This is a genomic window from Acinetobacter sp. B51(2017), assembly GCF_003711395.1.
Taxonomy (GTDB): Bacteria; Pseudomonadota; Gammaproteobacteria; order Pseudomonadales; family Moraxellaceae; genus Acinetobacter.
In genome coordinates this window covers 1-57671 of record NZ_PJRJ01000017.1, presented here as the reverse complement: position 1 = coordinate 57671, position 57671 = coordinate 1, and the positions used below count along the sequence as shown (strand labels likewise).

Annotated in this window: 53 protein-coding genes (1 of these 53 running past the window's edge); 33 read left to right on the top strand and 20 right to left on the bottom strand. The window is 41.6% G+C overall.

Features of this window, described 5'->3' with window-relative positions; genetic code table 11:
* The 4 genes from CYK47_RS09660 to CYK47_RS09645 form a co-directional block, all read right to left on the bottom strand.
* Nucleotides 1–480 carry the 5' portion of an IclR family transcriptional regulator gene (locus CYK47_RS09660; protein ID WP_122901216.1) on the bottom strand. Its footprint begins 363 nt before the window's first position, so the window shows 480 of its 843 coding nt (coding positions 1–480); it begins with the start codon at nucleotides 478–480; its stop codon lies beyond the left edge, outside the window.
* A gap of 104 nt (nucleotides 481–584) precedes the next feature.
* Complete coding sequence (locus CYK47_RS09655) at nucleotides 585–1793, bottom strand: 3-oxoadipyl-CoA thiolase (RefSeq protein WP_122901214.1); 1209 nt, start codon at nucleotides 1791–1793, stop codon at nucleotides 585–587.
* 14 nt (nucleotides 1794–1807) lie between these two features.
* Nucleotides 1808–3349, bottom strand: coding sequence for a 3-hydroxyacyl-CoA dehydrogenase (locus CYK47_RS09650; RefSeq protein WP_122901213.1), 1542 nt, complete (start codon nucleotides 3347–3349; stop codon nucleotides 1808–1810).
* A 2-nt stretch (nucleotides 3350–3351) separates the two neighbouring features.
* Entirely contained in the window at nucleotides 3352–4122 is a 771-nt protein-coding gene (locus CYK47_RS09645) for an enoyl-CoA hydratase (protein WP_122901211.1), read from the bottom strand.
* 260 nt (nucleotides 4123–4382) lie between these two features.
* Here CYK47_RS09645 and CYK47_RS09640 point away from each other — a divergent pair, with 260 nt between their 5' ends.
* The 6 genes from CYK47_RS09640 to CYK47_RS09615 are packed head-to-tail and all read left to right on the top strand — an operon-like array spanning nucleotide 4383 to nucleotide 10774.
* Nucleotides 4383–5534, top strand: coding sequence for an acyl-CoA dehydrogenase family protein (locus CYK47_RS09640; protein ID WP_122901208.1), 1152 nt, complete (start codon nucleotides 4383–4385; stop codon nucleotides 5532–5534).
* Nucleotides 5535–5589: 55 nt separating this feature from the next.
* Nucleotides 5590–6861, top strand: coding sequence for an MFS transporter (locus CYK47_RS09635; protein ID WP_122901206.1), 1272 nt, complete (start codon nucleotides 5590–5592; stop codon nucleotides 6859–6861).
* A gap of 11 nt (nucleotides 6862–6872) precedes the next feature.
* The gene (locus tag CYK47_RS09630; RefSeq protein WP_122901204.1) at nucleotides 6873–7532 is read left to right on the top strand and encodes a 3-oxoacid CoA-transferase subunit A; all 660 of its coding nucleotides are present in this window, start codon (nucleotides 6873–6875) and stop codon (nucleotides 7530–7532) included.
* A gap of 9 nt (nucleotides 7533–7541) precedes the next feature.
* Entirely contained in the window at nucleotides 7542–8189 is a 648-nt protein-coding gene (locus tag CYK47_RS09625) for a 3-oxoacid CoA-transferase subunit B (RefSeq protein WP_122901202.1), read from the top strand.
* A 46-nt stretch (nucleotides 8190–8235) separates the two neighbouring features.
* Nucleotides 8236–9540 carry a DcaP family trimeric outer membrane transporter gene (locus CYK47_RS09620; RefSeq protein ID WP_122901200.1) on the top strand — a complete coding sequence of 435 codons (1305 nt, stop codon included), beginning with the start codon at nucleotides 8236–8238 and terminating at the stop codon, nucleotides 9538–9540.
* A gap of 10 nt (nucleotides 9541–9550) precedes the next feature.
* A complete protein-coding gene (locus CYK47_RS09615) occupies nucleotides 9551–10774 on the top strand; it encodes an MFS transporter (RefSeq protein ID WP_122901198.1) in 1224 nt (407 codons plus the stop codon).
* A gap of 440 nt (nucleotides 10775–11214) precedes the next feature.
* On the opposite strand, the gene CYK47_RS09605 is transcribed toward CYK47_RS09615, so the two are convergent.
* The gene (locus tag CYK47_RS09605; RefSeq protein WP_122901194.1) at nucleotides 11215–12273 is read right to left on the bottom strand and encodes an alcohol dehydrogenase; all 1059 of its coding nucleotides are present in this window, start codon (nucleotides 12271–12273) and stop codon (nucleotides 11215–11217) included.
* 39 nt (nucleotides 12274–12312) lie between these two features.
* Complete coding sequence (locus CYK47_RS09600; RefSeq protein WP_122901192.1) at nucleotides 12313–13539, bottom strand: CaiB/BaiF CoA transferase family protein; 1227 nt, start codon at nucleotides 13537–13539, stop codon at nucleotides 12313–12315.
* A 150-nt stretch (nucleotides 13540–13689) separates the two neighbouring features.
* Here CYK47_RS09600 and CYK47_RS09595 point away from each other — a divergent pair, with 150 nt between their 5' ends.
* From CYK47_RS09595 to CYK47_RS09580, 4 genes are all read left to right on the top strand, one after another.
* Nucleotides 13690–14493 carry an acyl-CoA thioesterase gene (locus CYK47_RS09595; protein ID WP_164709176.1) on the top strand — a complete coding sequence of 268 codons (804 nt, stop codon included), beginning with the start codon at nucleotides 13690–13692 and terminating at the stop codon, nucleotides 14491–14493.
* Nucleotides 14494–14614: 121 nt separating this feature from the next.
* Nucleotides 14615–15385, top strand: coding sequence for an SDR family oxidoreductase (locus CYK47_RS09590; protein ID WP_122901188.1), 771 nt, complete (start codon nucleotides 14615–14617; stop codon nucleotides 15383–15385).
* A gap of 10 nt (nucleotides 15386–15395) precedes the next feature.
* A complete protein-coding gene (locus CYK47_RS09585) occupies nucleotides 15396–15851 on the top strand; it encodes a MaoC family dehydratase (protein ID WP_122901186.1) in 456 nt (151 codons plus the stop codon).
* A gap of 25 nt (nucleotides 15852–15876) precedes the next feature.
* The gene (locus CYK47_RS09580) at nucleotides 15877–16779 is read left to right on the top strand and encodes an SDR family NAD(P)-dependent oxidoreductase (protein WP_122901184.1); all 903 of its coding nucleotides are present in this window, start codon (nucleotides 15877–15879) and stop codon (nucleotides 16777–16779) included.
* Nucleotides 16780–16810: 31 nt separating this feature from the next.
* Here the strand turns inward: CYK47_RS09580 and CYK47_RS09575 are convergent, their stop codons facing one another.
* A complete protein-coding gene (locus tag CYK47_RS09575) occupies nucleotides 16811–17527 on the bottom strand; it encodes a TetR/AcrR family transcriptional regulator (protein WP_164709175.1) in 717 nt (238 codons plus the stop codon).
* A gap of 220 nt (nucleotides 17528–17747) precedes the next feature.
* Here CYK47_RS09575 and CYK47_RS09570 point away from each other — a divergent pair, with 220 nt between their 5' ends.
* Nucleotides 17748–19088: a spinster family MFS transporter gene (locus CYK47_RS09570; protein ID WP_122901180.1), complete on the top strand. Its 1341-nt coding sequence runs from the start codon at nucleotides 17748–17750 to the stop codon at nucleotides 19086–19088.
* Nucleotides 19089–19147: 59 nt separating this feature from the next.
* Here the strand turns inward: CYK47_RS09570 and CYK47_RS09565 are convergent, their stop codons facing one another.
* The 3 genes from CYK47_RS09565 to CYK47_RS09555 form a co-directional block, all read right to left on the bottom strand.
* Nucleotides 19148–19357, bottom strand: coding sequence for a cold-shock protein (locus tag CYK47_RS09565; RefSeq protein ID WP_122901178.1), 210 nt, complete (start codon nucleotides 19355–19357; stop codon nucleotides 19148–19150).
* 252 nt (nucleotides 19358–19609) lie between these two features.
* Nucleotides 19610–20992, bottom strand: coding sequence for an MFS transporter (locus CYK47_RS09560; protein WP_122901176.1), 1383 nt, complete (start codon nucleotides 20990–20992; stop codon nucleotides 19610–19612).
* A gap of 134 nt (nucleotides 20993–21126) precedes the next feature.
* Nucleotides 21127–22038 carry a LysR family transcriptional regulator gene (locus tag CYK47_RS09555; protein WP_122901174.1) on the bottom strand — a complete coding sequence of 304 codons (912 nt, stop codon included), beginning with the start codon at nucleotides 22036–22038 and terminating at the stop codon, nucleotides 21127–21129.
* Between the two features lie 127 nt (nucleotides 22039–22165).
* Here CYK47_RS09555 and CYK47_RS09550 point away from each other — a divergent pair, with 127 nt between their 5' ends.
* The 12 genes from CYK47_RS09550 (at nucleotide 22166) to pcaD (ending at nucleotide 33337) form a co-directional block, all read left to right on the top strand.
* Complete coding sequence (locus CYK47_RS09550) at nucleotides 22166–23275, top strand: muconate/chloromuconate family cycloisomerase (protein WP_122901172.1); 1110 nt, start codon at nucleotides 22166–22168, stop codon at nucleotides 23273–23275.
* A gap of 26 nt (nucleotides 23276–23301) precedes the next feature.
* Nucleotides 23302–23592, top strand: a complete 291-nt coding sequence (catC, locus tag CYK47_RS09545; protein WP_122901170.1) for a muconolactone Delta-isomerase — start codon at nucleotides 23302–23304, stop codon at nucleotides 23590–23592.
* Between the two features lie 161 nt (nucleotides 23593–23753).
* On the top strand, nucleotides 23754–24674 hold the full coding sequence (catA, locus tag CYK47_RS09540; protein WP_122901168.1) for a catechol 1,2-dioxygenase: 921 nt from the start codon (nucleotides 23754–23756) through the stop codon (nucleotides 24672–24674).
* A gap of 76 nt (nucleotides 24675–24750) precedes the next feature.
* Nucleotides 24751–26133, top strand: a complete 1383-nt coding sequence (benA, locus tag CYK47_RS09535; protein WP_122901166.1) for a benzoate 1,2-dioxygenase large subunit — start codon at nucleotides 24751–24753, stop codon at nucleotides 26131–26133.
* Nucleotides 26130–26633: a benzoate 1,2-dioxygenase small subunit gene (gene benB / locus CYK47_RS09530; RefSeq protein ID WP_122901164.1), complete on the top strand. Its 504-nt coding sequence runs from the start codon at nucleotides 26130–26132 to the stop codon at nucleotides 26631–26633. Before benA ends, benB begins: the two co-directional genes overlap by 4 nt.
* A 108-nt stretch (nucleotides 26634–26741) precedes the next feature.
* Entirely contained in the window at nucleotides 26742–27758 is a 1017-nt protein-coding gene (gene benC, locus CYK47_RS09525) for a benzoate 1,2-dioxygenase electron transfer component BenC (protein ID WP_122901162.1), read from the top strand.
* Between the two features lie 15 nt (nucleotides 27759–27773).
* Entirely contained in the window at nucleotides 27774–28559 is a 786-nt protein-coding gene (gene benD / locus CYK47_RS09520) for a benzoate diol dehydrogenase BenD (protein WP_122901160.1), read from the top strand.
* Between the two features lie 53 nt (nucleotides 28560–28612).
* Complete coding sequence (benE, locus tag CYK47_RS09515; protein ID WP_122901158.1) at nucleotides 28613–29848, top strand: benzoate/H(+) symporter BenE; 1236 nt, start codon at nucleotides 28613–28615, stop codon at nucleotides 29846–29848.
* A complete protein-coding gene (locus tag CYK47_RS09510; protein ID WP_122901156.1) occupies nucleotides 29845–30516 on the top strand; it encodes a 3-oxoacid CoA-transferase subunit A in 672 nt (223 codons plus the stop codon). Before benE ends, CYK47_RS09510 begins: the two co-directional genes overlap by 4 nt.
* 21 nt (nucleotides 30517–30537) lie before the next feature.
* A complete protein-coding gene (locus tag CYK47_RS09505; RefSeq protein WP_122901154.1) occupies nucleotides 30538–31188 on the top strand; it encodes a 3-oxoacid CoA-transferase subunit B in 651 nt (216 codons plus the stop codon).
* Nucleotides 31189–31303: 115 nt separating this feature from the next.
* On the top strand, nucleotides 31304–32509 hold the full coding sequence (pcaF, locus tag CYK47_RS09500; RefSeq protein WP_122901152.1) for a 3-oxoadipyl-CoA thiolase: 1206 nt from the start codon (nucleotides 31304–31306) through the stop codon (nucleotides 32507–32509).
* 48 nt (nucleotides 32510–32557) lie between these two features.
* Nucleotides 32558–33337: a 3-oxoadipate enol-lactonase gene (pcaD, locus tag CYK47_RS09495; protein ID WP_122901150.1), complete on the top strand. Its 780-nt coding sequence runs from the start codon at nucleotides 32558–32560 to the stop codon at nucleotides 33335–33337.
* Between the two features lie 158 nt (nucleotides 33338–33495).
* On the opposite strand, the gene CYK47_RS09490 is transcribed toward pcaD, so the two are convergent.
* The 5 genes from CYK47_RS09490 to CYK47_RS09470 all read right to left on the bottom strand — a co-directional run bounded on the left by CYK47_RS09490 (nucleotide 33496) and on the right by CYK47_RS09470 (nucleotide 39937).
* Entirely contained in the window at nucleotides 33496–34539 is a 1044-nt protein-coding gene (locus CYK47_RS09490; RefSeq protein ID WP_122901148.1) for an enoyl-CoA hydratase/isomerase family protein, read from the bottom strand.
* Between the two features lie 9 nt (nucleotides 34540–34548).
* Nucleotides 34549–35733: an acyl-CoA dehydrogenase family protein gene (locus CYK47_RS09485; protein ID WP_122901235.1), complete on the bottom strand. Its 1185-nt coding sequence runs from the start codon at nucleotides 35731–35733 to the stop codon at nucleotides 34549–34551.
* Nucleotides 35734–35756: 23 nt separating this feature from the next.
* On the bottom strand, nucleotides 35757–37415 hold the full coding sequence (locus tag CYK47_RS09480) for an AMP-binding protein (protein ID WP_122901146.1): 1659 nt from the start codon (nucleotides 37413–37415) through the stop codon (nucleotides 35757–35759).
* An 84-nt stretch (nucleotides 37416–37499) separates the two neighbouring features.
* Entirely contained in the window at nucleotides 37500–38396 is an 897-nt protein-coding gene (mmsB, locus tag CYK47_RS09475; protein WP_122901144.1) for a 3-hydroxyisobutyrate dehydrogenase, read from the bottom strand.
* Between the two features lie 11 nt (nucleotides 38397–38407).
* A complete protein-coding gene (locus CYK47_RS09470) occupies nucleotides 38408–39937 on the bottom strand; it encodes a CoA-acylating methylmalonate-semialdehyde dehydrogenase (RefSeq protein ID WP_122901142.1) in 1530 nt (509 codons plus the stop codon).
* A 195-nt stretch (nucleotides 39938–40132) separates the two neighbouring features.
* On the opposite strand from CYK47_RS09470, the gene CYK47_RS09465 reads away from it, so the two are divergent.
* A complete protein-coding gene (locus CYK47_RS09465; protein WP_122901140.1) occupies nucleotides 40133–41023 on the top strand; it encodes a LysR family transcriptional regulator in 891 nt (296 codons plus the stop codon).
* 796 nt (nucleotides 41024–41819) lie between these two features.
* Here CYK47_RS09465 and repM read toward each other — a convergent pair.
* Nucleotides 41820–42752 (bottom strand): replication initiation protein RepM, encoded by a 933-nt coding sequence (gene repM, locus CYK47_RS09460; protein ID WP_122901138.1) that lies wholly within the window; start codon nucleotides 42750–42752, stop codon nucleotides 41820–41822.
* 947 nt (nucleotides 42753–43699) lie between these two features.
* Here repM and CYK47_RS09450 point away from each other — a divergent pair.
* From CYK47_RS09450 to CYK47_RS09440, 3 genes are all read left to right on the top strand, one after another.
* Entirely contained in the window at nucleotides 43700–44533 is an 834-nt protein-coding gene (locus tag CYK47_RS09450) for a ParA family protein (protein ID WP_122901134.1), read from the top strand.
* A gap of 10 nt (nucleotides 44534–44543) precedes the next feature.
* Entirely contained in the window at nucleotides 44544–45617 is a 1074-nt protein-coding gene (locus CYK47_RS09445; protein WP_122901132.1) for a ParB/RepB/Spo0J family partition protein, read from the top strand.
* 186 nt (nucleotides 45618–45803) lie between these two features.
* A complete protein-coding gene (locus tag CYK47_RS09440) occupies nucleotides 45804–46997 on the top strand; it encodes an MFS transporter (RefSeq protein WP_122901130.1) in 1194 nt (397 codons plus the stop codon).
* Nucleotides 46998–47035: 38 nt separating this feature from the next.
* Here the strand turns inward: CYK47_RS09440 and CYK47_RS09435 are convergent, their stop codons facing one another.
* Nucleotides 47036–47383 carry a hypothetical protein gene (locus tag CYK47_RS09435; protein WP_122901129.1) on the bottom strand — a complete coding sequence of 116 codons (348 nt, stop codon included), beginning with the start codon at nucleotides 47381–47383 and terminating at the stop codon, nucleotides 47036–47038.
* Nucleotides 47384–47476: 93 nt separating this feature from the next.
* Nucleotides 47477–49072: a fatty acyl-CoA synthetase gene (locus CYK47_RS09430; protein WP_122901127.1), complete on the bottom strand. Its 1596-nt coding sequence runs from the start codon at nucleotides 49070–49072 to the stop codon at nucleotides 47477–47479.
* Between the two features lie 447 nt (nucleotides 49073–49519).
* Between CYK47_RS09430 and CYK47_RS09425 the strand changes: the two genes are divergently transcribed.
* The gene (locus CYK47_RS09425) at nucleotides 49520–50686 is read left to right on the top strand and encodes an acetyl-CoA C-acetyltransferase (protein ID WP_122901125.1); all 1167 of its coding nucleotides are present in this window, start codon (nucleotides 49520–49522) and stop codon (nucleotides 50684–50686) included.
* Nucleotides 50687–50711: 25 nt separating this feature from the next.
* Here the strand turns inward: CYK47_RS09425 and CYK47_RS09420 are convergent, their stop codons facing one another.
* Nucleotides 50712–51329: a TetR/AcrR family transcriptional regulator gene (locus CYK47_RS09420; RefSeq protein ID WP_122901123.1), complete on the bottom strand. Its 618-nt coding sequence runs from the start codon at nucleotides 51327–51329 to the stop codon at nucleotides 50712–50714.
* A 238-nt stretch (nucleotides 51330–51567) separates the two neighbouring features.
* Here CYK47_RS09420 and CYK47_RS09415 point away from each other — a divergent pair, with 238 nt between their 5' ends.
* The 5 genes from CYK47_RS09415 (at nucleotide 51568) to CYK47_RS09395 (ending at nucleotide 57332) form a co-directional block, all read left to right on the top strand.
* Entirely contained in the window at nucleotides 51568–52239 is a 672-nt protein-coding gene (locus CYK47_RS09415) for a GntR family transcriptional regulator (RefSeq protein WP_122901121.1), read from the top strand.
* A gap of 13 nt (nucleotides 52240–52252) precedes the next feature.
* Complete coding sequence (gene prpB, locus CYK47_RS09410) at nucleotides 52253–53137, top strand: methylisocitrate lyase (protein WP_122901119.1); 885 nt, start codon at nucleotides 52253–52255, stop codon at nucleotides 53135–53137.
* A gap of 86 nt (nucleotides 53138–53223) precedes the next feature.
* Complete coding sequence (gene prpC, locus CYK47_RS09405; RefSeq protein ID WP_122901117.1) at nucleotides 53224–54375, top strand: bifunctional 2-methylcitrate synthase/citrate synthase; 1152 nt, start codon at nucleotides 53224–53226, stop codon at nucleotides 54373–54375.
* Nucleotides 54375–57008, top strand: a complete 2634-nt coding sequence (acnD, locus tag CYK47_RS09400) for a Fe/S-dependent 2-methylisocitrate dehydratase AcnD (RefSeq protein ID WP_122901116.1) — start codon at nucleotides 54375–54377, stop codon at nucleotides 57006–57008. The genes prpC and acnD overlap by 1 nt, the downstream gene beginning before the upstream one ends.
* A 78-nt stretch (nucleotides 57009–57086) precedes the next feature.
* Complete coding sequence (locus tag CYK47_RS09395) at nucleotides 57087–57332, top strand: hypothetical protein (RefSeq protein WP_122901114.1); 246 nt, start codon at nucleotides 57087–57089, stop codon at nucleotides 57330–57332.
* Between the two features lie 97 nt (nucleotides 57333–57429).
* Here the strand turns inward: CYK47_RS09395 and CYK47_RS09390 are convergent.
* Nucleotides 57430–57671, bottom strand: a 242-nt coding sequence (locus tag CYK47_RS09390; protein WP_213072423.1) for a transposase, incomplete at its 5' end; no start/stop codon positions are given.

The window sequence follows — 57671 nt, the reverse complement described above, 5'->3', positions numbered from 1 at the left end:
TGAGCCAATCGGGCGACGCATGGTTAAGGTTAAATCATGTTGTACTACATCTAAATACATCATATTTAAGCGATCACGGGTTGCCATCGCCACAGGAGCTTGAGCATATTCTGCCATCGCTTCCATAAAAGGATGTGCATGCACGCGCGCCGAAATATTCGACAATGCAGCATAACCTAAGGCCAATACACCAATATCCAAGGTGTATTTGGTGGAATTATTAAGCTGCTTTAAATAGCCCAATGACACTAAAGTATTGGTAATACGGGCAATGGTGGGTTTGGGTAGACCTGTCATGGTAGACAGTTCAAGATTACCTAGAACCTGATTCGTTGCTGAAAAACAACGTAAAATTTCTAAACCACGCGCAAGCGATGCAATAAATTGCGGATTATTTTCGCGGTGGATATGGGAAATTGGATCTAGGCGAATCTCATCAAGATTAATTTTTTTTGTTGGTTCTTGCGCTTCAGTCTGCATCGATGACTCACCTAAATAAAATTATACTGCTGAAAATGATAACATTTTATTTCACTATTCAAAACAAATGCCATAGAAAACGAAATTCTATGGCAATTTTGAGTTTAAGCAGCTTGATTTTCAAGTACCATTGCTAGACCTTGTCCAAGGCCAATACATAAGCTCACCACGGCGTACTTTTTGCCTGTACGTTGTAAGTGGCGGGCTGTGGTCAACGCTAAACGTGCACCCGAACAACCTAAAGGATGGCCCACAGCAATTGCACCACCATTTGGATTGACTCTTGGGTCATTTAAATCGACATTTAAACCTTTAAGACACGATAAGACTTGTGAAGCGAAGGCTTCATTAATTTCAATGACATCCATATCATCAAGGCTTAAATTGGCACGCTGTACCGCTTTTTTAATCGCATCGACTGGCCCTGCACCCATAATACGAGGTTCAATGCCTGCCGCTGCTGCAGAAATAATTTTCGCTAATGGTTTTAAACCATATTTATGTTGCACTTGCTCACTGCCAATCAGCAAAGCTGCAGCACCGTCATTAATACCTGAGGCATTGCCTGCAGTGACCACCCCTCCTTCAAATAATGGTTTTAAATTTTGCAATGCGGCAAAGTCTGAACTTGGGCGTGGATGCTCATCTTCCAATACCTGTTTAGGCGGCAATTTTTTACCTTGTGGCACTTCAATTGGGGTGATTTCGCCATCAAAGAAACCTGCGGCTTTAGCAGCTTGATATTTGGCTTGTGAGGCTGCCGCAAATTGATCAGCTTGTTCACGACTAATCCCATATTCTACCGCGACGTTATCACCCGTTTCTGGCATGCTGTGTGCACCAAAAATTGCGGTAAATTTTGGATTTGGGAAGCGCGTACCAATCGTGGTGTCATAAATTTTCACATCACGCCCAAAAGCTGACTCAGTTTTCGCCATCACAAATGGCGCACGGGTCATACTTTCCACACCACCGGCAATATATAAATCACCTTCACCACAGGTAATCGCACGCGCTGAATCAATCACCGCCCCTAAACCTGAGGCACATAAACGGTTAACGGTTTGCCCAGGTACAGTCACTGGCATGCCCGCCAACAAGGCCGCAAAACGTGCCACATTACGACTGTCTTCACCAGCTTGGTTGGTACTGCCTAGAATGACATCTTCCACTTCATGAGCTGGAATTTTGGTTTTATCGAGTAAACTTTTAATCACAGATGCAGCTAAGTCATCGGCACGCACAGGTGCAAGTGCACCGCCATGACGACCAAATGGTGAACGTAATCCATCGTAAATATATGCATTTAACATGTTAAATATCCCTATTAAGCAGCTTGTTCTTGTTGATGTTGTGGTTGATGGTTAAGTTTTAAGCCCAGTTGCACACGGCGACGTAACCATGGACTTGGACGATAACGTGGATCATGACTAATCTGACTAATACGCTCTAAAATGGTTAAAATTTTCTCACCACCCAATACATCGCCCCATTCAATTGGTCCGTATGGATAGCCCAAACCTAAACGTACCGCGGCATTGATATCATCCACTGTGGCAATTTTTTGCTGCGCAATATCACAGCCTAAATTGACAATCATTGCCATGACACGCTGCGCCACAAACCCTAGACTTTCCTCAATGACTGTTAAGCTTTGACCATCTAAATTAAAGATCGAATGCGCAGCATGTAACAGATGAGGTGCCGTGACTAAAGATGGCATTAAGGTACGATGCTTATCTAAGCCATAGAGCAGATCAATACACACCACTTGCTCTGGATTTACGGCATAGCGCTGTGCTGCTGTGGTGGCATCTTCGCCATAACAGGCCAATAATACTAAGCTATTGGCTTGCGGCTGCGCTTGGGTGTCAAGACGAATCTGCTGTGCATTGAGATAGCGCTTTAATTCTTCAGCATCTTGAGCAAAGTCTGCACCAAGCCAAACACTTGGATAATCATTTAAGCGACCGACAAAGACAGGCGCGACATCGCCTTGTTTTTGTCCACTGCGATAATCATAGAAGCCTTGCCCAGTTTTACGGCCCAGTTGCTTAGCAATGTAACGCTGACGGGTATTAATGTTCGGGCGATAACGCGGCTCATGATAGTACTGCTGATAAATCGACTCACTGACTGGATGGGAAACATCCATGCCCGTTAAGTCACCGAGTTCAAATGGACCCATTTTAAAGCCAATACCGTCACGATAAATTCGGTCGATCTCATAAAATTCAGCCACTTGCTCCGATAGAATCGCATACGCTTCTGTCCCAAAAGCACGCCCTGCATGGTTAATAATAAATCCTGGGGTGTCTTTAGCAACGACTGGACGATGGCCCATTTTTTCAGACAACTGCACCAACGCCTGTACAATATCATCACGGGTGTAAAAACCTTGAATCACTTCTACCACTTTCATTAAGGGTACTGGGTTAAAGAAATGATAACCGGCGACGCGCTCAGGTTGCTGACATTTAGCAGCAATTGCAGTAATGGATAAAGATGAAGTATTCGATGCAATCACTGCATCGGCTTTTAATACCTGTTCTAGTTGCAGCATTAAATCTTGTTTAATCTCAAGATTTTCAATAATCGCTTCAACCACTAAATCACAATCACTTAAATCAGACAACGCATTGGCAATATGTAAACGTGCTAAATCTTGCTCAGCTTTGGCATGGCTAAATTTACCTTTATCCGCCAATTGTTTTAAGGTTTGGCTCAGTTTTTGCTGTGCCTCCTGCGCCGCACCTGCTTTGGCATCATATAGCCACACCTCATGTCCTGATTGAATGGCAATTTGCGCAATGCCTGCACCCATGGTGCCCACGCCAATCACGGCAATTTTCTCAATATGAAGACTCATGTTTATCGTCCTTGATAAGCGGGTTTACGTTTTTCAATAAAGGCCTGCATGCCTTCTTTTTGATCTTGTGAAGCAAACAGCAGTTGGAAAGATTTACGCTCTAAACTCAAACCTGCTGAAAGTGGCAAATCTTCGGCCATTAACGCCACCTCTTTAATTTGTTCTAAGGCAATCGGTGGCAATTTTGCTAAACCTTGCGCCATTTTGACTGCGGTATTAATGGTTTCACTGTCTTCAGTGACCTGCGACACTAAACCCATCGCATAGGCTTCTTCGGCTGGCACTAAACAACCGGTTAAGATCATACGCATAGCATGAAACTTACCTACGGCACGAAACAGACGCTGCGTGCCGCCAGCACCTGGCATGACCCCAACTTTGACTTCAGGTTGACCGAAATGGGCACTTTTTCCGGCAATAATAATGTCAGCATGCATCGCCAGTTCACAGCCGCCACCGAGCGCATAGCCATTGACGGCCGCAATCACCGGTTTTGGACATTGCGAAATGGCAGACCAATAACGTTCAGTACGACGCTGCATCATTTGAATCGGCTCTGCACTGGCGAGTTCTTTGAGATCTGCCCCTGCAGCAAAATCGTGTTCACCACCGGTTAATACAATGGCACGTACGTCCGCATCGTCACTTAAATCACGGAAAGCTTCTGCCAAACTTTGGCGAACTTGGGTATTTAAGGCATTTTTCGCTTCAGGGCGATGGATCGTCACCACAGCTACATGCTGCTGTTTTTCAATTTTAACCACCTGTTGCATAGGTTTTCCTTGTTTTTATTTTGCATCGTGAAAATTTGTTTTAATTCATAATTACGTTTTTTCTGCTTTTTTAGCAAGTTTTTTTTAATTTTTATGTTTAAAAAACTGTAAAAGCAAATTTTTAACCAAAAAAATAATTTTTTTATAGCTTTCTGCTTGTTTAATGCTCATATTTATGATTACTATATTTCGCATAACGAAATTTTAATAAAAATGCAGCAGGATTGCTGCAATGTAACAATAAATAGAGGATCTGAGCCATGATTCGTGATCAAGAAATGTTAGATCAATTACTGAATACCATTCGCAACTTTGTCAAAAAAGAATTGGTACCGATTGAACATCAAGTCGATGAAACCAAAGAAATTCCTGAACATATTATTCAGCAAATGCGCGATTTGGGTTTATTTGGTTTAACCATTCCAGAAGAATATGGTGGTTTAGGCATCACCATGGAAGAAGAAGTCTATGTCGCGATTGAACTTGGACACACATCACCGGCTTTTCGTTCCTTAATTGGTACCAATAACGGTATTGGCTCAAGTGGTATTTTAATTGATGGTACAGAAGCGCAAAAACAAAAGTACCTACCACGTTATGCCAGCGGTGACATCATTGGTTCATTTTGTTTAACAGAGCCTGATTCTGGTTCAGATGCAGCATCACTAAAAACCACAGCCGTCAAAGACGGTGAGTATTACATCTTAAATGGTACTAAACGATTTATTACCAATGCGCCACGCGCCTCGACCTTTACCGTCATGGCACGTACCAATCCTGACATTAAAGGCGCAGGCGGGATTTCAGCCTTTTTGGTCGAAGCAGGTACACCGGGTCTGTCTTTAGGTAAGGTGGATAAAAAAATGGGCCAACATGGCTCTTATACCTGTGATGTCATTTTTGACAATTGCCGTGTCCATCAAGATCAACTGATTGGTGGGGTTGAAGGCGTGGGCTTTAAAACCGCGATGAAGGTTTTAGACAAAGGCCGCCTACATATTGCCGCTTATAGCGTGGGCATTGCCGAACGTATGCTAGAAGATGCGCTGCAATATGCCTTAGAGCGTAAACAATTTGGTCAAGCGATTGCCGACTTCCAGTTGGTGCAAGCGATGTTGGCAGATTCGAAAGCAGAAATTTATGCTGCTAAATGTATGGTCTTTGATGCTGCAAAACGCCGTGATGCAGGTCAAAATATTAGTACAGAAGCTTCATGCGCCAAAATGTTTGCCACTGAAATGTGTGGTCGCGTCGCGGATCGCTGTGTACAAATTCATGGCGGCTCAGGTTATATCAGTGAATATGCCATTGAACGTTTTTACCGTGACGTGCGCTTATTCCGCCTCTATGAAGGCACCACCCAAGTCCAACAAATTATTATTGCTAAAAATATGATGAAAGAAGCCAGCTAAGCTTAAATCTATATAACGCCACAGGATGTGGCGTTTTCTCTTTGAGGATAGAACAATGACAACAGAAGCAATTACAACACCGCAGGCGCTGGCAGAAACGCCGCGTCGTGTTTGGATCACCGCCTTTATTTTTGCCTTTTTTATTTTACTCTGTGATGGTGCCGATATCGGCATTTTGGCCTTTACCCTGACCAGTCTAAAAGCCGAATGGGGCTTAACCAGCGTTCAAGCAGGGGCACTCGGCAGTTGGTCTTTAATTGGTATGGGTGTAGGCGGATTTCTAGGTGGCTGGGCCTGTGACCGTTTTGGCCGTGTCAAAGTGATTGTGATTTCCACCATTTCATTTTCAATTTTATCGGCGTATTCAGGCTTTGCCCAATCCTATGTCGAGTTTGCCATATTGCGTACCTTAGCCTGTTTTGGTTTAGGCTGCTTATATATTGCCTGTAATACCTTAATGTCGGAGTACGTACCAACCAAACACCGTACCACCATTTTAGCTGCGTTAATGACAGGTTATACCCTAGGTTCATTAGCGATTACCATGCTGTCAGGTTGGATTATTCCTGAATATGGCTGGCGTACCCTGTATTTCATCACCATTGCCCCTGTGTTATTGGGTGTGTTGATGTACTTTATGGTACCTGAGCCTGAATCATGGAAACAGGTCAATGCGCTGCGTCGTTCAGGGCAACTGCAAGATTTAACGACTCAAAAAGGCAATCCTTATCTGGCCATTTTAAAAGACAAACAGCATGGTCGTATGATGATCTTATGGTCACTGAGTTCAGGCTTCTTGTTATTTGGTTATTTTGGCGTGAGTAACTGGTTACCGTCATATTTAGAAGCAGAAATGGGCATCAAATTTAAAGACATGGCTGTGTATATGATGGGCACCTATGCCACCATGATCTTTGCCAAAGTAATTGCAGGTTATGTCGCCGATAAAATCGGGCGCCGTGCAGTATTTGCCTTTGGCACTATGGGAACCGCGATTTTCATTCCAGTCGTTGTATATATGCATACGCCTGAAAATATTGGCATCTTAATGATTATCTTTGGATTCTTATATGGTATCCCGTATGCCATTAATGCCACCTATTTAACTGAGAGTTTCCCAACTGCGTTTCGTGGTACAGCGGTCGGCGGTGCCTATAATATTGGCCGTGTCGGGGCGATTTTTGCACCGCTTGCGATTGGCTATTTAGCAATGAATGGTTCTATTGGTACCGGTTTATTATTAATGGGCGCAGCCTACTTCTTCTGTGGTCTTATTCCTGCCTTATTCATTAAAGATCGCTTATACGATCCACAAAAAGCGGAGTAAGGAGCGTCACCATGATTAATAAAATTCGCCCCAATATGCATGATGTATTAAAGCAAATTCCAGATGGCGCACGTATCATGACCAGTGGCTTTGGCATTACCGGGCAAGCGATTGAACTGATTGAAGGTTTATTGGATCTAGGCACGCGTGACCTGACCATTATTAACAATAATGCGGCATCCAGTGACCGTGGTTTAACACGTTTACTTGAGGAAGGACGAGTCAGTAAAATGATCTGTTCTTTTCCTAAAACCAACAATTCCAATGTCTTTGAAGAATTATATCGTCAAGGCAAAATTGAACTCGAACTTGTGCCTCAAGGCAATCTTGCCTGCCGCATTCAAGCGGCAGGTGCAGGCTTAGGTGCGGTTTTTAGCCCCACAGGTTACGGCACTGCTTTAGCAGAAGGTAAAGAAACCAGACAAATTAATGGCAAAAACTATGTGCTTGAATATCCAATTGAAGCAGACTTTGCCTTAATTTCAGCGCATCAGGCCGATCGTTGGGGCAATTTAACCTATCGTAAAACGGCACGTAATTTTGGGCCAATTATGGCCAAAGCCGCCAAGACCACTATCGTACAAGTGAAAGAACTCTTTGAACTCGGGCAACTCGACCCAGAAAGTATTATCACCCCAGGCATCTTTGTACAACACGTCATTAAAGTCTAAGGAGAGACGATGCAAAAACGTACTCGAGAGCAAATTGTGGCACGCATTGCAGCCGACATCCCAGACGGCAGCTACGTCAATTTAGGCATTGGCTTACCCACCAAAGTGGCGCAATTTTTACCTGCAGATAAAGAAATCATTTTACATTCGGAAAATGGGGTACTGGCTTTTGGCCCTTGCTTAAGTCCTGAAGATCAAGACCCTGATCTGATTAACGCGGGTAAAGAATTGGTCAGCTTATTAAACGGGGGCTGCTTTATGCATCATGGGGATTCTTTTGACATTATGCGCGGTGGTCATTTGGATATTTGCGTGTTAGGTGGATTTCAGGTCGCAGTCAATGGTGATCTTGCCAATTGGCATACAGGTGCTGAAGACGCCATCCCTGCCGTAGGCGGTGCCATGGACTTAGCAGTGGGTGCAAAATGCATTTACGTGTGTATGGAACATCTGACCAAACACGGCGAAGCAAAAATCGTAGAACAGTTAACTTACCCTATCACTGGGCAGCAATGCGTGGATCGCATTTATACCGATTTATGCACGATTGATCTTAAAGGGGGTCAAGCCTATGTCATTGAAATAGTCCCTGAATTATCATTTTCAGAGTTACAAAAGCACACTGGATGTGCTTTAATTGATGCGCGTACTGTATAAGTACGCCATCGTACAATAAAAAATATAAACATAAAAAGGATAATTTATGAAAAAATTACTGTTTGCGGGTGCTTGTAGTTTAACCGCGATGTCAACTTTTGCCATGGACAGTACTGAACAACGCATTTTGCTGTTAGAACAGCAACTTAATGCCCTAAAAACTGAATTACAGCAACAAAAACAAGCCCAAACTGAGCTACAGCATAGTCAAGTGGCGGTACAACACGATTTACACACCCAACAACAACAGCTTGAAGCACAGCAAAATAGCACTAAAAAGCTGATTGATTTAGGTGATAACGTTGATGTCTATGGGGTATTACGCTTTGATGGTGCAGTGGATTTTAAAAGCAGTCCAAATGGACGTGGACGTACTATTAACCAAATTAACCGTGCGCCTTTTGATGAGCCGGATTCAACACGCTCAGATTTTACCGCTGCGGCTACCCGTATTGGCATCAATATTAAAGATTTAGCCGGCAATCCAAATGTTAAAGCTAAAATAGAAGCAGACTTTTGGAGCAATGGCGGTCGTGGTGATGGTAATTTCCGTATCCGTCATGCATATTTGAATGCCTATAATTGGACCTTTGGTCAAACCACGTCATTAATGTCTAATATTGAGGTGGCAACCGATGCCGTTGATTATAGTTTACTATTGGGCAATGCCGTGGTGCGTCACCCTCAAGTCCAATATGGCTGGAAACTTAATCCAGAAAATAGTGTCAATGTGGCCTTAGAATATATGGGCGGTGGTGATCGTTCATCTGCCTTACCTGCATTAACGGCCAAATACAGCTATAAAAATGGTCCAGCACATATTATTGCTAATGGTTTTGTCAATGAAAAACAAGCCCAAGGTGCCACTGAGGATATCGAAGACATTGGTTGGGGGGTGGGTTTAGGCGGACGCTATCGTTTTGATTCACAAAACTCCATTCAGGCCCAGTATTATCATATGGTCGGTGATCAACGCATTGTTTCTTTTTTAACCCAAGGAGCGACCTCAGATGGTGAGGCATGGGGCGGTGATTTTTCAGTCGATCCGCTTAAAAAAGAGTTGCTGCTGAATCGATTTGATAGCTTGACACTAGGCTATTCACATATCTTTAGTCCACAATGGCGTGCCAATATTGCGGCCAGCGTGGTGAACTTTGATGATGATTCAGATTTTGCCAAAGCTAATCCTGAAAGCAACAAACGCCTCAGTGATTACGTCATTAATGGGATTTATAGCCCCTGGAAAAACGTCGATTTAGGCGCGGAATATCATCATGGAAAACGTGAAACTTTTGATGGGCGTGAAGCCGATGTATCACGCATCAACATGACGGCTAAATATAGTTTCTAGGCAGCAGAGTATGTCTGAAGTCACTCCATCCAAACAAGTGGTTTTAATGATGGCCATCACCTGCGCGTTATGCGCAGGTTGCAACTACTTTAATCAACCCTTAATTTATTCTATTGCCCAAGATTTAAATATTTTGCCCGAGCAAGCAGGTTTTACGGTGGTGTTAAGTCAAATTGGCTACACTTTAGGCCTGTGTTTATTTGTACCTTTAGGCGATTTATTTGAAAAGCGTGCCTATATTTGCGGGCTGATGGTATTGACTGCCCTCTCTTTAATGGGTTTGGCTGCCAGCCAACAGATCACTACCTTATATACATTCACCCTATTGGCCGCTTTTTGTTCAATTAGCACACAAATTCTGATTCCCTTTGCAGCCAGCTTATTTAATCGACAAAAAAGTGCCGAAGTCTTGGGTTGGCTAATGAGTGGGGTACTGATTGGGATTTTATTTGCTCGTACTTTATCAGGTTTAATTTCGACGCTGTGGTCATGGCATATGGTGTATTGGCTGAGTGGTTGTTGTATCTTATTGTTTAGTATACTAATGTGGTTTCAATTACCACAAAGTAAAAGCAATTTACCACTTCAACCTCTACAGATTTACCAATCTTTATGGCATTGGGTCAAAACCGAACCACGTTTACTGCGCCGTAGCCTGATTGGTGCTTTGTCTTTTGGTATGCTGAGTATTTTATTTACCACCATGAGCTTTATTTTAGCCGAAGCACCTTATTATTTTAATGACTTTGAAATCGGTTTAATGGGTATTATTGGCGTGGTAGGCATTTGGGCATCCCAATGGACAGGTAAAATGATTGCTCGCGCTCAGGAATCTTTTTTGGCTAATTGGGCAACACGCAGCTTATTTATTGCTTGGCTGCCCTTAGCGGCGGCACAGCAAAGTTTAAGTTTATATATCATCGGCCTTATTTTTGCCTATTTTGGTATTTCAGCACTCCATGTTTTAAATCAAAATTTGGTCTATCGAATTTCTGTCTCGGCACGGTCACGGATTAATGCCATTTATATGACCTGTTATTTTTCTGGGGCGGCCTTAATGTCCTTTTTGAGTCTTAAACTCTGGCAAAATTATGGTTGGTGGGCCTGTGTACTATTGGGAGGTGTTCTAGGTATTTTCATTTTGTTATTAAATGCCTATGACTTAGGACGTAAAAATAATTTAATTCAGCTCAGTTTAAATGAAATTCAATCTGATCATTGCCCTAAGAATTAAATATTTATGCTGTATCAATCAGTATTTTGTAAGCAAACTTAGATGAATGTGCAATTTATTTTAAGTATTATGAATGGCATTTCCATCACTTATTATCATACCTAATGCGCACTTTCGCCTAATGGGCGACCTCAAACTCCATTACAATAATACTGTACTTCTATTCAAGAGGTCGGTAATGAAAACGTTGATTTTTGCGTTTTGCTTGCTGTTGTGTGGCAATCTGCAAAGCGCATGGATGACAGATTCTTATGGTCGATACCACTCTAATTTTTGCCGCGCTGGTATGTATTGGCAAATTGTCCCTTGGAATCTAGCAGGAACGGATTGTTATATGCCTGGACATGGATTATGGGGAAAACGTGTCCTCGAATAACATGATTATCTTACTTATAAAAAGCCAATCTTTATCAAGATTGGCTTGATTTTAAGCGATTCTGTTAACTGGCATGTAACAACACCACACGACCTGTTACTTTACCTTGTTGTAAATCATCAAAGGCCTGATTAACCTCTGTGATTGGTCGAGTTTGGATTGGTATCATTTTTAAATCACGCTCACGGACCAAATCCAATAGGGCACGTAATTCCTGTACAGTACCCACATAGCTGCCTTGGATGGTGATTGGACGCATCGCAATGCTCGGAATCGGCAATTGAATCTCACCGCCCATTAGGCCACACACGACAATATGCGCACCGCGGGCAGCAGTTTTTAAGGCAAACTCTAAGCTACTGCGACTGCCGACTAAATCTAAAATAAATGCTGCACCGCCATCAGTCAGCGCGTTTAATTGCTGGCTTGCATCGGCAACTTGACTATTGACTGTGGCAATTGCGCCCAATTGCTGCGCGGTTTGCAATTTAGCATCATCAATATCCACTAAAATTGCGCCATGCGCATCTTGCGCCTTTAATAAGGTCAATGCCATTAAGCCTAATCCGCCTGCACCAATAATTACTACAGGTTGCTGATGAATCTGTGCACCAAATTTATTTAAGGCGCTAAACGTGGTTAAACCCGCACAAGCTAGAGGCGCTGCCTGTGCTGGATCAAGACCTTGTAAATCTACCAAATAACGCGGATGCGGCACGAGAATATACTCGGCAAAGCCACCTGGTTTGACAATGCCCAATTGCTGCGGTTTTAAACATAAATTTTCTTGTTCATTTTTACAATAACGGCAAGCACCGCAACCAATCCATGGGTGTAATAAGGCTTGTGTACCTACAGCTAAATCTGCAACCTGATCGCCATAAGCCACTACCTCGCCACTAATTTCATGGCTTAAAGTTAAGGGTGGTTTCACCCCACGCTCTGCCAAAGACAGTTTTTTACCTTGTCCTAAATCGTAATAACCATCCCACAAATGCAGGTCAGTATGACATAAGCCAGCAGCATGGACTTTAATCAGCACCTCTGTACCCTGAGGCTCAGGTATGGGTAAATTGATTTGTTGTAATGGCGCACCATGTTCTTGTACACAATAACAGCGCATATGACTCATCCTTGTTTTTATTGACGTTATTTTTAGAGATTAGGCACTTTGTTGAATAATGCCGCGTGCTTTTAAGCTGTTTAATTCAGCTTCAGTTAAAAATTCAGCTAAGATTTGGTCAGTGTCTTCACCTAAACACGGTGGTGCTTTTTTATATTCGACTGGTGTTTTTGACAGTTTGATCGGTGAACCAATCGATTGATAATCATCGCGTAAACGATGTGGCATTTTAATAAGCATCTCACGCGCTTGCACTTGTTCTTCCTCTAATGCCTGCGCTAAGTTATTAATCATACCCACGGGTACACCCACCGCATCAATTAGCTCAACCCAATATTGGGCTTCATGTTGCATAAAATGCCGCTGTAAAAGCTGGGTTAAAATATCACGGTGTTCGACGCGACCTGAATTACGCTGAAAACGTGGGTCTTGGGACAAGTCAGCTAAACCAATACTTTGGCACAGCGCATCAAATTGTCCGTCATTACCACAAGCAATAATAAATTCACCTTGACGCGCTTTAAATACTTGATAAGGCACAATATTAGCATGTGCATTACCAAAGCGTCCCGGCACTTTACCAGAGGTTAAATAATTCATCGCCAACACCGAAAGCGAGGCAACTTGGGTATCTAATAGCGCCATATCAATATGTTGCCCTTCACCAGTTTGATGCCGTGACAACAGCGCCGCTTGAATGGCAATCGCTGCATATAGACCTGTGGTTAAATCCGCAAAGGCTAGACCCGCTTTTTGCGGCCCGCCACCGGGTAAATCATCACGCTCCCCTGTTACGCTCATCATGCCACCCATGCCTTGAATAATAAAATCGTAGCCGGGTTGCTGAGCGCGGGGGCCATTTTGCCCAAATCCTGTAATCGAACAATAGACTAATCTGGGATTTACTTGGGCAAGACTGGCATAATCCAAGCCATATTTTTTTAAAGAACCTGCTTTATAGTTTTCAATCACCACATCAGCACTAGCCACCATTTTCAAAATTAGGGCTTGACCTTCGGGACTGGCCAAATCAATCGCCACTGAATGTTTATTACGATTGGCCGATAAATAATAAGCCGATTCACCTGTAGGCTTGCCTTGATTATCTTTGAGCCATGGTGGACCCCAAATTCGGGTGTCATCGCCTGCCTGTGGTCGTTCTACTTTAATCACTTCAGCACCTAAATCTGCCAAAATTTGACTACACCAAGGTCCAGCTAAAATACGGCTTAAATCTAATACACGAAATCCAGTTAATGCGCCCATATGCTGCAATACTTCCTTTATTGTGGCTTTTTTTGTTTTTTATTTCACAGAGTGAAACTAAATTTTATAACATAATTTTGGATTATGCTGAAAAAATATGCAAGGATGAAGATAAAATTGGCTTTTTTTTCTATCATTATGAATCAAATTATGACAACAGCCACTCAACAATTACTTGATCTGTTATCTTTAACACCCGTCAAAGCGCAGCGCTTTATGGGACAAAGCGTGCGTTTTTTTGGCAAGCGTGTCTTTGGCGGGCAAATTTTGGCACAAGCCATCATGGCAGCAGCGCAAAGCTGCGATCGTCCAGTCAATTCCTTACATGCCTATTTTATTCGCCCTGGAGACAGCGATTTTCCGATTGAATATGAGGTTACATGTTTAAGAGATGGACAGAAATTTTCTTTAAGACAAATACATGCCTATCAACATGGACAGCTAATTTTTACTGCGCTCATTTCTATGAGCATTGAATATGCCGAATTTGATTATCAAGCCACTGTGCCACCCTATCCAGCGCAGCCGCCGCAGCTTCGACATCAGTATGCTACAGCTTTTCATTTGCATATTGAACCGCAAGCTGCTCAACAAACAACTGATGCTGTTAAAGACGAATACGTGGAATATGCCAAGACCTACCAACCTTTAGCACTTGAATATGATCACCAAATTTATCATCAAGCCATTTTGGCCTATTATTCAGACTACAGCTTACTCAATATTGCACTGCGTCAATTAGATTTAGACGAAAGTGACAGCAATTTAATGAGTGCCAGCTTAGATCATAGTTTATATTTCCATCGTGATTTTCGTGTAGATGAATGGCTGTGCTATCAATTGCATTGTCCTAGTGCACAACATGGTCGTGGCTTAAATCAGGGCACTATTTGGCAAAACAATCAATTGGTGTGTAGTGCGATACAAGAAAGTCTTATTCGTTTGCATAAATAAAATTTAAATAAATACAAACAATTAACCTAAATATAAAAAATAATTCTAGTATTTAGGCAGTGATTAAGTTATAAAACCTAAAAAAACAAATACGTATTTATAGAAAAAACAGGGATGCTGTATGCACAATTTATTTAATGTCCAAGGAAAAGTGGCGCTAGTCACAGGTGGTAGTCGTGGAATTGGTTATATGATTGCCCAAGGCTTATTACAACAAGGTGCTAAAGTTTATATTGTGTCGCGTAAAGTCGCACAATGCCAACAAGCCGCCGAGGAGCTCAAACAGTTTGGTGAAGTTTATGCCTTATCTGCGGATTTATCGGATGTTAGCCAAATTGAATCATTTGTTCAAGAATTTCAAAAATATGAAAAGCATCTAGATATTTTGATTCATAATGCTGGCGCAACATGGGGTGCACCTTTGGGCGAATATCCTGAACAAGGTTGGGATAAAGTCATGGACACCAATCTTAAGTCGGTGTTCTTTTTAACCCAAGCTTTATTGCCTTTATTAAGTCAAGCAGCCACTGCACAACAACCCGCTAAAATCATTAATATTGGCTCTATGGATGGTTTAACCGTACCGCGTTTTGACAGCTATGCATATTCGAGTAGTAAAGCTGCCTTACATCACCTGACGCGGCATTTAGCGGGGCATTTAGCAGGACAACATATTCAAGTGAATGCCATTGCACCCGGCCCATTTGCCACCCAAATGATTCAATTTGTTTTAGAACACAATAAAAATGAACTCGAACAACGCATTCCCTTAAAACGCATTGGTCAAGCTGAAGATTTAATTGGCACCAGCTTATTTTTAGCTTCCAAAGCCTCAGATTATATTACTGGCGCGGTGATTCCTTTAGATGGCGGATACTCAAGCACGCGTTAAGGAGCTGATCATGAATCAAATGCTGAATTTAGAAGACTATCAACACTTGGTCGGGCAAACTTTACATTCACCTTGGCTAGTATTAGATCAAGCACGAATTAATGCCTTTGCCGATGCCACCTTAGATCATCAATTTATTCATACTGACCCACAAAAAGCGGCTCAAACGCCCTTTCAAGGCACTATTGCACACGGTTTATTAACCTTATCGCTGTTACCATATTTTAGTCAGCAAACCCTGCCTAAACTCAAGGGTTTAAAAATGGGCATTAATTATGGCTATAACAAGATTCGCTTTTTATCCCCAGTGGCCTCTGGCAGTTCGCTGCGGGCAAAGATTCTAATTCAAAGCTTTAGCCCGTTAAATGAATCACAATATCAATTGGTGACTCAAGTTACCATTGAAATTCAAGGTCAAGAAAAACCTGCCTTAGTGGCAGAATGGATTAATTTATTTATAGCTTAAATAATATTTTACAAGGATAGTGATGATGCAAAATCAATTTCAAGATCAAGTGGCTATTGTCACGGGTGCTGCCAATGGTTTAGGTAAATCTTATGCTTTAGCCTTGGCCAAACTGGGTGTTCATGTGGTAGTCAATGATGTTGGTGGGGCGCGTGATGGCTCTGGTCAAGACCAAAGCGCAGCGGCCAAAGTGGTTGAGGAAATTCAAGCCCAAGGTGGCCGTGCCTTACTCAGCTATGCGGATATTACCGATTATACGGCAGTAACGCAGATGGTTGATGACGTGATGCAACGCTTTGGACGTATTGATATTTTAATTAATAATGCAGGAATTTTACGCGATTCCACTTTTTCTAAAGCCAATTTAGATGATTTTTGGCATGTGGTCGATGTACATTTAAAAGGCAGTGTTCATTGTACCAAAGCGGTTTGGGATGTGATGAAGGCACAAAATTATGGTCGTATTGTTCTCACCTCGTCAGCTTCAGGTTTATATGGCAACTTTGGTCAAACTAACTATGCGGTAGCAAAATCTGCTTTACTAGGTTTAATGAATGTCTTAGATGCCGAAGGCAAAAAATATAATATTAAAGTCAACTTGTTAGCTCCAACTGCACATACTCGTATGACGGATGAATTATTGCCCGAAGCCGCTAAACCCTTACTTAGCCCAGAGGCTATTACTCCTGCAACTTTATTTTTGGCAGGTCCCGACGCACCATCTAAAACTATTTTAGCCGTGGGTGCGGGTGTGTATGCCAGAAGTTATATTTTTGAAACTGAAGGGGTCTTTATTCCTAAAGAACAGCGTACCCCTGAAATCATTGCCCAACATTTTGAACAAATTTCTGCATCTGAAAAACGTCATTATTTAAACAGTGCTTCAGAACAAACTGTACGCTTTGTTGAAAAAGCCATGCAGCACTAAAATGTTCCGCAAAAGAGGTGGCTGAAGCAACTTAAGCCGCCTTTTGGGCTTGGCTCAGCGCTTGATGTGCCCAAACATTCAGCCCAAGACCTGCAAAAATCACATAGCAAATATAATGATGTACTTGTGTACTACTTTGTTCAAAACCACTCATAATCCATTGGCGGCAATAGGCAATGGCACCTTCAATCAGCATTTTAAAAATATCTGTTGGTAAAGGATAGGGTTTAAAATGTGCAGGTAAGGCATTAAACCAATATTCAAGCCCCGCCATATAATGGCTTTTAATCACATTTAATTCGGCTAAGATTTTATTGGTGGTATAAGGTGCAAGGGCAAAAAATGCATTGGCATAAACTGCATTTTGCGGAATATGCTGTACATAGGCCAAAATGGCATCTTCTAAGCGGGCTTTATGGTCTGTGCCATTGGCATAAGCATGATGTAAAACTTTAATATGCGCCGAGCTAATACGTTCAAAACATTGTAAATAACAATCTTCTTTATCTTTAAACAACTTATAAAAAGTGGTTTTAGACACCCCTGCACGGTCAATAATATCTTGTACAGAAGTGGCCGCATAACCTTTTTGATCTAAATGATACGCTGTGGCTTCAATTAAACGCCCACGCTGTGACAACATCACCACTTCAGGCGGCAAGCTGTTACTGCCACGCGGTAAAACACGGCGAATAGCGGGATCAGGCGTTTGCATAGGCGATTTAATGAGAGGATCTGATTTTGGCATCTGTAGCTCGTTGTTATAAGCAAGTGTCATACAGCAGTGTAGCCAATTTGGTGTGCAATTGCATCGCTTTTCCGACTGAACTGCACTTTTTTGCTTCCCGACCAATGACAGCTTAAAAGCACCAACCTAGACTTGTTTGTATAAATACAACTATGTTTATATAGATCATGTCAGACTGTTTTATCAATATACAACAACAAGAACAATAGGAAGTTAAATAATGTCTAAGGAAAGTTATATCGATGCGACAAGCGCTAAAGCCGCACCCGCCACAACAACTAAACAGCGTACATGGAAGATTTTATTTTTTCTGTTTTTGGCCAATATGCTGAACTTTTTTGACCGCACTATTCCCTCAATTATTATTGAGCCCTTACGGTTTGAGTTTAAACTCAGTGACTTACAATTAGGTTTAGTCACTGCCGCATTTACTTTAGTTTATGCGGTAGCCGGTTTACCTTTTGGACGCCTGGCAGATAAGGGTTCACGTAAAAATATTATTGGTTGGGGCTTACTGATTTGGAGTGGCTTTACTGCCATGAATGCAGCCGCTTGGAACTATGTGTCGTTTTTTCTGGTACGCATTGGAGTGGGGATTGGTGAAGCCAGTTATGCTCCTGCTGCCAACTCACTCATTGCCGACTTATTTCCACCTGAACGCCGTGCCCGTGCTGTGGGAATTTTTATGCTCGGTTTACCCATTGGTTTATTACTGGCATTTTTTACCGTGGGCTCCATTGCCGAATACTTCAATAGTTGGCGCGCACCATTTTTACTGGCGGCAGTGCCTGGTATTTTATTGGCGATCTTTTTCTTTCGTATGAAAGAGCCTCAACGTCAACAGTTAAAAACTGCCACTGCTGCACCAGCACAAACCGTACATCAGCCCGTGCGCCAACTGCTTAAAATTAAAACTCTACGTTGGTTAATTTTATCGGGTGTTAGCATGAATTTTGCCGCTTATGCGGGTAATGCCTTTTTTGTACCGCTGTTCCAACGCTATTTTGGTTTAAGCCTGACCCATGCCGCCGTGATTACAGGTTGCGTAGTCGGTGTCACTGGCTTAATTGGCTTAGTATTGGGTGGTATGGTCGCCGATCGTGCTCATCAACGTCTGGCTGGCGGTCGTTTACTATTCGGAGCAATTAGCTTATTTATTTCCTCAATCTTTATTGCAATTGCTTTATATCTAGGAAATCAGTCCTTAACTGCTGTAGTGATTCTACTTAGTATTGGTTGGTTAGCCTCTTATAATTATTACACTACGGTGTATCCTGCCATTCAGGATGTCGTACAACCAAATTTACGCGCGACTGCGGTAGCTGTGTATTTTGCCTGCATGTATATTTTAGGTGGTGCTTTTGGACCCGTAGTCGTAGGGGCTTTATCTGATCATTTTTCGAATGCGGCAATGCTCGCTTCAGGTTCTGCGGTCATGTTAGAACAGTTTAAAGCGATTGGCTTACATCATGCCTTATACGTCATTCCTGTGGCACTATTGATTACATCGATTTTCTTATACTTTGCAGCACGTCAGTTTAAACAAGATTGCCCAGAGTAAGACACAAAAAACCCATGCAAGGCATGGGTTTTTTTCACTTTATTTTCTAAAAAGAAAAATTAAAGTGGGCTAATCGCGTTAGCTTGAGAGCCTTTAGGACCAGCAACGATTTCGAATTGAACGCGTTGGCCTTCTTGCAATACTTTGAAGCCTTTAACTTGGATTTGGCTGTAGTGTGCAAACACGTCTTCGCCAGAATCTGCTGCAATAAAACCAAAACCTTTAGTTTCGTTAAACCATTTAACTGTGCCAGTTACTACGTTTGACATAGATTTTTCCTATACTTTAAAAACTTTATATGGCTTGTGCCATAGTGCCTAAGACAATAAACTTTGCAACGAAAAAATCTGATAAAACGAAGGGAACAACGAGATGAAAAGATTTGCGATAACAACAGTATTATTATTTTAGTGGCTCCAATTATACACAGCTAAATCAAATACGCAAGTATTTTGATTAAAATATATCAAAACGGTGCATGATGCGCTATGTTCATCAATAGCGCATCTAGCTGCTACCACTTATCTGCTTGATGGACGATCTAAATTTAATCGATTTTGCTCTGGCTCTGTAGTCGTTTGAGAAGATGGCTGTCCATCCACTGAAACCTTAAGATTGACTAAGTAAATCGCAAGCGCAGCAATTACGCCAGGAATAGCAATCAATAAAAAGTTCATTTGATGGGCTAACTCAAAAGTCAACAATGCTCCTGTGAGTACAGGACCGACAATAGCACCAATACGCCCAATCCCAGATGCCCAGCCCATGCCTGTGGAACGCACGTTGGCAGGATAAAACTGTGCGACGAAAGTATAAAGTAGGATTTGCGAACCAATTGTTGCTGCACCTGCAATGGCAATTAAACTATACAGCACCAGTTGTGGACTATTAAATCCGAGTAAAATTAAGGCCACTGCCCCCACAACGAATAAACTAGTGAGTACTTTTTTAATATGGAAACGGTCAGCTAACATGCCACCGCCAATCGCACCCAGCATACCGCCAATATTTAAGGCAAATAAGAACAGCATACTGGCACCCAATGAGTAACCCGCTTGAATCATCAATTTTGGTAACCAACTGCCAAGCGCATACACCATCAATAAGCACATAAAAAATGCCAGCCAAAACATAAAGGTACTCAAGCTACGCCCTTGCTGGAATAACGCTTTTAAAGGTGCTTGATCTGCAACATTGATTTCAGGCAAAACAAACTGAGTTTGCGCAGTTACACGCTGTTCAGGTGCGATTTTATGCACAATTTTAGCAACCTCATCATTTTGCTGTTTTTGAGTTAAAAACATTAATGATTCAGGTAAATATTTCCATAATACAGGCAAAAATAAACATGGGATGCCTGCAATGTAAAACATGATTTTCCAGCCATAGTCACCGACCAACCATGCTCCAAGTAATGCTGAACTCATACCACCAATGGCATAACCACTAAACATGAGTGCCACCAAAGTACTACGAATACGTTTAGGTGCATATTCAGTCATAAGCGCAACTACATTGGGCATCACGCCTCCAATACCCAGTCCAGCTAGAAAGCGCAACACTGCAAATTGGGTCGGATTTTCGGCAAAAGCACCTAAAAAGGTGAAACCACTGAAAATAGCCACACAAATTAAAATGGTTTTTTTACGACCTAAACGATCTGCCAAAGTGCCAAAGCCCATAGCACCAAACATCATACCAAACAAAGCACTACTGGCCAGTAAGCCTGCTTGAACGGTCGTTAAGCCCCACTCTTGCATCAATAGAGGCAGCGCAACACCATAAATGACCAGATCATAGCCATCAAAAATGATAATGCTTAAACACCATAGCAGCACGCTCCAATGGAATGGGCGGAATTTTGCTTCATCCACCACACGCTGAATTTGAATCTGCTCAGCCATACTTCACCTCCTTACTGTGAAGAACAATCTGCTGTGCACAATGCGCGATTCAAACTACTTTGTCCAAAACCGTTTAAGCATAGACTTATACTTTAAAAGTGCCATTTTTTGAAGATATATAGATATTCAATACTTTAAAATACAGATCTATCATATTCGATTGCTTCTAAATCATAGACTTGATAGATACAGTCAAACAAAGCACGTAAGTCATCGGCGGCATCTAAATTACGAATTGCCATAAAGACAGGACTAACCGCGTCATGATCAATGATCGGAATATAATGTACATGCGCCAACTGGATAGATTTGGCACTTTCTGGTACCACACATACGCCTTCGGCTGCCGCCACTAAGCCTAATGCCAATTGAATCTCACGCACCAATTTGATGCTTTTGGGCGTCAAGCTATGTTCTGCAAAGATCCCCTGCACTTGGGTGGCAAAGTTAGCCCCAGCAATATTGGGATATAAAAACAAATTTTCTTGTTCAATTTCAGCCAAACTAATGTTAGCTTGTTGAGCTAAAGGATGACTCTGATGCACCGCGACCACTAAGGGCTCTTCACGTAATAAAATCCGCTTTATATGCGGATCAGAAATACGTAAGCGCCCAAACCCAACATCAATTTGACCTTTTTTAAGTGCTTGAATCTGCTCAAAAGTCGACATTTCAATCAGTTCAACTTTTAAATTTGGCTGTTGCTGACGAAATACATAAATAATTTTTGACAATAATCCATACAACAATGACGCCACAAAGCCAATTTTGATACTACGTTCAACGATACCTATTCGCGTGGTCATCGATTTGACTTCTTCAGCATTAGACAAAAGTTTAACTGCATGTTGGTAAAAGAATTGCCCTGCTTCGGTTAACTGTAATGGACGTGTACCGCGTTCAAATAATTGCACCCCAATTTCTGCTTCAAGCTGTTGTATTTGGCGGCTTAGCGGGGGTTGAGCAATGAATAAACGTTCTGCTGCTTTGGTAAAACTCTTGGTTTCCGCCACGGCGACAAAATAACGTAGATGTCGCAGTTCCATGGGCTCACTCCTTAACTTAATATCTTAAAGGTATAAAAAAATGCTAATTTGATCTTCGACATCAAAAATTTATTCTTTTAAGGTATATGCAAGAACAGCGAAACGCAAGTACAGCCCGGAAGAGATTATGTACACAGCAATAGAAACAATTTTGGTGGAAATTCCAACCATCCGCCCACACAAAATGGCGGTTGCAACGATGCAAACCCAAACCTTGGTGTTGGTAAAAATCAGTACGGCTGATGGCTTTGTGGGCTGGGGTGAAGCAACCACTATTGGTGGTTTAGGTTATGGCGATGAAAGCCCTGAAAGTGTCAAAACTAATATTGAAACCTATTTTGCCCCACTGTTAAAAACATTATCTGGTTTAAATATTGCACAAACATTACAAGTCTTAAAAAAGAATATTAATGGTAACCGTTTTGCCAAATGTGCAATTCAAACTGCGTTACTCGATATTCAAGCACAGCGTCTAGGTGTACCTGTCTCTGAATTATTAGGTGGTCGCTTACGTGACAGCGTGCCAGTACTGTGGGTGCTTGCATCTGGCGATACAGAAAAAGATATTGCTGAAGCAAAACGCATGGTAGCAGCCAAACGCCATAATATCTTTAAACTTAAAATTGGTTCAAGCCCAGTTGAAGCTGATGTCGAACATGTGCTTGCAATTAAACAAGCCTTGGGTAAAGACGTGTCAATCCGTGTCGATGTCAACCGTGCTTGGACTGAATTAGAAGCGATTAAAGGCATTCAATTACTCCAAGATGGCGGTGTTGATTTAATTGAGCAACCATGTGCGATTGATAATATTGATGCGATGCAACGTTTAACTCAGCGCTTTGATATTGCCATCATGGCAGACGAGTCACTCATGGGCCCAAGTACTGCATATCGCTTAGCCAAACGTCATGCAGCATCTGTATTTGCAGTTAAAGTTGCGCAATCAGGTGGTTTAATTGAAGGCTGCGAAGTGGGCACCATCGCTCGTCTAGCTGGCATTGACCTCTATGGTGGCACAATGCTCGAAGGTCCTGTTGGAACCATTGCCTCAGCACATGTGTTCTCTACTTTTGAAAACTTAGCCTATGGAACTGAACTTTTTGGCCCATTGCTACTGACCGAAGACATTTTAACAACGCCACTGCAATACCAAGATTTCGAATTACATTTGCCACAAACGGCAGGTTTAGGTCTAGAACTGGATCTGAACAAGATTGACAACTTACGTCGTCAGTAACCCCAGAATTTAAGAAGGAGTGAAACATGCTGTTTCAAGTACGCATGGATGTCAATATCCCACGTGATATGCCGGTTGAACAAGCCAATGAAATTAAAGCTGTAGAAAAAGCCTATTCGCAAGAATTACAGCAGCAAGGAAAGTGGCGTCACATTTGGCGTATCACTGGTCAATATTCCAACATCAGTATTTTTGATGTCGAAAGTAACGAAGAGCTACATACGATTTTACAAGGTTTACCATTGTATCCGTATATGCAAATTGAAGTGATGGCTTTAAATCGTCATCCCTCTTCAATTCGTGAAGACGATCGTTAATTTAAGCCACTTTAATTAATTTAAATTTTCAGTAGAGATGCAGGTTTTTCCTGCATCTTGACCCCCTTATTGTCCTAAAAAGGAAAACGGCCAGCCATCTCGCCAGCTTAATTTAAATTGCGATGAATGTGCTTGCCATACAGGTTTACAGGAGTAAATGTATGAATCGCCAAGAAATTGATGCTTTAGTTAAACAAATGAACGTAGACACGGCAACAGGTCCAGTGGATGCGCGTGTACAACAAATTGTGGTGCGTTTACTTGGAGATTTGTTCCAAGCCATTGAAGATTTAGACATCAGCCAAACAGAACTTTGGAAAGGTCTTGAATATTTTACTGATGCAGGTCAAGCCAATGAACTTGGACTTTTAGCTGCTGGTTTAGGTCTAGAGCATTATCTTGATTTACGTGCTGACGAAGCTGATGCGAAAGCAGGCATCACAGGTGGTACGCCACGTACCATTGAAGGTCCATTATATGTTGCAGGCGCACCTGAATCTGTTGGCTTTGCGCGTATGGATGATGGTTCTGAAGAGGGTAAAATCCCAACTTTAATTATCGAAGGTATCGTTAAAGATACGCAAGGTAACATCATTGAAGGTGCTAAAGTTGAAGTTTGGCATGCAAACAGCTTAGGTAACTACTCGTTCTTTGATAAGTCACAATCTGACTTCAACTTACGTCGTTCAATCTTAACTGATGCACAAGGTCAATACACTGCATTAACAACTATGCCTGTAGGTTATGGTTGCCCTCCACAAGGTACGACTCAATTTGTCTTAGACAAACTTGGTCGTCACGGTAACCGCCCTTCACACGTTCACTACTTCGTAACTGCACCTGGTTACCGTAAGCTAACCACTCAGTTTAACATCGAAGGCGATCAATACCTTTGGGATGACTTTGCATTCGCAACACGTGATGGCTTAGTAGCAACTGCCGTAGACGTAACTGATGAAGCTGAAATCGCTCGGCGTGGCCTTAAAGGTGCGTTCAAACACATTCAATTTGACATTGAATTAGTAAAAGACGTTGAAGGTGCACCTTCAACTGAAGTTGAACGCCGCCGCGCATCAGCATAATTATTCAGTCGGAATCGGGATAATATGTCAATTATCCCGATGACTTCCCCTCAATTTGGAAAGTCGGAGAACGTCCATGCCACGTATTCCTGTAATTAATACTAGCCATCTAGATCGTCTTGATGAGTTACTTGTAGACAACTTTGAGACAGGTGAGTTTAAACTTCATCGTTCAGTTTTCACTGATCAAGCCCTTTTTGATTTAGAGATGAAATACATCTTTGAAGGCAACTGGGTTTACTTGGCGCACGAAAGCCAGATTCCAAATAATAATGATTACTACACAACATATATTGGTCGTCAACCAATCCTGATTGCACGTAACCGCCAAGGTGAGTTAAATGCAATGATCAATGCATGTTCACACCGTGGTGCACAGCTTTGCCGTAACAAACGTGGTAACAAAGCAACCTATACCTGCCCATTCCATGGTTGGACCTTCAACAACTCGGGTAAACTTTTAAAAGTTAAAGATCCAACAGATGCAGGTTATTCTGATTGCTTTAACAAAGAAGGTTCACACGACCTTAAAAAAGTGGCGAAATTTGAAAGCTATAAAGGCTTCTTATTTGGTAGCTTAAACCCAGACGTATTACCATTAGAAGAATTCTTAGGTGAAACCACAAAAATTATCGACATGATCGTTGGTCAGTCTGATCAAGGTTTAGAAGTTTTACGTGGTGCTTCAACATATACCTATGAAGGTAACTGGAAACTGACTGCTGAAAACGGTGCAGACGGTTACCACGTATCTGCAGTTCACTGGAACTACGCTGCGACTACGCAACAACGTAAAGAAAAAGAAGCTGGTGACAACATCCGTGCAATGAGCGCTGGTTCTTGGGGTAAACAAGGCGGTGGTTCTTACGGTTTTGAAAACGGTCACATGCTGCTTTGGACACAATGGGCGAACCCTGAAGACCGTCCTAACTTCCCTAAAGCAGACGAATATGCTGAAAAATTCAGCCCTGCAATGTCGAAGTGGATGATCGAGCGTTCACGTAACCTTTGCTTGTATCCAAACGTTTACTTGATGGATCAGTTTGGTTCACAAATCCGTGTACTTCGCCCGATCTCTGTCGATAAAACTGAAGTGACCATCTACTGTATCGCGCCTGTAGGTGAAGAGCCAGAAGCACGTGCACGCCGTATCCGTCAATATGAAGACTTCTTCAACGCTTCAGGTATGGCAACGCCAGATGACTTAGAAGAATTCCGCGCATGTCAAGCAGGTTATGCAGGTATCGAACTTGAATGGAACGATATGTGCCGTGGTTCTAAGCATTGGATCAATGGTCCAGATGATGCTGCAAATGAAATCGGTCTTAAACCAAAGCTTTCTGGTATTAAAACTGAAGATGAAGGTTTATACCTTGCACAGCATCAACATTGGTTAGCAGAAATGAAACGTGCGATTAAAGCAGAACAAGCTTTAGCTGAACAAGGAGATCACGCATGAGCAACGCGAATCTTGAAGCAACTTTAGAATCAGTAAGCCAGTTTTTATTTAAAGAAGCGCGCCTACTTGATGATGAGCAATGGGATGAATGGTTAGAGTGCTATGCACCTACAGCATCTTACTGGATGCCATCTTGGGATGACTACAATACCTTAACTGAAGATCCACAATCTGAAATCTCGTTAATTTATTATCCAGATCGTCAAGGTTTAGAAGATCGCGTGTTCCGTATTAAAACAGAACGTTCTTCTGCAACCATGCCGGATACACGTACTAGCCACAATGTAAACAACATTGAAATTCTTGAACGTCATGAAGACAAAGTTGTTGTACGTTTTAACTGGAACACTTTAAGTTACCGCTATCAAAAGTCGTACAGCTACTTCGGTATGTCGCGTTACGAAATCGATTTGTCAGGTGATAAGCCACAAATTTTAAATAAATATGTGGTACTTAAAAATGATTACATCAACCAAGTTATTGATGTTTATCACCTCTAATACGCCCATCTAAGTGCTTTCGCTTGCAAGCACGGCCTTTAGCTAAAAGGATTTTTAGCTAAAGGTTTCTCTCTCTGTTCCCCAGATTTTTTTATAGGATTTTCAGCCATGTCAAACCACAATATTGCACTTCAATTTGAAGATGGCGTGACACGCTTCATTTCAGTTGCTCAAGGTGAGTCTTTATCTGACGCTGCTTACCGTCAAAAGATTAATATCCCACTAGATTGCCGTGACGGCGCATGTGGTACTTGCCGTGCATTTTGTGAATCGGGTACATATGACATGCCTGAGGAAACTTATATTGAAGATGCACTTACACCAGAAGAAGCAGAGCAAGGCTATGTACTGGCATGCCAATGCCGCCCTACTTCTGACGCGGTATTCCAAATTCAAGCATCTTCTGATGTATGTAAAACAGAAATTCATACTTACCAAGGTACTTTGGCAAGTGTAGAAAACTTATCAGAATCTACCATTACCTTTGATATCCAATTAGACGAAGGTCAACCAGACATCAATTTCCTTGCGGGTCAGTATGTCAATGTAGGTATTCCAGGCTCAACTGAAACACGTTCATACTCTTTCAGCTCTAAACCAGGTAGCCGTTTAACTAGCTTTGTTGTTCGTAACGTCCCTAACGGTAAAATGAGTAGCTTCCTGAGCGAAACAGCGAAAGTTGGCGACAAAATGACATTTACGGGTCCATTTGGTAGCTTCTACTTACGTAATGTTGCACGTCCTGTTGTGATGCTTGCGGGCGGTACAGGTATTGCACCGTTTATGTCAATGCTTCAAGTATTAGAAGAAAAAGGTTCTGAGCATCCAGTACGTTTAGTATTTGGTGTGACCAATGACTTTGACTTAGTTGCACTTGAAGAACTGAACAAATTACAAGAAAAATTATCTTGGTTCGAATATCGCACAGTGGTTGCTCACCCAGAATCTGCGCATGAGCGTAAAGGTTATGTAACAGGTCATATCGAAACTGAATGGTTAAATGGCGGTGACGTAGACGTTTACCTATGTGGTCCTGTACCAATGGTAGATGCGGTTCGTGGTTGGTTAGATGCTGAAGGCGTTAAACCTGCGAGCTTCTTATTCGAAAAATTCTCAGCAAACTAATTGAGAGCGATTCAAATGTCTGATCATCAAAGATTTTTAAATAAAGTTGTCATTGTGACCGGTGCCGCGCAAGGCATTGGTCGCGGGGTTGCATTACAAGTTGCGAGCGAAGGCGGACAAGTTGTAATGGCTGACTTTTCTGACTATGTCGATGATGTGCTTGCAGAAATTACTGCTGCAGGTGGTCAAGCGATTGTAGTTAAAGCCAACTTAGAAACCTTCTCAGGTGCACAATCCGTTGTTGCAAAAGCAGTCGAAACCTACGGTCGTGTTGATGTACTCATCAATAACGTCGGTGGTGCAATTTGGATGAAACCTTTTGAAGAATTTTCTGAAGAAGAAATCATCAAAGAAGTCAATCGTTCATTGTTCCCGACCATGTGGTGCTGCCGTGCAGTCTTGCCTGAAATGTTGAAAAACAAAAAAGGGACCATCGTAAACGTATCTTCAATTGCAACGCGTGGCATTAACCGTATCCCTTACTCTGCTGCCAAAGGCGGTGTAAATGGTTTAACGGCATCTTTAGCATTTGAACATGCCAAAGATGGCATCCGTGTCAATGCAGTTGCAACAGGTGGTACAGAAGCGCCGCCTCGTAAAGTACCGCGTAATGCGGCACCAATGTCTGAACAAGACAAAGCGTGGATGCAACAAGTGGTCGATCAAACCATTGATCGTACCTTTATGGGGCGTTACGGCACGATTCAAGAACAAGTGAATGCAATTACATTCCTTGCTTCAGATGACTCATCTTATATCACAGGTACGGTTGTGCCTGTTGGCGGTGGTGATCAGGGTTAACCTGATCTCCCCCTCTCATTTGCAGGATCATTGACGCACGGAGGCATCACCCAATGGCAACCCTGTTGAATACCTTAAAAGAAGACTGGTCAATTTCAGCCACAGTTGCAGGATTTTTAGCTGTGCTGATTTCTTATGCTGGTCCACTCATTATTTTTTTCCAAGCAGCACAGCAAGCGCAAGTCTCTCAAGAGATGATGATCTCTTGGATCTGGGCCATTTCCATCGGTGCTGCGTGTGCTGGGATTTTTTTATCAATTAAATATAAAGTCCCGATTGTGACAGCATGGTCAGCCCCGGGGACTGCCTTACTGGTGACTTTATTCCCTGAACTGTCTTTAAATGAGGCCATTGCTGCTTATATTACCTCAGCTGTGGTAATTTTTCTGATTGGGATTTCTGGTTCCTTTGACAAACTTTTAAAGTGGATTCCACAAAATATTGCTGCTGCCATGATGGCGGGCATTTTATTTCAATTTGGCTTAAGTTTATTTAAAGCCAGCGACTCCATGCCATGGATTGTGTTTGGTATGCTGGCGGTTTTTTTGCTCGCCAAACGTTTGACTCCACGCTACACGATGTTGTGGGTGCTTTTATCTGGTGTCATCTTGGCGCTGTCTTTTGGGCAGATTAATCCAGTGGCTGTCGACTTTCAATTGGCTGTACCGCAGTGGATTCAACCTGAATGGAGCTGGTCATCTACCTTAAACTTTGCCCTACCACTGATTTTAGTGAGCTTGTCTGGTCAGTTTTTACCAGGCATGTCGATCATTAAACTGAGTGGTTATGACGTACCAGCCAAACCTATTATTACAACAACCAGTATTGCCTCACTTGCGGTTGCCTGTGTGGGTGGCATTACCATTGTTTTAGCCTCTATTACCGCTGCTTTATGTATGGGTAAAGATGCGCATGAACTCAAAGATAAACGTTATATCGCTGGCATCGCCAATGGTCTTTTTTACATTTTAGGTGGTTTATTTGCTGGCAGCATCGTGATGCTGTTTAGTTTACTCCCTAAAGAGCTGATTGCAGCACTGGCTGGGTTGGCTTTACTGGGTGCGATTGCCAACAATATTTCGGTTGCTATGCAACATGAAAATCAACGCGATGCTGCACTATTAACCTTTTTAGCAACTGCTTCTGGGATGCAATTTTTGGGTCTCAGCTCAGTATTTTGGGGCATTTGTATTGGCATGTTGGCGCATCTAATCTTAACACCGCGCACCGTGCCAGCCACAAAGGCACCGTCCTCTTCTAAACCTCATTCATCTAAGGAAACGACATGATTGATAAAAGTTCAACGTCAATGCAAGCCGCACTGGCACAAATTAAAGATGGTGCCACCATCATGATCGGTGGCTTTGGGACAGCGGGTCAACCTGCCGAACTGATTGATGGTTTAATTGAACTCGGTGTTAAAGACTTGGTGATTGTCAATAACAATGCTGGGAATGGTGATTACGGCTTGGCTAAACTGTTACAAGCAGGCGCTGTACGTAAAATCATTTGCTCTTTCCCACGTCAGTCAGATTCTTATATCTTTGATGAGTTATACCGTGCCGGCAAAATCGAGTTAGAACTTGTGCCACAAGGTAACTTGGCCTGCCGTATTCAAGCTGCAGGTATGGGCTTAGGTCCAATCTATACCCCTACAGGTTTCGGTACTTTGCTTGCAGAAGGCAAACCAACCATGAACTATGAAGGTAAAGACTACGTTTTAGAAAATCCAATCAAAGCCGACTTTGCACTCATTAAAGCACATAAAGGCGACCGTTGGGGCAACTTGGTTTACCGTAAATCTGCACGTAACTTTGGCCCAATCATGGCGATGGCAGCAGACGTAACCATTGCACAAGTTTCAGAAGTGGTTGAATTAGGTGCATTAGACCCTGAACACATCATCACCCCGGGTATTTTTGTACAACACGTTGTACAAGTTCAACCTGCACAGTAATCACGGATAAGGAGAAACCTCATGAGCTATACTAAACTGACCCGTGACCAAATTGCTGAGCGTGTTGCACAAGACATTCCAGATGGCGCTTATGTCAACCTCGGTATTGGTTTGCCAACCAAGATTTCGAGCTATCTACCAAGCGATAAAGATGTATTTTTACATTCTGAAAATGGCTTGCTTGCATTTGGTCCACCGCCTGCAGAAGAAGACCGTGATCCTGAATTGATTAACGCAGGTAAAGAATTTGTAACCCTGCTTGAAGGTGGTGCTTACTTCCATCATGGTGACTCATTTGCCATGATGCGTGGTGGTCACTTAGACATCGCGGTTCTTGGTGCTTTCCAAGTGGCAGAAAATGGCGACCTTGCCAACTGGCATACAGGCGCACCTGATGCAATTCCTGCGGTTGGCGGTGCAATGGACTTAGCAGTTGGTGCAAAAAAAGTCTTTATTACCACTGACCATGTCACTAAAAAAGGTGAACCGAAAATCGTAGCAGAGTTAACTTATCCTGCGACAGGTTTAAAATGTGTAGACCGTATTTACACCGACCTATGCGTGATTGATGTAACTGCTGATGGCATGAAAGTCATTGAAAAAGTTGAAGGTTTGTCATTTGAAGAATTGCAGTCGATGACTGGTGCAAAACTTATTGATGCAACACTATAAATAAAGAGGAAGTCCCCCTTTATAAAGAGGGATTCTTAGAAAGAAATCATATTTTTAAAAATCCCTCCCAACCTCCCTTTAAAAAAGGGAGGAGCTTAGTTTCAAGGATTTAAAAATGAAAAACGCATATATCATCGATGCCATTCGTACTCCATTTGGTCGCTATGCAGGCGGTCTTGCTCCTGTCCGTGCAGATGACTTAGGTGCTGTGCCAATTAAAGCCTTAATGGAACGCAACCCAAATATCAACTGGGAAAAAGTAGACGATATTATTTTTGGCTGTGCTAACCAAGCGGGTGAAGACAACCGTAACGTCGGCCGTATGTCTGCCCTCCTAGCTGGTGTGCCATATCAAGTGCCTGCAACAACAGTAAACCGTTTATGTGGTTCATCGCTTGATGCAGTGGCAATGGCAGCGCGTGCAATCAAAGCAGGTGAAGCGGATCTTATCGTTGCAGGTGGTGTGGAAAGCATGACCCGTGCGCCTTTAGTCATGGGTAAACCTGAAACTGCTTATGGTCGTAGCCAAACACTTGAAGATACCACCATGGGCTGGCGTTTCATCAACCCAAAACTTAAAGAAATGTATGGTGTTGAAACCATGCCACAAACTGCTGAAAACCTAGCAGAACAATTCAACATCAGCCGTGAAGATCAAGACAAATTTGCCTTGAACAGCCAACAACGTACTGCAGCAGCTCAAGCCAAAGGTTTCTTTAACAATGAAATCGTGCCTGTGGTGATTCCACAGCGTAAAGGCGATGCAGTTGTGATTGATACGGACGAGCATCCACGAGCATCGACCACTTTAGAAGGCTTAACCAAACTTAAACCTGTGGTGAAAGCAGGCGGCACAGTCACTGCGGGGAATGCTTCAGGTATTAACGATGGTGCTGCTGCGATTCTGATTGCCTCTGATGAAGCTGTTGCAACTTACGGTTTAAAGCCGCGTGCCAAAGTCATTGGTGCAACGGTTGTCGGTGTTGAACCACGCATTATGGGTTTTGGTCCTGCACCTGCCATTAAAAAACTGCTTGCTCAAACCGGTCTTACTTTAGAACAGATGGATGTCATTGAACTCAATGAAGCGTTCTCTGCTCAGGCTCTATCTGTAACGCGTGATTTAGGCTTAGCTGATGATGAAGCCCGTGTCAACCCAAATGGTGGTGCGATTGCACTTGGTCATCCACTCGGCGCATCGGGTGCCCGTTTGGTCACTACAGCAATCAACCAACTTGAACAAATTGGTGGCAAATATGCACTTTGCTCAATGTGTATTGGTGTTGGTCAAGGCATCGCTTTAATTATCGAACGTGTTTAACTATTAAAAACCCCCTCCCTTGTATAAAGGGAGGTCGGGAGGGATTGTATGCCTACATTTACTTCAAATGATGCTCAAATAAATTATCAAACTTTTGGTGATGCTTCGAAACCTGCGATTGTATTTTCAAACTCGTTAGGTACCAATTTCAGCATGTGGCAACCACAAATTGAGTTCTTTAGCCAAGATCATTTTGTGATTTGTTATGACACGCGTGGTCATGGTGCATCATCAGCGCCACAAGGTCCTTACACCCTTGATCAATTAGGTCAAGATGTGGTGAATTTACTCGATCACCTGAATATTGAAAAAGCCGCTTTCTGTGGGATTTCAATGGGTGGTTTAACCGGTCAGTGGTTAGCCATTCATCATGCAAACCGTTTTAGCCATGTTGTTGTATGCAATACGGCTGCCAAAATTGGTCAAGAACAGGCTTGGTCTGATCGTGCAGCGCTTGTTCGTGAACAAGGTTTAGCACCGATCGCATCGACTGCTGCAGGCCGCTGGTTTACTGAAGCCTTTGTTCAAAGCAACCAAGCAATGATTGCAAAACTTTCAAACGACTTAGGAGCTGGCAGCCCCGAAGGTTATGCAAGTTGCTGTGAAGCTTTGGCAAAGGCGGATGTACGTGAACAGTTAAAAGACATCACGGTACCAGTGCTGATTGTGGCAGGTCAACAAGACCCTGTAACCACTGTTGCAGATGGGGAATTTATGCAACAACGCATTACAGCTAGTCAGTTATTTGAAATCAATGCTTCGCATATTTCGAATATCGAACAGCCTGAAGCATTTAACCAAGCGCTTCAAGAATTTGTTCAGGCTTAAACTTTTGTGCTGAGTTGGTCTCTTCGGTCTCAGCACATTTTTTCTTTAAATCATCCTCTTATGAGGATGATTTTTTTATGGCAAATCATATTGTATTGAGTCAACAATAAAAAAATCCCCCATCAGGGAGATTTCTTAAGTTAAATATGAGCTTGTGCTTAAGCGATTAACGCTTTTTGCTGCTTGAGTAATGCTTCAATGTGTTGATCTAATTGGGGTTGATCATCACGCCACTTAGGTTGCTTGTCTTTATCAACAATTAAAGCACGCACACCTTCAATAAAGTCACCCTGCTCAAACCATAAGCCTTGTACATCACGTTCAAGCTGCATCGCTTCGGTTAAGCTTAATTGACGTCCTAAATGTTGCAACTTTAAGCTCGCGCGTTTAGCAACAGGCGAACGTTGTTTTAAAATTTCCAATACTGAGTTCGCCCATGCTTGATCTGCTGGGTGAGCCTGTGCTAATGCCAACTCAATCTGCTCAATGTCATCTTGAGCAAAGTATTGCTGAATACGCGCTGTATCCAATTCTAAGCGATGACTTTGCTGTACAGCAAAGTCAGCCACTAAGGCTTGAATACTGTTTAGATCTAAAGTCTGGGCTTGTATCAACGCTTGTTCTAGCTCAGTTAAGCGCTCACTTGACACCAAAGCATCGACTAATTTTAAGGCTACTGCATCATGGGCACTGATTTGCTCACCTGTTAAAGCTAAATACACACCAATTTCATTTAGAGCAGCAAAGAAGTAAGTTGCTCCCACATCAGGGAAATAACCAATCACTGTTTCAGGCATTGCAAAACGTGATTTTTCTGAGCTGACCTGAATATGGCAGGCTTGAGCCAAACCAAATCCACCACCTAGTACATAGCCATCAAGTAGAGCAATTAATGGCTTTTTCGATGCATACAAGTCATGCAACATGGCATACTCGTCGGCAAAATAGTCTAAATGCTGATTTTGCCCAGCATAATAACTGTCATAGATATAACGAATATCTCCGCCTGCAGAAAATGCCTTTGGACTGTTTGACGCAATTAAGATCGCCTCGACCTGTGAATCATCTTGCCAAGCCAAAACCTGTTGATGAATGCCTTGAATCATCTCGATTGATAATGCATTTAAACTTGCGATACGGTTGAGGCGAATAATACCCAGCTTGCCTTGTTGTTGAATAATGAGTTGTTGTTCTTGTGTCATGATTGTTCCTTATTGTGCCAAGCTACGTGCAATCACTAAACGTTGAATATCACTGGTGCCCTCGTAAATTTGGCAAATACGTACATCACGGTAAATACGCTCAATCGGAAAATCTTTTAAGTAGCCATAACCACCAAAAACTTGTAATGCTTGTGAGCAAACCCGTTCTGCCATTTCTGAAGCAAATAGTTTCGCCATAGAGGCCTCGGTTAAACACGGTTGCCTAGCTTCTTTTAAACGCGCAGCATAATGCACCAGTTGACGCGCCGCTGTAATTTCTGTGGCCATGCTGGCTAGACGAAACGCAAGCGCTTGCTGCTCAAAAATTGGCTTACCAAAAGCCACCCGCTCATGTGCATATTTGGTGGCTTCCTCTAAGGCTGCACGCGCCAAGCCTACAGCTTGAGCTGCAATCCCAATACGACCACCTTCTAAATTCGACAAGGCAATTTTTAAACCTTCGCCCTCTGCACCTAAACGTAAGCTTTCATGCACACGTACATCTGTTAATGCGATTTGGCAAGTATCTGAGGCATGTAGACCCAGCTTTTCTTCCATACGAATGACTTCATAACCTGGGGTGTCGCGCGGCACTAAAAATGCGCTGATGCCCTTTTTACCCGCACTTGGATCCGTGACCGCAAACACAATAATCACACCAGCGTTATGCCCTGAAGTAATAAATTGCTTTGCGCCATTAATCACGTAATGATCACCATCTTTGACGGCACGGGTTTTAATTGCAGCAGCATCTGAACCTGTATGTGGTTCTGTTAAAGCAAAAGCACCTATCATTTCACCACGTGCTAGGGGTACTAAAAAACGTTGTTTTTGCTCATCCGTACCATATTTTAAAATTGGTACGCAGCCTACTGAGTTATGTACACTCATAATCGTTGAGGTTGCACCATCCGCTGCAGCAATTTCTTCTAAGGCCAATACGTAAGCTAAGTTACCCGTTGCTGAACCGCCCCATTCTTCTGACACCAACATACCCAATAAGCCCAGTTCACCCATTTTTTTGAGCGCTTGTGCCGGAAATTCAGCTTTACTATCCCATTCGGCAGCATAGGGTTTAATTTGCTCTTCAGCAAAGTTTTTGGTCATGTCTTGAATTAAAAGCTGTTCTTCTGTGTATTGTGCCGCCGATGGGAAAGTCGCTGCTTGTTCTGCATGTGCTTGTTCGTATTGCATATTCATCTAATATATCCTTATTTTTAGCTTGCTACATTGAGCTGAGTTTTTTGTTTTTCGATTTCTTGGTTACGCAATAAGAAACGCTGAATTTTACCACTTGGGGTTTTAGGCAATTCTGTCACAAATTCCACGACACGGGGATAGGCATGCGCCGAAAGTCGGGTTTTCACGAATTGACTTAAACTGTCGGCTAATTTGTCCGACGCCGCTTCTTGATCTGCCAAAATCACAAAGGCTTTAACAATTTCGGTACGCTCAGGATCGGGTACCCCAATCACCGCGGCTTCAATCACTGCTTCATGCTCAAGTAATGCACTTTCTACATCAAACGGACCAATACGATAACCCGATGTGGTAATCACATCATCACTGCGTCCAACAAAACTCATACTGCCATCTTGATGAATCTCAGCAGTATCTCCTGTTAAATAATAATGTTTTAAAAACGGTGATTTACGACTTTCTTCATAGCCGCCAAACCACATCATTGGTGATTGCTCTAAATCTACTGCTAAAATTCCCGGCGTATCATACGCCAGCTCATTGCCTTGCTCATCCACTGCAACTACACGATAGCCTGGGCTGGCAAAACCTGCTGAACCTGCTTTAACTTCATGCGCAAGACCATGATGGTTACACACCACCATACCCACTTCAGTTTGACCATAATGGTCGTAAATTGGCGCGTCTAATACCTCATCAAACCAGCGAATTACCTCTGGATTTAACGGCTCACCCGCACTACTGACCACTCGGAATTGCCCACGCAGTTTTTGCATTTGTTTTTGATCTGCCGCCATCATCATACGATATGCAGTTGGTGCACCCGCTAGGTTGTTGACGTTATAATCTTTCACAATTTGGCACAGACTATCAATCGTAAAACCACCTTCATAGAATAGTGTTGGTTGACCCAGTAATAATGGTCCCGTAATGCCGTAGTACAAACCATACGCCCAACCCGGATCAGCAATATTCCAAAAGCTGTCTTGTGGCTGTAAGCCAATGGCATTTTTCATATAACTGCCAAATGCAATTAAAGCTTTTAGCGGCACTTTTAACGGTTTTGCAGGCCCTGTGGTACCTGAGGTAAACATTAATAAAAAGGGATCATCAAGATTTAAATATTCAATTGGGCAACTGCTCGACTGACGTTCGACTTCTGCCCAAAAGCTATAATCACCTTGATATAGACCCGTGCCTTTATCTCCTGTGACCGTTACAATAGCTGGACAATTCTCCACGTCTTTGAGTTTTTCGCGGTTTACCACATCTGTCACTACAAATTTACTTTTGGCTAAATTCACGCGATGTTCAATGGCTTTTGGACCAAAAGCAGTAAAAAGTGGCTGATACACGGCACCGATCCGCCATGTGGCTAAAATCGTAATGATCAGCTCAGGGGTACGTGGCAGTAGACCAGAAACACGATCACCTTTGCCTACGCCATTGGCTTTTAAAAAGTTGGCAAATTGCGCTGCGCGTTTTTGCAATTCGGTAAAGGTATATTGCAGTTTACCTCCATCTTTGCCTTGCCAAAATAAGGCAATACGGCCAGGCAACGCATGGCGATCACAACACTCCATACATGCATTTAGGGCATTTAGGTCGCCTGATAAAAACTCTTGTGCTGCTTGATTTAAATCAAAATTTTCTGCATATTGTTGATAATTTAGCATCCGCTGTACCTCAGTCGATTTATTGTTATGTCTTGACCTGAAGATGTAAAAGGTCGCAGCTCCTTGCGACCTTATTCAGTTGAATTAAGCCAACGCAGGCTCAGGTAAATAATGCTGAATGATATTAGAGAAATCTAAGTGGCCTTGTCCTTGATCACAGAGCTGTTGATAGTATTGTTGAACAAACTCACCCAATACCACTGATTGATCTACCTGTGCAGCCGCTTGTAAGGCTAAACCTAAGTCTTTAAGCATCAGCTGTGCTGCAAAGCCATCACGATAACCACGCGATGCTGGCGCGTTTGGACAAATCCCCGGCCATGGGTTATATACTTCTGAACTCCAGCAACGTCCTGTTGAACTGTTGATCACACCAGCTAAAGCTTGTGGATCAATCCCGAGCTGGGCCCCGAGCGCCATACCCTCAGCCACAGCTGCCATCGAAATCCCTAAAATTAGATTATTACAAATTTTGGCAATTTGCCCTGTACCCACATCTCCGCAATGTACAATATTGCTCCCCATATGCTTGAGGACCGAGCTTACTGCAATTAAGGTGTCATGCTCAGCGCCTACCATAAAGGTTAAAGTACCTGCTTGTGCGCCTAAAGTTCCCCCTGAGACTGGGGCATCGCAAACGGCAATATGACGCGCTTTAGCTACTTCAGCAATCTGTTGAATAGTCTGTGGATCAATGGTGCTGCTGTCGATACAATATGCACCTGCTTTTAATACGCTCAGAATGCCATTTTCACCTAAATACACATCTTTTACATGCTTCGCTGCAGGTAACATGCTAATCACAACCTCTGCCTGACGGGCAGCCTCTTGTGGACTTTGACAGACCACTCCACCCGCTTGCGCAAATTGTTGTAACGCTTGTTCACTTAAATCAAAGCCATAGACTTTTTGCCCTGCTTTGAGTAGGTTGTGCGCCATGGGACCACCCATATTGCCTAAACCGATAAATGCAATACTCATCTGTCTGCTCCTTAACGTAGGCTAATGGTGGTGTTGACACCCGTACTTGGAGCTTGTTCTTCAAACCAACGGCTGGTGATGGTTTTGGTTTGGGTGTAGAACTGTACTGCTTGCTTACCGTATGGACCTAAATCACCCAATTTTGAGCCACGCGAACCAGTAAAGCTAAAGAACGGTGTTGGCACTGGAATTGGAATGTTGATACCCACTTGACCAATATCAATCACTTCTTGGAACTGACGGGCAATGGCGCCGCTTTGAGTAAATAATCCCACACCATTACCAAATGGATTGGCATTAATTAACGCCACTGCTTCTGCTAGGGTATCTACATGAATAATCGCCAGTACTGGACCAAAGATTTCTTCATTATAAATGCGCATGTTGGTGGTGGCTTGGTTAAAAATCGTCGGTCCGACAAAGTTGCCTTGCTCATAACCCACAACCTGAACGTCACGGCCGTCAAGTAATAATTCTGCGCCTTCATCTACGCCACTTTGAATTAAATCTAAAACACGTTGTTTGGCACGCGGTGAAATCACTGGACCTAAGTCAGCATCGGCTTCGTGACCAGCATTGACTTTTAGAGTCTTGGTTTTTTCAACCAATTCATTCACCCAATGTTTAGTTTCACCCACCATAATGGCCACAGATAAAGCCATACAACGTTGACCCGCTGCACCAAATGCTGCACCCACTAGGGCATTTAAAGTTTGTTCTTTGTTGGCATCTGGCATAATCACTGCATGGTTTTTCGCGCCCATCATCGCTTGTACGCGCTTGCCATGTTGACCTGCCAAGTTATACACATGTGTACCCACCGCTGTTGAGCCCACAAAGGAAATTGCTTTGATGTCTTGATGTGTACACAGTAAATCAACCACTTCTTTACCGCCGTGTACCACGTTCAGTACACCTGCTGGGACACCTGCTTCAATCGCCAGCTCAACCAATAACATGGTACTTAGCGGATCTTGCTCAGATGGTTTCAATACAAAGGTATTGCCACACACAATCGCCATTGGGAACATCCACAGTGGAATCATAGCAGGGAAGTTAAATGGCGTAATACCAGCGCAAACCCCGAGAGGTTGTTGTAAGGTATACGTATCTACACCACGAGCTACACCATCTAAATACTCACCCATCTGTAAAGTACCTACAGAGCACGCATGTTCAACCACTTCTAAACCACGCTGAATATCACCTTCAGCATCGGCTAAAGTTTTGCCTTGTTCAGCTGTTAATACTTGTGCAATTGATTTGGCATTTTGACGAATTAAATCCTGTAGTTTCAACATTATACGCATACGTGCTTGTACAGGTGTTTGGCGCCATGTTGCAAATGCAGCTTGTGCAGAAGCAATCGCAGCATTGACCTCATCAGTCGTTGCCATTGGCACTTGACCAATAACTTCCTGTGTTGCTGGATTAATAATATCTTGCCACTGCTGCGTTTTAGATTCTACAAACTCACCATTAATCAAGAGTTTTGCCGTGGTAATTTGCTGTCCTTGCAAATTTTTATAAATTGCGTTCATGTTTGCTCCGTGCACTTTGCCTTATTGTTTTGTTATGACTGATCAACTTGCCATTCAAGTTGATATATTTTTTGTGCTTTGAGCTGACACTAACAAAGATTTTTTTGACCAACAAGTGAAATTCATGCACGATAGGTGTGCAAATTTGCACAATAAAAACAGTAAAACCATAATCATTAGGAATAAACACACCGTATGAAAGTCGATTGGGATCATTTACGCTTTTTTTTAGTATTGGCCCGTGCAAAAACGCTCACCAATGCTGCACGTCTGATGGGTGTTGAGCACAGCACCGTCGCAAGACGCATTCAAGCCCTCGAACACAATTTAGGCAGCACTTTATTTAAACGCGAAGCGCAAGGCTATGAGCTGACTCAAGAAGGTTTAGAGTTGATGCCGCGTGTTGAGCAAATGGAGCAGGCTTTTTTCCAAATCGAACGTGTTAACACCCCATTACAGGGTCGAGTGCGTATTGGTACACCTGAAGGTTTTGGCACGGCATTTCTAGCCAAACTCTTGGCTAAATTTTCAGAACAATATCCAAGTTTAACCATCGACCTTATTCCTGTTTCTAAGACCATTAAACTATCACACCGTGAAGCAGATATTGTGATTTCAATTGATCGACCAAAAACTGGACCCTATATCATCACACGCTTTTCAGACTATTGCCTTAAGCTATATGCCAGCCAAGACTATCTTGCACAACATACAAAAATTGAAAAAATTGAAGACTTAAAACAGCATCGTTTTGTAAATTATATTAATGACTTAGTTTATAGTTCAGAACTTTATTGTTTAGAGCGCTTACCGATTGAACTCAATGCTTGCTTACGCAGTAGTAGTATTGTGGCACAGCAAATGGCGGTTTCTGCAGGCGCGGGTTTGGCTATTTTGCCAGTCTTTATGGCCCGCAACCAACCCGAACTAAAGCAAGTTTTAACTGAAGAAATTCAATTTGTTCATACCTTTTGGATGCTCACTTTTGCTGATCTTAAACATGAACCACGCATTAAATTGGTTTGGGATTTCTTACGTCAAGTTGCAGAACAACACCAAGACACACTCATGGGACCAAGCCAATAAAGATAGTTTTTCACTACTTTAGTATTCTATAAAGATAGTTTTTCACAACTACAGTCAGATAGTGTTTGATCACGTTGTTTTTGTTTACAAAATGCAACATTATTGTGCATTTATAATTCTATAAAGATAGTTTTTCACTACTCATTCAATCTATATTTAACTCCATAAAGATAGTTTTTCACTACTTATTTGATCTATGTCGACTTCTATAAAGATAGTTTTTCACTACTCAGACCCATTATTGATTAATTTATATACCAATATAGTTTATCAACTCTACAAATAAGCAATCTATTTATAATAAAGATAGTTTTTCACTACTCGATCTTCTTAAAAACGCTGTTTAGTTCTAAATAAAGATAGTTTTTCACTACTTTAAAAGAAAATCTTGCTTATTTATTGTCCTTAATTATTGTTTTTAAATATAAATTTTTATTTAAAGATAGTTTTTCACTACTTAAATCATTTAAATGATGTTTTTTTCATACATAAAGATAGTTTTTCACTACTGAAAGTCTATAGAAAGAATGAATAACTATTCATAACATTATTAATATATGATTTTTATAGTTTATTTTTAATAAAGATAGTTTTTCACTACTTCAATAACGATCATTTCACTAGGATTTATATATCATTGGCTTTAAAGATAGTTTTTCACTACTCCTAAGTGTATCATGAGCTAAACACTTATTATTTAATCAAATTCTAATAAAGATAGTTTTTCACTACTGAAGATACAAAAAGTAAAAAAAAGCCCAAGTGATTAAATTGGGCAGTTTTTAGTTACTAGGGCTTAAGGCATAAAACCCACCCCCATCAACACTTCTAAATTTTGTTCAACCCAATCTGGATCACCGAGCATACTTTTAATCCGAATTTGAAATTCCTTACCTGTCTCTCCCATATTGGCATGTTGGCTACCGAATAAAGGGTCTTGGCTCAGCTTGGCACTAAATAAATCAATTTGTGGCTCAGTGAGGCTATAATTAAAATCCCCCAAATCATCACCCTCAATGATTTGTACAGTTTTAGGATCTTTTGGTTCTAGCTTAAATTGCAAATGAGTAATCGCTTTACCTTGTTTAAATTGCTGATAACTGACAATCAAATCAGTTTGGTCGTTAATTTCTTCTAGCGCACGCTCAAGAACATTGGTTTTAAATAAACTCATGGTTTTATATTGTTGAGGTTCAATGCCTAATTTGCTACGTAAATCATCAATTTCATAACGCTGTGTCATACCACGCATGCGCCATTTCATGATAAGTTCATATAGGCGAATAGAATATTTACTTTTAAAATTACTCACTTGATCAAGATAGTAGCGGGTAAATTGCTGTTCTAGGCGACTGATCATTTTAATAACAATATCAGTAAAATACAGAACTACCAGCCCTTGATCTTTTACATAAGTAATTTTATTCACCCAATTATCACAGGTGACTGCATCGAAGCTTTTATAACGATCAATATAACTAAATTCACGTCTTTTTAAGGTTAAAGCTGCATCCCTGAGCGCACTATAACTTTCTTTCTCATTAATACCAAATTGCTCCATATAGGATTTGGCACTCACTTCAATTGGAGTATTATATGTCAGCTCATTAAATTCACGTGCTTCGACAATTGCTAATAGCATTAAGCGCTGTTCTACAAGGCTTAAATTAAAACTCGCATCGATTAAAGAGTTATCCTTAACAACAATTTTTTTAGGTTTCACAGTCATTTCTTTTGGTGCTTATTCGCTTAGCGCTAAGCATGCCCAATCCTATAAAGATAGTCAATATATTATCTATTCATTTGTAGTGAAAAACTATCTTTGAAGTAGTGAAAAACTATCTTTGAAGTAGTGAAAAACTATCTTTAAAGTAGTGAAAAACTATCTTTATGTCTTCTGAAAGCCTTACTGGGCTTGCTTTTCAGGCTATCTTAAAAACATTAAAATAAATTTAAAATAAATTTAAAAAGGATTTATCTGTGGATAACTTTTAAAAAGTATTGTTTACTCAGCAATTCAATTACTACAGATCTCAGATTACTTCGTTTAATTTATCCACAACCGAACCTGGTTTGAATTTAAATTTCTTTACAAGAGAATAACATTCAGTTAGAGTTATCCACAGTTTCAAATTTAAAGACAAAAATTGAATAATATTAAAATTTATATGTAAATTGATTAGAGATTAAAATAAACTCACTGAAAACTGAAAACTGAAAACTGAAAACTGAAAACTGAAAACTGAAAACTGAAAACTGAAAACTGAAAACTGAAAACTGAAAACTGAAAACTGAAAACTGAAAACTGAAAACTGAAAACTGAAAACTGAAAACTGAAAACTGAAAACTGAAAACTGAAAACTTTGAAAATATATAAGTGTTAGCATATATATTCTTCTTAACTTCTTAACTTCTTAACTTCTTAACTTCTTAACTTCTTAACTTCTTAACTTCTTAACTTCTTAACTTCTTAACTTCTTAACTTCTTAACTCGTAGTATTGTCTGTTGAATACGAAGCAAAACAATTAAGCAGCTTAAAATATTTTTAAATTTCGCTCCGAAACGATTTGGAAAAAATAATCAATCACGGTTTAATTCTTCTAAATTCATTGCTTTTTTTTTAAAAAATACTTAGATTCACTACAGCACAAAAATATAGAGTTTAGGTATTATCCATGAATGGAAATCAAGCATTGAAAACTGCGATTGCTCAAAACAAAGGTGGTGTAGGTAAAACCACAATTACAGTGAACGTTGCGGTTGCTTTAGCTGCGCGTGGCTATCAAGTTCTTGTCGTGGATTTAGATGCCCAATGTAATGCAACCAATCATATTAGCGTAGTGCCTGCTGTTGAGCTTTCTTATTCCGTTGCAGATTTCTTTGATGACTATAAAAAATTTGATCCGAGTTTAGCGATCTTAAAAGATGAACAAACTCGTTTTATCAACATTAGTTTATTACCAAGTTCAAAACGTATTGGAGATGCTGCACGTAACTTACAACGCAATAGCCCTATTCCAAATGAAATTTTATCGCGTATTTTAGGCCGTATTGAAGCAGACTATGATTTTATTTTAGTAGATTGCCCACCTGAAATTGAAACGCTGACTTTTAATGCGCTGGTTGCAGTAAATAATTTTATTTTACCAGCACAAGGTCAATATTCTATTGAAGGATTTGAGAAAATCTTAGATGCTATGGATAGTCTAGATCGTATTAATCCTGAACTAAAGATTTTATGTCCAGTACTTAACTTCTTTAAGAAAAACCAATTGGCTGACAAAAATATGAAAGAGCAGCTTGAAGAAGAATTTACCACAGTGGTATTAGAACAGCGAGTGATTCATCCTGAGATTATCTTGATTCCCCAATCTGCAGTTTTTGAACAAGCTGCGATTACTAAGATGTCAATTTATGATTTGGCACCATCAAAAGCAGCTGCTGTTGAGGCGATTGACCGTATTGTTGATTTATTAGAACAACAATATCAGCAACAAAAAGCGGCTTAAGGTGAAAGGGATGTCTAAATTTAATCAATTGTTAAATAAACAAAAGCAGGAAAAAAAAGCACAGGTTGAGCAACCTCAGCTCTTGTCCACTCAACTACCAAGTGAGGAGTATCTCTCCCCCGTACAGCGTCGCGCGCAAACTGGTAATCAATATGGTGTGGCTTTAAAACGTCTAAGCGTTGATTTAATTGACCCTTCGCCTTATCAACCGCGTTTGGTACAAGCTTTGGACAAAAATGAATTACAAGAGCTAGCCGATAATATTCGTCAGCATGGGCAAATTAACCCGATTGTAGTACGACCGAAAAATGGTCGTTATGAGTTGATTGGAGGCGAGAGGCGTTTACAAGCAGTTCGTGATATTTTAAAGCTAAAAGATATTGATTGTTTGATTAAAGATGTCAGCGATGAAAAAGCTGCTTTAACAGCTTTAGTTGATAATATTAATCGTGCTGATTTATCTGATTATGAAATTGCACAGGCTTTATCTCATAATTGCGAACGCTTTGGCTATCCGATTGATAATGTCGAGTTTATGACTGAGAAATTTAATATTTCTCGGAATAAATATTATCGTCTTATTAGTTTATTTGATTTACCAGATTTTATTCGTGAAGATTTAAAAAATACACCTGATGCCCTCAGTGGGTCAGGCGCAAGTTTGCTTAAAACGGCCTTAAACAAAAGCATTGAGCAAATTGGTAAAAAAACTGCTCTAGATTTATTGCAAGCAGCATGGCAGCAATATTTTAGTATAGAGTTCATGCACACTAAAAAACGTAATACCCAATTTATTAAGCAATTTGAGCAGCAAGCGCAAAGTCTATTTATGCAACAGCAGCCGCAGTTACAACAGCTAGATGCAGCGCCTGAGCTAGAGCAGCTTAATTTACCCCCTGAGACGAAATTGCCAATCAAAGCTCAACAAGAAAGTTTATTAAATGCGGCAGGTAAAAAGTTTGGCTCCTTAAAATGCTCAGAAAGTCTTAAAGGCAAAACTGTAGTATCTATTCGGATGAGTGTGCAAGATTTAGATGCAGATAAATTAGATAAAATTAAACAGTTTTTACAAGAGTTGGCTTAATTTAAAAAATTTCGCAGCGAAACTTAAAAAACACCTTCTAAAAGGTGTTTTTTATTTTGTCTAGTTTAAATCTATAGGCTGCATTTAAAAATATATCCGCATCATACTCTTTGGTTGATTCTCAGCGTATGATAATGCCTATCTACATTGATTTAGCCCCTCTCTGTTAGCCTCACGGAAGATTCTATGACTATACCTCAATCTGCAATGTCACAAAAACCACAAAAGATGGTGGTTTCGATGGTTGCAGCAGTAGCGGTTGCCCATTTACTGAATGATTTGATACAGGCGGTATTACCTGCCATTTATCCTATGCTAAAAACTGAATTTCAATTAAGTTTTGCTCAAATTGGTTTAATTGCCCTGGTCTATCAAATCACAGCTTCGTTATTGCAACCTTTTGTTGGGCTATATACAGATAAACACCCGTTGCCTTATTTATTGCCTATTGGTATGAGTATCACTTTGTTAGGCATTGGTGGCTTAGCTATCGCCAGTAACTTCTATATGTTACTTGGCTCTGCAGTGATGATTGGTATCGGTTCTTCTACCTTTCACCCTGAGGCCTCAAGAGTAGCGCGCATGGCCTCTGGTGGACGCTTTGGGACTGCACAGTCGGCATTTCAAGTGGGTGGCAATAGCGGCTCTGCAATAGGACCTTTACTAGCAGCTTTAATTATTGTTCCAAATGGGCAAAGCGCGACAGCGTGGTTTATGGGCTTTGCTTTATTGGCGGTTTTTGTTTTGAGTCGTGTCAGTCGTTGGTTGGTTTCTGAAGCTAAACAAGCTAAAAAAAGTCAAATTGCGCAAACAAAGGGCTTACAAGGGGCTGTTTTATATCGCGCACTTGTCGTCATTGCTGTTTTAATGTTGGTTAAGTTCACTTATATTGCCAGTATGAGCAATTATTACACTTTTTATTTAATGCAACGTTTTGAATTAAGCTTGGCGCAGTCACAAGTGTATTTATTTGCTTTTTTAGCAGCTGTGGCATTAGGTACATTTATGGGAGGACCGATTGGCGATAAGATTGGGCGTAAAGCAGTCATTTGGGTGTCATTTTTAGGTATTATCCCATTTGCATTATTTTTACCTTATGTGAACCTAAGTACGACTATCATTTTATCTATGCTGATTGGCCTAATTATTTCTTCTGCCTTTTCAGCGATGGTGGTGTATGCTCAAGAAGCACTGCCTGGGCGTGTAGGCTTAATCTCAGGTTTAATGTTTGGTGTTATGTTTGGGATTGGTGGCATCGCGGCAGCAGCACTGGGCATATTAGCGGATCACTATGGCATTATTTGGGTGTATAAAGTGTGTGCCTTTTTACCTTTATTAGGATTAATGACGATATTATTACCCAATAGTCGCCCTGCCTAAGTCACTCAGTTTAAAGGCCTACATCAGTAGGCCTTTGTTTATGTACAGCTGATATCTAGTTGTTGTTGATAATAGTTTAAGCTAAAACGCATCTCATCGAGTAATTGTGCTTGACTGGTATCCTTAGAATTAAGGGCTAATAAAGCAGGAATATATTCATTTTGATACACTTTAGGAAAATCTTGGCATAAAGCGTGTTGGCGCTGCTCGGGTGCAAGATCAGGATTCTCAATTTGATCAATTAAGGCAGTAATTTTGTCATCGGCCTGCTGAAAATGATCTGCCAAGGCTTGGGATTCAGTCGAGTTTGGTGCAGCCTCATTTTTTTCACATCCCGCTGCGAAACTGATAAAAATAGCAAGACCCAGTACAATGGTTTTTTTCATTGGCTTATCATCATCGTGTAGATGGCAGTTATCATAGCGTAAAGCGCGATGAAATGGAGCGGCATCGCGCTGAACTTAGTACACTAAGAAAGCTTAAGCAATACGATCCTGACTATAGTGATCTTGATATTGCTCTCTTAGTTGGCGTTTTAAAATTTTACCGCTGGCATTTTTAGGCAACTCTTTGGCAATATGAATTGATTTTGGCATTTTATAGCTGGATAGATGCTGTTCACAGTGTGCTAATAAGGCGTCTAAGTCAAACGAATCCCTATCGTGTACTACGATGACCGCAGTCACTGCTTCAATCCAATGCGGATGAGCCACACCAAACACAGCCACCTCTTGAATTCCTGCAAAACGATAAATGATCTCTTCTACTTCGCGTGTAGAGACATTCTCACCGCCAGTTTTTACGATATCTTTGATACGATCGATAATATATAAATATCCAGACTCATCGAAATAGCCCAAATCACCGCTATGAAACCAACCATGTAAAAATGCTGCTGCGGTTTTTTGTGGTTGATCGGCATAACCTAAAGTAAGATGTGGACTTTTATGGACAATTTCACCGATTTTTCCAGCGGCCAAAATCTCTCCTTGCTCAGACATAATCGCTGTTTCCACGTGAAACACGGGACGCCCCACAGAAGTTGAATAATCTTGATGATCTTCAGGATACAGAACGGTGGCGACAGGGGCCATTTCAGTCTGTCCATAAAATTGCCAAAAACGAATATGCGGTAGTTTGCCTAATAAACTGCTGATCACGCTTTTTGGCATTGCAGAAGCACCATAATAGGCTTTTTGTAAGGAGCTTAAATCTGCATGGTTAAAAAGTGGGGCATTTAAGAGGGCAATCCAAGCAGTCGGGGGGCAAAATAGTTTATTAATCTTTGCTTTGGCAATCAGTTCTAAAACTCGACTAGCATCAAAGCCACGTAAAATATAGCTGGTCGCACCTAAATATAGATCGACATTTAAAAATGCATCAAACTGTGCGCAGTGATATAGCGGGAAAGCATGAATTTCACGATCATCACGAGACATCTCGCCTTCTAAAATAGCACTCATATATTGCCACATTAAGGCTTCACTATTGAGTAGCACGCCTTTAGGCAAAGATTCTGTCCCACTGGTATACATCATACGAATCGGCTCATAGGCATTGAGATCCTGTGCTGCTACAGGCGCGAGCTCATGTTCAAAGCATAGCTCAAGATCTTGCCATTTGGGCAAGGTGGGTGCTTGATTTAAATTAATATGATAGAAATGCTGCAATTGGTGTTGAGATTGCTGCATTGCGGCATCAACAGTGGCTGTCAGTTGATCTTCGGCAAAAATAATTTTACATTGGCTATTTTCTAAAATATAGGCTAACTCCTTACTGTTGAGCATAAAATTAACCGGTACAGTAATAATACCTAAACGTGCCGCGGCAAAATGAATGACAGGAAATTGCCAACAATTATGACTCAGCAACAACAAACGATCCGATTTTTGTAAGCCAATTTTGGTGAGGTAAGCAGCGAGCTGTTCGACCTTTTGATAAAAGGCATGATAAGTCAGCTCAACATCGCCATCCACCAATGCCAATTTATTAGGTTGGCGTTGAGCACTGCGTCGAGGAATATCACTGATATGATAATGACGTGCATGTTGTACTAATTGAGTCAGTTGTGACATGAGGTTTTTCCTTATTGTTATGACGTGCTTAATCCTGCACTTTGTGCTGTTGTTATTGTGCTGCAATTTTAGCTTAAATAAAAAAATCGCGTTTGTATAGGAATCTATCAGTTGCTTTATGTCATTGTGCAGATAGAGGCTTTGAAACATTTTAAATTTCGCTGCGAAACTTGAAAAATAAAATTGCTAAGTTGGAACTTTAAAAAAGATTTTAGCTGCTTAAATATGAGCTAAAGATCTATACATAAAATTTAGTACGCAACAGTACAAGAGGAATATTTAAATTTTGTATTGAGGTTCACAGGCTTTAGTTGCAGTTGAATAGTTGCCTTGATTAAGTAAATTGGCGACCGCCCAGTTCTGCATTTTTTATGCTGTTTCGCTGCGAAACTTAAAAAATTATGTTATTTATAGCCTACAACAAAAAATTCAAATCTAAGGATAATAATGACAGGTGCATATATTGTAGAGGCACTACGTAGTGCGGGTGGGCGTCGTAATGGTAAATTAAGTCAGACCCATGCCGCTGATCTAGGCGCAGATGTGATTAACGCACTGCTTGAACGTAGCCAAATTGATCCGAATATAGTAGATGATGTAATTGTCGGCTGTGTCACGCAAGGCGGTGAACAGGCCTTTTCTTTTGCCCGCAATGTGATTTTAGCTTCAAATTTACCGCAACATATTCCAGGGGTCACCATCGACCGTCAATGTGGTAGCTCACAGCAAGCCATGCAATTTGCTGCCCAAGCAGTGATGTCTGGTACACAAGATATTGTGATTGCCGCAGGGGTTGAAAGTATGAGCCGCGTACCAATGTTTAGCAATATTCAATTGGCGGCTCAAGCAGGACTTGCTGCTGATCCTTTAAGTGAGCGCATTAAAAAACGTTTCGGGGTCAATGCATTTAGTCAATTTCACGGTGCTGAACTCTTGGCGCAAAAATATGCATTAACTCGCGATGATTTAGATCAATATGCGCTAAAAAGTCATCAACGTGCCCAGCAAGCGATTGAACAGCAATTATTTGAACATGAAATTGTTCCAATTCAATTGCCAGATGGCACATGGCATCGTCAAGATGAAGGCGTGCGTTTCAATGCCACTTTAGAAAGTGTCGCCAACGTGAAGCCATTACAAGAGGATGGGGTGATTAGTGCTGCCAATGCCAGCCAAATTTGTGATGGTGCAAGTGCGGTGCTGATTGTCAGTGAACGTGCTTTAAAAGCTTATGGCTTAACTCCCAAAGCACGTATTATTAATCTGACTATTACTGCGGGCGACCCTGTGATCATGCTCGAAGAGCCAATTACGGCGACTAAAACCGCGTTAAAAAAATCGGGTTTAGCTTTACAAGATATTGACTTATTTGAGGTGAATGAAGCCTTTGCCAGTGTACCTTTAGCATGGCTGAAAGCTTTAGATGTTGAGCCTGAAAAAGTCAATAAATATGGTGGCGCGATTGCCTTAGGTCATCCGCTTGGCGCTAGCGGTACAAAATTGATGAGCACTTTATTGCATGGTTTGCAGCGCGAGGGTAAACGCTACGGTTTACAGACCATGTGCGAAGGTGGTGGTATGGCCAATGTGACCATCATTGAAGCCTATGCTTAAGTACTTGAACCGAACACAGCAAGGTTTAACGGATATTTAAACCTTGCATTAAAATTTCCACCATTTGGTTGACGACCTCCTCGGCACTCAGCTCACCATCTACCCGATACCAATTGGCAGCACTGTTCATTGCTCCTGTTAAGGTCACGGCTAATAACTTCGGATGATGTTGTTGACTAATCGCACCTTCTTGCATAGCTTGCTGTAGCATATTGACAAAGGCCTGATGCACTTGGCGTTTTTGGGCATGTAATTGGCTTTGTGCTTGTGTAGATAACACCTCATCAGGCGTTAAAATCACACAACGACCAAAATCATCTAAGATCCTTAAACCATATAAATATAAAAATTGCCGTATGCGGGTCGCGCCATCATAGTGTTGTTGTTCAACCTGTTTGGCTGCTTGTAATAAATGTGCCACACCCGCTTCTAAACAGGTCATTAGGATCTGTTCTTTATTGCCCAAATAATGATAAATGGTCGGTTTAGAGATCTTAAGGCTATGTGCAACTTCGTCTAAAGATGTAGCATGAAAGCCTTTTTGATTAAACATTTTAACCGCTGCATGCATGAGCGCTTCACGTTTGGCTTGGCGTTCTAATTGTTTTTGTTCGGCACTAATTAACTGAAAATCAATATCCATATGCACTCATCAAAATGGGAGTTGATTTTGATGTTAGCTTAAGTCAAGCATATTCTGCAAAAAATGAACCCATGGGTCACTACTCAGGTTGGCCTGATTTATACAGTAAAAGCGGCTATTTTTATTATGCTTTAGTCTTAAAAACATAAATTGTTGACAATCATTGTTGAAAAAATCATCTTTTGTCCGTATTTTGGATATATATTCACCATATTGTTGACAATCTAGGCGAAATTGCATGGACGCGCTTTTAGACAAAAATCCTAATCTCACCCTTACTGATCAAATTTTTGAAAAGATTCAAAATGCGATTATTTGTGGTGACTTGCCAGCGGGAAGCAAAATTTCTGAACCCGAGTTGGCGCGTATATACGGAATTAGTCGTGGGCCATTGCGTGAAGCCATTCATCGTTTAGAAGGGCAAAAATTGGTAGAACGCACGGCGCATGTCGGGGCGCGTGTGGTGGCATTGTCCACGCAGCAACTGACAGAGCTGTATCAAATTCGTGAAAACTTAGAAGGTTTAGCATGTCGCTTAGCGGCAGAAAATATCGACAAAGAACAAATTTTAGCTTTGCGTGCAGTGTTACGTTTGCATAGCGAAGATCCTAATTTTAAACAAGGCAAAGGCTATTATTTACAGCATGGCGATGATGATTTTCATTACTGCATTATCCGAAGCTGTGGCAACAAAATCTTAGAAAAAATGCTCTGTTATGAGCTTTACCACCTTATTCGTATGTACCGCATTCAGTTTTCCAATACCCCAAATCGTCCGCATAAAGCCCTGACGGAACATCTACAAATTGTAGATGCGATTGCTGAAGGCGATGGCGAATTGGCGGAATTACTGATGCGTCGTCATATTGCCGCATCTTATATCAACATTAAAAACAATATCGTTTTATAACAAGGAGAGACACATGTCACAACTTACAGCAGGTCAAAAATTCCGCGAAGCGGTTGCAACTGAACATCCACTTCAAGTCGTTGGCGCAATTAATGCCAATCATGCTTTGTTGGCAAAACGTGCCGGTTATAAAGCAATTTACTTGTCAGGTGGTGGCGTAGCAGCAGGCTCGTTGGGTTTACCCGACCTTGGTATTAGTAATTTAGATGACGTGTTAACTGATGTACGCCGTATTACTGATGTATGTGATTTACCGCTATTAGTTGATGCTGACACAGGTTTTGGTGCATCTGCTTTTAATATTGCGCGTACCACCAAATCGTTAATTAAATTTGGTGCTGCAGCGATGCACATTGAAGACCAAGTGGGCGCAAAACGCTGTGGTCACCGTCCAAATAAAGCCATTGTGACACAACAAGAAATGGTTGATCGTATTAAAGCGGCTGTAGATGCCCGTACCGATGCTAGCTTTGTGATTATGGCGCGTACTGATGCTTTAGCTGTAGAAGGCTTACAAGCTGCGATTGATCGTGCAGGTGCTTATATTGAAGCAGGTGCAGACATGCTATTCCCTGAAGCAATCACTGAACTAGAAATGTATCGTCAGTTTGCTCAAGCGACTAAAGCGCCTATTCTTGCCAACATTACTGAATTTGGTTCGACGCCATTATTTACCACACAAGAATTGGCGTCTGCTGATGTCAGCCTTGCGCTATATCCATTATCAGCATTCCGTGCTATGAACAAAGCAGCTGAAAATGTCTACAACACGTTGCGTCAAGAAGGTACACAAAAAAATGTAGTAGACACTATGCAAACGCGTCAAGAGTTATACGAACGTATTAATTACCACGCATTTGAACAATATTTAGATGCATCGTTTGTAAAAGCCAAATAAACTGCTATTTTTACAGCCTAAGAATTAGAACTTAAATAGTGCATGAAGCACTGAGTAGCCCAAAAGCCAAAATAAGGAAAATTAACATGACAAGTGCAGTAACAGCGATTAAACCGAAAAAATCAGTGGCATTAAGTGGTCAAGTTGCAGGTAACACAGCATTGTGTACCGTAGGCCGTAGTGGTAATGACCTCCATTATCGTGGCTATGACATTATGGACTTAGCTGGTCAATGTGAATTTGAAGAGGTCGCTTATCTATTGGTACACGGCAAGTTGCCAAACCAAGCTGAATTAAGCGCATATAAAGCTAAACTTAAAGCCTTACGTGGTTTACCCGCAGGTTTAAAAACTGCTTTAGAACAACTACCACCATCAGCACATCCAATGGACGTAATGCGTACAGGTGTATCAGTACTAGGTTGTTTACAACCAGAGCACGAAGACCATAACTATGCTGGCGCGCGTGATATTGCCGATAAATTGATGGCAAGCTTTGGTTCGATGTTGTTGTATTGGTACCACTTTAGCCACAACGGTCGTCGTATTGTGGTTGAAAGCAACGAAGATTCAATTGGCGGTCACTTCCTACATTTACTGCATGGCAAACCACCATCAAAAGAGTGGGTAGAAGCGATGCATACCTCGTTAATTTTATATGCAGAGCATGAATTTAATGCGTCAACCTTTACTTCGCGTGTGATTGCGGGTACAGGTTCAGACATGTATTCAACTATTGCGGGTGCGATTGGTGCCTTACGTGGTCCGAAACACGGCGGTGCCAACGAAGTTGCCTTTGTGATTCAGCAACGTTATAATGATGCTGATGAAGCTGAAGCGGATATTCGTAAACGTGTAGCGAATAAAGAAGTTGTGATTGGTTTTGGTCACCCTGTATACACCATTGCTGACCCACGTAACAACGTGATTAAGAAAGTGGCTTTAGATTTAGCTGAAGCGCAAAACAACAAGAAGATGTATCTCATCGCGGAACGTTTAGAAGCGGTGATGAAAGAAGTCAAAAACATGTTCCCGAACCTCGATTGGTTTAGTGCAGTAAGCTACCACTTAATGGGCGTACCAACAGCGATGTTCACCCCGTTATTCGTGATTGCACGTACTGCAGGTTGGGCGGCGCATGTGATCGAACAACGTCAAGACGGTAAAATTATCCGTCCAAGCGCGAACTACACAGGCCCAGAAGACTTAAAATTCAAACCATTGGCGGAGCGCGTTTAATGAATCAGCTGTACCGTAAACGCTTAGCGAATACCAACTTAGACTATTATGATGTACGCCAAGCGGTAGAAGACATTCAAGCGGGAAGCTATGCCAAACTGCCATATACTTCTAAAGTATTGGCAGAACAATTGGTGCGCCGCGCTGAACCTGAACAATTAACTGCTTTTTTAACCCAGCTGATTGAAAATCGTCAAGATTTAGACTTTCCTTGGTATCCAGCACGCGTAGTCTGCCACGATATCTTAGGTCAAACTGCTCTGGTCGATCTTGCCGGTTTACGTGACGCAATTGCCGACAAAGGTGGTGATCCTGCTAAAGTTAACCCAGTGGTGCCGACCCAGCTGATTGTCGATCACTCATTGGCGGTGGAATATGGTGGTTTTGATCCTGACGCGTTTGAAAAAAACCGTGCAGTGGAAGATCGTCGTAACGAAGACCGTTTCCATTTTATTGAGTGGACCAAAACCGCTTTTGAAAACGTCGATGTGATTCCTGCGGGTAACGGCATCATGCACCAAATTAACTTGGAGAAAATGTCTCCAGTGGTGCAAAACCGTGATGGCGTGGCTTATCCAGACACTTGTGTGGGTACAGATTCACACACCCCACACACCGATGCGCTTGGCGTGATTTCAATTGGCGTGGGCGGACTTGAAGCTGAAAACGTAATGCTTGGCCGTGCTTCTTGGATGCGTGTGCCGGATATTATTGGCGTTGAACTGGTTGGTCAACGTCAAGCGGGCATTACTGCAACCGATATTGTATTAGCCTTAACTGAATTTTTACGTAAAGAACGTGTTGTAGGTGCCTATTTAGAATTCTTTGGTGAAGGTGCTGACAGCATGTCTGTGGGTGACCGCGCCACGATTTCTAATATGACGCCTGAATATGGTGCCACGGCTGCGATGTTCTACATCGACCAAAACACCATTGATTATTTAACCTTAACCGGTCGTGAAGCTGAACAAGTTCAATTGGTTGAAACCTATGCCAAAGAAATTGGTCTTTGGGCAGCCGATATGACACAGGCACAGTACCCACGCGTACTGCGTTTTGATTTATCGCAAGTAACACGTAACATTGCAGGCCCATCAAACCCACATGCACGTGTTTCAACTAGCGATTTAAAAGCCAAAGGCATTGCAGGTAATTTAGACGCAGCGCGCGCGCATGAAGCTGAAGGCTTAATGCCAGATGGAGCAATTATTATTGCCGCGATTACCTCATGTACCAATACTTCTAACCCACGTAATACCGTAGCGGCAGGTTTATTAGCACGTAAAGCCAATGAACTGGGCTTAACGCGTAAGCCTTGGGTAAAATCATCTTTTGCACCGGGTTCTAAAGCAGCAGCGCTGTATTTAGAAGAAGCGGGTGTACTTGAAGATTTAGAAAAATTAGGCTTTGGTATTGTCGCTTATGCATGTACCACCTGTAATGGTATGTCAGGTGCATTAGATCCAGTGATTCAACAAGAAATTATTGACCGCGATTTATATGCGACTGCGGTGTTATCAGGTAACCGTAACTTTGACGGTCGTATCCATCCATACGCTAAACAAGCCTTCTTGGCATCTCCGCCGCTAGTTGTAGCGTATGCAATTGCTGGTACCATGCGTTTTGATATCGAAACGGATTCACTTGGTAACGATAAAAACGGTAACCCAATTTACCTCAAAGACATTTGGCCATCGGATGCTGAAATTGACGCTTTGGTTAAACAAGCAGTTAAGCCTGAGCAGTTTAAGAAAGTCTATATCCCAATGTTTGATTTAGGCAAAGCGGAAAAAGCGCCAAGTCCATTGTATAACTGGCGTCCGCAAAGTACCTATATCCGTCGTCCGCCATATTGGGAAGGTGCACTGGCTGCACCGCGCACCTTAGCCAATATGCGTCCATTGGCGATTTTAGGCGATAACATCACCACGGATCATTTATCACCATCCAATGCGATTGTGTTAGATTCTGCAGCAGGTGAGTACTTAGCTAAAATGGGCTTGCCTGAAGAAGACTTTAACTCATACGCAACCCACCGTGGTGACCATTTAACTGCACAGCGTGCAACATTGGCCAACCCGAAGCTATATAACGAAATGGTGGTTCGTGCCGATGGTACGATCAAGCAAGGTTCTAAAGCGCGTGTCGAGCCAGAAGGCGAAGTCATGCGTATGTGGGAAGCGATTGAAACCTACATGAACCGTAAGCAGCCTTTAATTGTGATTGCAGGTAAAGATTACGGTCAAGGTTCAAGCCGTGATTGGGCAGCCAAAGGCGTACGTTTAGCAGGTGTTGAAGCGATTGTTGCTGAAGGTTTTGAGCGTATTCACCGGACTAACTTGGTGGGTATGGGTGTATTACCACTTGAGTTTAAAGCAGGTACAGATCGTAAAACTTTAGGTTTAGATGGTACTGAGCTATACAGCGTAATTGGTAATATTGCACCGCGTTCGACTTTAACGTTAGTGATTGAACGTGCAACTGCCGATGGTAAAAATCAAGTGGTTGAAGTACCTGTAACTTGCCGTTTAGATACAGAAGAAGAAGTGTCTGTATATGAAGCGGGTGGTGTATTACAACGCTTTGCACAAGACTTTTTAGAAGCCAATGAAGCAACTGAGGCAATTGCTTAAGACTTTTACCTAAAGTGATTGAAATTGTTTAGAAAAAGCCCTACCGTAAGGTGGGGCTTTTTATTTGGATAATTAAAAATGTACGAAGAGCGCTATGCAAAAGCAATTTCTTTAGGATATAAATTTTTAGAAGAAGATGATAATGGTGGGGCTGTTTACGTTAAAAACGGGCTAAAATGGATTGAGAACTATGCTGATCTTGCTAAAACATTACAAAAAAACAAGAAGATCTTTTATCCTTTGATGATATCGAAGATAAATACAATGTTGATGACTATTTTTTTCATAACTTTCAAGAAGAGTTACCTACTCAAGTCAGTTTAGAGCGTCAAATAAATTGGATTAATAATGGTTTATGCGAATTTGAAAATATTTTTGGTGAAAATGTTAATTATAACCCGAATCATGCATAAGCCTGATTTTACATCTTTATAAATTGAGGCTTATTTTCATGACAGATTTGATAAGCACAGAGTGATGCATAAATCCCTGCGAAATAACCTGAAATAGAACGATGGCGACTGCCTATTAGGTTATATTGTTGCTTCAATAAGCTAAAGATCGTCTCTATTTTATTGCGTTGTTTCAGCATAAGCTCATCCTCTAATGAGAGTTCTAATGGTCTCATGTTCTTGCGATGATACGTAATCAATTCAACACCTT

Bases quoted from the DNA above. Each gene is read 5' to 3' on its own strand.
- CYK47_RS09420 (WP_122901123.1), bottom strand. From the start codon at position 51,329: ATGGATATTGATTTTCAGTTAATTAGTGCCGAACAAAAACAATTAGAA.
- CYK47_RS09470 (WP_122901142.1), bottom strand. From the start codon at position 39,937: ATGAACGCAATTTATAAAAATTTGCAAGGACAGCAAATTACCACGGCA.
- benE (WP_122901158.1), top strand. From the start codon at position 28,613: ATGGCAACCCTGTTGAATACCTTAAAAGAAGACTGGTCAATTTCAGCC.
- CYK47_RS09395 (WP_122901114.1), top strand. From the start codon at position 57,087: ATGTACGAAGAGCGCTATGCAAAAGCAATTTCTTTAGGATATAAATTT.
- CYK47_RS09510 (WP_122901156.1), top strand. From the start codon at position 29,845: ATGATTGATAAAAGTTCAACGTCAATGCAAGCCGCACTGGCACAAATT.
- CYK47_RS09625 (WP_122901202.1), top strand. From the start codon at position 7,542: ATGCAAAAACGTACTCGAGAGCAAATTGTGGCACGCATTGCAGCCGAC.
- benB (WP_122901164.1), top strand. From the start codon at position 26,130: ATGAGCAACGCGAATCTTGAAGCAACTTTAGAATCAGTAAGCCAGTTT.
- CYK47_RS09650 (WP_122901213.1), bottom strand. From the start codon at position 3,349: ATGAGTCTTCATATTGAGAAAATTGCCGTGATTGGCGTGGGCACCATG.
- CYK47_RS09425 (WP_122901125.1), top strand. From the start codon at position 49,520: ATGACAGGTGCATATATTGTAGAGGCACTACGTAGTGCGGGTGGGCGT.
- CYK47_RS09565 (WP_122901178.1), bottom strand. From the start codon at position 19,357: ATGTCAAACGTAGTAACTGGCACAGTTAAATGGTTTAACGAAACTAAA.
- benC (WP_122901162.1), top strand. From the start codon at position 26,742: ATGTCAAACCACAATATTGCACTTCAATTTGAAGATGGCGTGACACGC.
- CYK47_RS09480 (WP_122901146.1), bottom strand. From the start codon at position 37,415: ATGCTAAATTATCAACAATATGCAGAAAATTTTGATTTAAATCAAGCA.
- CYK47_RS09615 (WP_122901198.1), top strand. From the start codon at position 9,551: ATGTCTGAAGTCACTCCATCCAAACAAGTGGTTTTAATGATGGCCATC.
- CYK47_RS09440 (WP_122901130.1), top strand. From the start codon at position 45,804: ATGACTATACCTCAATCTGCAATGTCACAAAAACCACAAAAGATGGTG.
- acnD (WP_122901116.1), top strand. From the start codon at position 54,375: ATGAATCAGCTGTACCGTAAACGCTTAGCGAATACCAACTTAGACTAT.
- catA (WP_122901168.1), top strand. From the start codon at position 23,754: ATGAATCGCCAAGAAATTGATGCTTTAGTTAAACAAATGAACGTAGAC.
- prpC (WP_122901117.1), top strand. From the start codon at position 53,224: ATGACAAGTGCAGTAACAGCGATTAAACCGAAAAAATCAGTGGCATTA.
- CYK47_RS09485 (WP_122901235.1), bottom strand. From the start codon at position 35,733: ATGCAATACGAACAAGCACATGCAGAACAAGCAGCGACTTTCCCATCG.
- CYK47_RS09435 (WP_122901129.1), bottom strand. From the start codon at position 47,383: ATGAAAAAAACCATTGTACTGGGTCTTGCTATTTTTATCAGTTTCGCA.
- CYK47_RS09600 (WP_122901192.1), bottom strand. From the start codon at position 13,539: ATGGGCGCATTAACTGGATTTCGTGTATTAGATTTAAGCCGTATTTTA.
- CYK47_RS09585 (WP_122901186.1), top strand. From the start codon at position 15,396: ATGAATCAAATGCTGAATTTAGAAGACTATCAACACTTGGTCGGGCAA.
- CYK47_RS09645 (WP_122901211.1), bottom strand. From the start codon at position 4,122: ATGCAACAGGTGGTTAAAATTGAAAAACAGCAGCATGTAGCTGTGGTG.
- CYK47_RS09620 (WP_122901200.1), top strand. From the start codon at position 8,236: ATGAAAAAATTACTGTTTGCGGGTGCTTGTAGTTTAACCGCGATGTCA.
- CYK47_RS09450 (WP_122901134.1), top strand. From the start codon at position 43,700: ATGAATGGAAATCAAGCATTGAAAACTGCGATTGCTCAAAACAAAGGT.
- repM (WP_122901138.1), bottom strand. From the start codon at position 42,752: ATGACTGTGAAACCTAAAAAAATTGTTGTTAAGGATAACTCTTTAATC.
- CYK47_RS09570 (WP_122901180.1), top strand. From the start codon at position 17,748: ATGTCTAAGGAAAGTTATATCGATGCGACAAGCGCTAAAGCCGCACCC.
- CYK47_RS09555 (WP_122901174.1), bottom strand. From the start codon at position 22,038: ATGGAACTGCGACATCTACGTTATTTTGTCGCCGTGGCGGAAACCAAG.
- CYK47_RS09430 (WP_122901127.1), bottom strand. From the start codon at position 49,072: ATGTCACAACTGACTCAATTAGTACAACATGCACGTCATTATCATATC.
- benA (WP_122901166.1), top strand. From the start codon at position 24,751: ATGCCACGTATTCCTGTAATTAATACTAGCCATCTAGATCGTCTTGAT.
- pcaD (WP_122901150.1), top strand. From the start codon at position 32,558: ATGCCTACATTTACTTCAAATGATGCTCAAATAAATTATCAAACTTTT.
- CYK47_RS09580 (WP_122901184.1), top strand. From the start codon at position 15,877: ATGCAAAATCAATTTCAAGATCAAGTGGCTATTGTCACGGGTGCTGCC.
- CYK47_RS09445 (WP_122901132.1), top strand. From the start codon at position 44,544: ATGTCTAAATTTAATCAATTGTTAAATAAACAAAAGCAGGAAAAAAAA.
- CYK47_RS09490 (WP_122901148.1), bottom strand. From the start codon at position 34,539: ATGACACAAGAACAACAACTCATTATTCAACAACAAGGCAAGCTGGGT.
- mmsB (WP_122901144.1), bottom strand. From the start codon at position 38,396: ATGAGTATTGCATTTATCGGTTTAGGCAATATGGGTGGTCCCATGGCG.
- CYK47_RS09655 (WP_122901214.1), bottom strand. From the start codon at position 1,793: ATGTTAAATGCATATATTTACGATGGATTACGTTCACCATTTGGTCGT.
- prpB (WP_122901119.1), top strand. From the start codon at position 52,253: ATGTCACAACTTACAGCAGGTCAAAAATTCCGCGAAGCGGTTGCAACT.
- CYK47_RS09550 (WP_122901172.1), top strand. From the start codon at position 22,166: ATGTACACAGCAATAGAAACAATTTTGGTGGAAATTCCAACCATCCGC.
- pcaF (WP_122901152.1), top strand. From the start codon at position 31,304: ATGAAAAACGCATATATCATCGATGCCATTCGTACTCCATTTGGTCGC.
- CYK47_RS09590 (WP_122901188.1), top strand. From the start codon at position 14,615: ATGCACAATTTATTTAATGTCCAAGGAAAAGTGGCGCTAGTCACAGGT.
- CYK47_RS09575 (WP_164709175.1), bottom strand. From the start codon at position 17,527: ATGCCAAAATCAGATCCTCTCATTAAATCGCCTATGCAAACGCCTGAT.
- CYK47_RS09560 (WP_122901176.1), bottom strand. From the start codon at position 20,992: ATGGCTGAGCAGATTCAAATTCAGCGTGTGGTGGATGAAGCAAAATTC.
- CYK47_RS09595 (WP_164709176.1), top strand. From the start codon at position 13,690: ATGACAACAGCCACTCAACAATTACTTGATCTGTTATCTTTAACACCC.
- CYK47_RS09605 (WP_122901194.1), bottom strand. From the start codon at position 12,273: ATGCGCTGTTATTGTGTACAAGAACATGGTGCGCCATTACAACAAATC.
- CYK47_RS09465 (WP_122901140.1), top strand. From the start codon at position 40,133: ATGAAAGTCGATTGGGATCATTTACGCTTTTTTTTAGTATTGGCCCGT.
- CYK47_RS09505 (WP_122901154.1), top strand. From the start codon at position 30,538: ATGAGCTATACTAAACTGACCCGTGACCAAATTGCTGAGCGTGTTGCA.
- catC (WP_122901170.1), top strand. From the start codon at position 23,302: ATGCTGTTTCAAGTACGCATGGATGTCAATATCCCACGTGATATGCCG.
- CYK47_RS09415 (WP_122901121.1), top strand. From the start codon at position 51,568: ATGGACGCGCTTTTAGACAAAAATCCTAATCTCACCCTTACTGATCAA.
- CYK47_RS09630 (WP_122901204.1), top strand. From the start codon at position 6,873: ATGATTAATAAAATTCGCCCCAATATGCATGATGTATTAAAGCAAATT.
- benD (WP_122901160.1), top strand. From the start codon at position 27,774: ATGTCTGATCATCAAAGATTTTTAAATAAAGTTGTCATTGTGACCGGT.
- CYK47_RS09640 (WP_122901208.1), top strand. From the start codon at position 4,383: ATGATTCGTGATCAAGAAATGTTAGATCAATTACTGAATACCATTCGC.
- CYK47_RS09635 (WP_122901206.1), top strand. From the start codon at position 5,590: ATGACAACAGAAGCAATTACAACACCGCAGGCGCTGGCAGAAACGCCG.